The sequence below is a fragment of the Streptomyces sp. NRRL S-31 genome (assembly GCF_000718775.1).
Taxonomy (GTDB): domain Bacteria; phylum Actinomycetota; class Actinomycetes; order Streptomycetales; family Streptomycetaceae; genus Streptomyces.
On record NZ_JOCB01000060.1, the window covers coordinates 1 to 48,881 of the forward strand.

Consider the following 48,881-nt stretch of genomic DNA (forward strand, 5'->3'; position numbering starts at 1 on the left):
CGTCGGGGCGGGGGCTGGCGGGGTCGTCTGGACGGGGGCCTCGGCCGGGCCTGGACCGGGTCTCGGTCGGGCCTGGACCGGTCCTGGAACGGACCCCGAACGTCCCTCGGCCGGACCTTGAACGAACCCCGAACAAACCTCGAACGGGCACCAGACGGACCTCTGCCGGACCTCAGGCGGAACGCCCCGGAACGATCCGGACCGGAACGGCCTGGAACGGCCCGGATCAGGACGACCTGGTGATCAAGGCCCCGCCTTCCGCCGGGTATCTGCGAGACTGAGAGCTGATACATGGAGGCCATGCGCACGTACTCATCAGTGCCGGATGATCAGTGGCCGGGAAGACCCCCGTGGACTGTTGTTCCACCGCACGTTTCGGCGGGCGGCCGTGGGGGAGGTCACTGACACGATGATCGGGTTGCGCGGCAGGGCCACGCGTCCTAGAAAAGCAGTCGGGTGGAGATATGCATCGCGGTGGCGGACTGGGCGAGGGGACTGATGACCTGGGTCCTCGACGTGCCCGGCGGGGAAGGCACCGGCGCGACGCGGAGGAAACGACCGAGACACGGCAGACGGACGCACGTCAGTCCGACGCCCGTCAGACACAGGGTCTACAGGGTGTTCCGAGTGAGCCCGAGCGGTACGACCGGCAGATCGACCGGGAGTTCGACCGCGGGGCCGGCCGGGAGGCCGAGCGCGGGGCCGACCGCGAGGCCGACCAGCGGCGGGAGCGCAGGCTGGACCGGCCGGCCGACCGCCGGTTCGACCACCGGGCCGACCGTCTGCGGGCGGGGAGCAGGAATGGTGGTCGGGTGGGGGTGACGTACAAATACTTCGGCGCACCGGACGGCGCGACCGCGGCCCGTGTTCCCATCTCGATGCGTCCCGAGGAACTCGGCGGCGACGAGCTGGGCATGAACGGCATGTTCACCAAGATCAAGCCGGAGACGATGGCCGCGATGGTCCTGACCGGCATCGAGGGCGTCCCCCTGCACAAGGTGCCGCCCCTCGAACTGGTCGTCCTGCACCCCGACTACGCGGTCGTCAAGCTCCCCATGACGGTCGTCGACCCCCTCCGCGACATCGGCGAGGAGGCGGTCGGCGCGGCGGCCTTCATCTGGTCGACGGTCCCGGACCGGGGCGGCCCGCGGGACGCGTTCAACGTGTACCAACTGCTGCACGAGTGGCAGGACTTCAGCCATCGGCTGCACGAGGCGGGGCATCAGGCGTATTGCTTGGTCTGGCCCTGAGCCGGGGCTTCTTGGGCGGCGGGCGGGGTATTCGGACACCGCCCTCGTCATGTGCCAGGAGGGGCCTTCAGGCGGCCAGGGCACATTGATTTCGCCAGGGGCGCTGATGTGCTCAGGCGTTCGCCTTCACCGGGCCGGGCCGAGTACCTCGTCGGCGCTGCGGGGTTCTGTGCGCGGCTGCTTGTTGAGCTTGTGACGCGCGATGGAGGACCGACGGTAGACCTCCTTGCGGGCCCGCATGATGTTGCCCAGGGGCGCGTGTTCGGCGGTGACCCGCCAGGGCGTGAAGGACAGTGAGTCCATCTGCTCCAGGTTCTCCGGACCGGAGATGTCCTGTTGCGGCAGCCGAAGCTTCGCCACGGTGACGGACGGCGACAGCTGCTCGGGCCACTCCACGGTCGTGTCCTCCACCGGCATGCGCGCCAGGTCGGTACAGAGCTGGACCTGGATGTCGAAGGCGTAGGGCCGTGCCTGGAGTTCGGCCTGGAGGGCCGGTCGGAAGACCTCTGCCGCGGAGGTCGGGTCGATGTCGCGGCGCACCACCTTGGCGGCGGAGTCCGGGTCGGGGGTGATGCGGACCTTGGCGATGTAGTCCCCGTGCCGGACGGCGCCCATCGTCCAGTAGCTCGACAGCAGGACATTCGCCGGTGGGGTCTTCGCCAGGCGGAGGAAGGCCAGGAACTCGTCCCATGCCCAGTTGTCCTGGTCCAGAGTTCCCTTTCCGGTTACGAAGTCGGTGTAGAAGCGATGTGCTCCGGGGCGGCCCTGGGAGAAGTAGGCCGGCGCGTTCAGGAATAGTTCCTGGATGAAGAGGTAGTGCTCGACCGTGTTGCAGAAGAAGATCGGTCCGTTGATGTTGGCGTAGTCGAAGGTGCCTGTGTCCGGTTCGTCGTCCAGCAGGGTCGGGCCGGGGATGTCGAACATCTTCAGTGCCAGTCCGGTGGCGGCGCCCAGTCGTGCGTCGGCTCCTGCGTGCGGCGAGCCGTTGGAGAAGCGGATGAGTGCGTCGTGGGTGCCCGGCGTCGCGTAGATGCCTTGGGTGTACTCGGGGGGTAGACCGCCCAGGATCTCGACTTCCCCTCGGACCAGCCCGTAGCCCTTGGCATGGGCGTCGCGCAGGGCCTGCCCGGTGCCACCGGATTCGACGGAGTCGACGATGTATTTCTCGGTCTTGCTGATCACCGTCTGCACATCGCGGTCGAAGTTCGGATCGTGGGCTTCAACGTCAGGCGTATAGCGGACGAACTGTGCTGCCATGGTGTCGAACCCTCCTCGAAGACCGTGGGGAAGACCGCGGCCGGAAACCGCCCTCAGTCCTCCAGCTCCGCGAGCCAGCGCAAGGCACGCAACCCCGGCACGAAGCAGTACTCGCCGCCACGGGTGACCACGAAGCTGGGCAGGTTCCGCAGACGACGCCGGACCGGCTTCTCCGGGATGGTGAGGGTGCCGGTTCCGCCGTGATGGCCGGCCACCGCGTCCTTCTCACCGGGGTAGCCGATGAAGTTGCCATCGTTGATCCACTGGGCCTTGATAAATTCAAACTGTCGTTCCAGGTGGGCTCCGAGGAACACTCCGACCAGACCACGCTCGGCACCGTCGTCCTCCAGCACACCCTCCGGCAGCGGTGGGCCGTAGGTGGTGCCGCGGCGGATGAGGCGATGCATCCGTGCGTCGCCGATGATGGTGGAATCTCGGGGGTTGGTGCGCCGGATGTGTGCACCGGCGGGGCACCGGTAGCCGCGGTCGTCGTTCTCCCGGTACAGGAAGTTGTTGACGCGCTGCGGGTCGGCGGCCAGCTCCGGGTCATCGTGTTCCGGTGCCAGTGCAAGCGGTGCTCCGCTCGGCCAGCGCCCCACCATCTTCGCCGCCAGGAGTGCTTCCTCCTCGGCGCTGGACCTGTTCGCACGCAGGAAACGGCGCCAGGCCGCCACGTTGGTGTGGGCCTTGCGCACGGCTGCGTACGTCCCGTTGCGGCCCAGCACATCGGGGGTGGGCATGGGCGGCAGGCTGCCCGTTTCGTCGGGGTAGCCGAGGATGAACTCGCCGGCCTTGATGGGGGCCTCCTGCGGGTTGGAGCCGGGCAGTCCGACGCCCTCGATGTTCGGATGGCTGATGCCGTCCCGGAAGCCGAAGGTGGTGCGCCCGGTGGGGAGCTGACGGACCTCCTGCTGCCAGATCACCTGGACACCGGGCGTGTCCTCGAAGGCGACACGGGCCTGCTCCAACTTCTCGCTCAGCTGCGCCGCGTCGGAGGCGAGGGCACTCAGCGCGATATGGACATCGCCCGTTCCGAACGGCGCCTCCCAGTGCTCCGGGGCACTTTCGCCCACGTCGCCGATCAACTCCGCCCGGGCGGCCATGCCCTCGCGAAACGCCCGCGGAAAGCTGTCCAGCGACTCCTGGGGCACCCCCAGGGCTTTCAGCCCTTGGTAGGTGAACGCCACAGCCACCCAGGCATCCTGGCTCCGGTCCGTGCTGGGCAGACCGCCCGAGGTCACCGGAAGCAGCCGCCGCAGCAGGGCGCGCCCGGCGTGGCGGTCATCGACGCGCAGGAAGATGAACTTTCCCTCATAGGGCACGGGCCGCGGGCGTAGGGCCCCGCTCTGGACGTCGTCGATCTCGATGCGCCCGGCCTCGCTGCGGCTGTCCGCGGTGTTCATGATCGCTTGTGCCTCCACATCAGTCTTCGCTTGGGCAGCACCGCGACAGCCGACCAGCGTCCGCCGACGCGGTCCGGCGTCGGGTCGGGTCCGCAGGTCGGTCATGTCCGGGTTTCAGGCCGTCCGAGCCCTAGGTCCTGTCGTCAAACTCCCGCCGTCCGCCCGGAGGGCGGGCCTTGCGGCGTCAGGTGCGTGCTCTGGGGGTCCCCCCGGCCGAAGGCTGGGGGAGTGCCGGGCTCCGTCCCTCGTACTGGACGTACTTGGGTCGGGGCCCGGTGCGGCGAGTGGGGGCACCTCCCACTCCCTTAAGGCAGTGGGGGAGCGTGCATGGCGTCGCGAGGCAGGCGGGAGTCTGACGACAGGGCCTAGGCCGAGGCTTCCTCCAGCAACTTCTGGAAGGCGGGTGTGGCCACCAATTCCGCGTTGGCCGGATTCTCCAGCGCCGTCCGGAACTCCGGGGTGTCCAGCACCTCCTGGAACGCTTCGTCCACGCGCTGGTCCTTGTAGATCTGCTGGACGGTCAGATCGGGGTAGGCGCTGACGAAGACGCCTGCGGGTTCCTGGTGGGCCAGGAACCAGTCCTTGGCCCCTGGATCTTTGACGCCGGGGAATCCTTCGCTGTGTGAGAAGACCTTGTCGAAGCGTTCTCCGACCACCGTCTTGGCGAAGTCGTCGATGTAGGTGTCCCAGGAGCCGTCGAAGACGCTGGCGAACATGAACCTGGTGTCGTTGTCGAAGATGACGTGCCGTGCGTCATGCAGCGTGCCGATCTGGCGCACCGCCGCATGGACATCCTTGTCATTCGCCGCGTCGGCCATCGCGGCGAGATCCGCACGCAACGCATCCGCCTCGCCCGGCTTGATCTTGGTGAACACGGTGAACTCGTTGCAGACCCCGTCCATCCTGCCCGGGTGCTCATGGTGGGCCGACGGGGTTCCACCTGTCGTCGCAGCCATCGCGAGGTCCTCCTGCCGCGGATCGGTGCGAGGGTCCCCAAGCGCCTGGGCATGAAGCGCGATCGCCCTCACGTCTCGATCCTCCCTGCGGCTGACCGGCCTCGCATCTCGGGTCAGGGGCGCTGTGGTCACCCGGGGCGGCACCTCGGAGCCCCGGCGATTGCGGAGTCGCCTGCCCGGTGCAGCAGGACCCGCCGGCGCCGGCGGGTCCTCGCGTCCCGAGAAGCTCCCGAGGACAGATCCGGCCAGGCGCAGGAAGATGGAATTCGGTGAGACGTGCCGAGTACGTCGTCTTCACCGTTGCCGGGCAGCCGGTTCCCGCGTGGCCGCGAAGACAGCGTCACAGTCCATCGGGCTCCAGCCCGTTGCGCCGCCCAGGCGGCCGGGTCACCCGCTTCCGCCGCCCCTCGCTCCACCGGATCGCCACCCGGAGGCAACCATGGGTCACGTCCTCGGTGACGTGCTGGGTTTCGCGGCCGCAGTCGCCGTCAGCCCTCTCCCGATCATCGCCGTCATCCTCATACTCGCCACGCCCCGGGGGCGGCTGAACGGCGTGCTCTTCACCGTCGGCTGGATCCTGGGACTCTCGGCTCTGGGCGCGGTGATGTTGGCGATCGCCTCTCCCACGGGTGCCTCCTCCCACGGTCACCCCGCCACCTGGGTGGGGGCCCTCAAGCTCGTCCTGGGCCTGTTCCTCGTCGTCTTCGGCGCCCGGCAGTGGCACCGGCGCCCGAGGGATCCCTCACAGGCCAAGCTGCCGAAGTGGATGAGCGCGATCGACCGCCTCACCCCGGTCAAGATCTTCGCGCTGGGAGTGGCCCTGGCCGCGCTCAACGCGAAGAACGCCCCGCTCACCATCGCCGCGGGGGCCACGATCGGCTCGGCAGGACTGCCGGTCGGACAGGAGATCGCGTCGCTGGCGATCTTCGTCGTGATCGCCACCCTCGGCCTGCTGGCCCCGTTGGCAGTCTTCCTCCTCGGTGGAGAGCGAGCCAGGACCACACTCGGCAACTGGAAAGAGTGGGCAGCTCAGCACAACGTCGCCGTGATGGCCGTCCTGTTCTTCGTCCTCGGGCTGAAACTGCTCGGAGACGGCATCTCCATCCTCGTCTCCTGATGTCCGCGTCTCGCCGGACGGCAGCGGATGCGTGTACGTCCGGAGCGTGGAGCCCGAGTCCGAGTGGCCGAGGTGCCCGGAGAGCGCCATGCCCTCCCCCGCGTCCCGGAACACAGAAGCGCATGCCTGCCGGTGGGCGAGCATCCCGTCCGAGCGATTAAGGAACGATCGTTCTTGACTGATCGTTCCTTAACTGTCTACCGTAGTGGTCATGGGCAGGCCGAGAGCATTTGACGAGGACGAAGCGGTGCGTGCGGCCGTGCGCCTGTTCGGCGGGCGCGCGTATGACGGTGTGTCCGTCGATGACCTCGTCACTCACCTGGGCGTGCACCGCAACAGCCTGTACAAGACGTTCGGCAGCAAGCGCGGCCTCTACCTGATGGCTCTGCGCCGCCACCTCGCCGACGACGTCCGCTCTTTGCTCGACGCCCTCGCCGGCGCAACGGATGCCGCGGCCGTACTGCGGCTCGTCACGTCGGCCGACCTCGATCTGCTTCTCCTCGCGGCGATCGAACGCGCACCGGTCGACGAGGAGGTCGCCCTTGAGGTGACGGCCGCGTTGGCTGCCGTCGACCGGGCGATCGCCGACGCGCTCGGTATTCCCCCCGACCTGGCAGCCGCTCTCACGGCCGCCGCGCTGGGCATCCTTCTGCGCGGCAACCCCGACGAAGTCGCCGCCGCGCTGACCCGCCACCTCGGCCCTCTTACCTGAAAAGGGAACCTGACATGGCACTGATACGTATCGTCGGCGACGACCTCGTCGTCGTGATGGAGGGTCTCGACAAGCTCTGGGCCTTCAAGGGCCGCCTGACCATCCCGCTGGCCAACGTCCGTGGCGCGACCGCCGACCCCGGTATCGCCACCGCCCCCAAAGGAATCCGCGCGCCGGGCTCCCACGTACCCGGTGTGATCACCGCGGGCACATTCCATCAGGACGGTGACAAGATCTTCTGGGACGTCAGGGATCCGTCGAAGGCTGTCGTGGTCGAACTCGCCGACGAGAAGTACGCACGTCTGGTTCTCCAGGTCGACGACCCCCGCGCGACTGTCGCCCTGATCGAGAATGCCCTTGTCTGACGGGGGAAGGCCAGTGATTCGTCACTTGGCGGCGGCATTGGTGGCCCTGGCCGTCGGCACCGCCACTCCGGCCGAGGCGACACCCGGTCTCGTGCCCGCCGCCGACCGCGAGGTCGTCTTCACGGCCGACGGAACGACCGCGTACGGCACCCTGCACGTTCCCGAGCATCGTGCAGGGCAACGGCTGCGGGCGGCTCTGCTGCTGCCGGGCAGCGGCCCCACCGACCGCGACGGCGACCAACCGCCCGGGGCGGCACCGGACACACTGGCACAGTTGGCCGACACGCTCGGCGGGGACGCGATCGCCACGCTGCGATTCGACAAGTACGGCACCGGCCGCACCGGACTCGGCGCCTATCGGGACCACCCGGAAGAACTCGACTACCCCGCATTCGTCCGGCAGGCACGGGCCGCGTACGAGTCATTGCGCGATCAGCCGGAGACCAACCCACACGGGCTGCTGGTCGTCGGGCACAGCGAGGGCGCGATGACGGCAATGCTGCTGGGCGGTACCGTCCGCCCGCGCCCGACCGGTCTGGCGCTTCTGCAACCGCAGGCGATCCGCCTGCTGGACCTGGTCGCGCTCCAGCTCAAGGACCAGGTCGCCGAAGCGACCCGGCAGGGCCAGTTCACGCCGGAGCAGCAACGGGCGGTCAACGCGGCCGTCGACGCAGCCGTCTCCTCCCTGCGCGGGAACCGACCGGTCGACACCACCGACCTGCCCCCGCCGGTCGCCCGGCTGTTCGAGGCGTTCCAAGGCCCCGACGCCCGGTTCGTGAAAAGCGACGACGCCGTCTACCCACCGGACACCACCACCGCACTCCGGCCCGGGACGAAGGTGCTGCTGACGTGCGGCACCAATGACGTCCAGATCCCCTGTGTCACGACGAACGCCCTGACGACCGCCCTGCGCCACGCGCATGCGGGTGGACCGGGCCGAGTGGCGTTGCCGGGAGTGGACCATCTGATGCACGACTTCGACCATCCGAACACGCTCGCGCCGCCCGTACTCGACGCCCTGCGCCGGTTCGCTCGGCACTGACGCCGACCGAGCACGTCCCCCGACTTCCGTGCTCTGGCCGCTGGCGGCCCATCGGGACCGGCACGTCCGTGAGGTCTTCCAAGGCGAGCCCCGTCCCGCCGCGTCCGGTTGACCGTTCCGCCTAGGAGGCCGACCGGTCACCTGCCCAGGGGATCAGCGGAACTCCGGGGAGGGGAGCCGTGGTGGTCAGCAGGCGCAGGGCCGCGTCCGACGGGGTGCCGGGCTCGGCCGTGTAGGCGATCATCCGCTGGCCCGCGGAGCCCGGCAGGCACAGGTTCTCGAAGCCCAACTCCAGTGTGCCGACCTCCGGATGGCGCAGCGACTTGCTCCCCGAGGCGCAGGTACGCACCGGATGCCGGGCCCACAGGGCGGTGAACTCCTCGCTCTGGATGGACAACCGGCCGATCAGCTCGGCCAGCGCCCGGTCGTCGGGGTGCCGGCCGGCGGCCAGTCGCAGGGAGGCGACCGCGAGGTGGGCTTCCTCCGTCCAGTCGGTGTACCGCTCCCGGTACCGCTCGTCCAGGAACAGCATCCGGATCAGGTTGGGCCGGTCCGCGGGCGTGTCCGGGCCGTCCCACGGCAGGTGCGCGGCGAGCAGGGCGTGACCGGGCCGGTTCCAGGCCAGGACGTCGCCCCGCCGGTCCAGGATGAGGGCGGGCACGTCCGTCATGGCCGCGAGCAGCCGGCGGGCCGACGCGGTGGCGTGCTCGGCGCGCGGCGCGGCGGGACGGCGCCGGGCGGCGGGCCGGGCCAGGTCCCTGAGGTGGGCGCTCTCGTCCTCGGTGAGCCGCAGGGTGCGGGCGATCGCGTCCAGCACGGAGTCCGAGACACCGGCCGCGCGGCCCTGTTCCAGGCGGGTGTAGTGGGTGATGCTGACGCCCGCGAGCAGGGCCAGCTCCTCGCGGCGGAGTCCGGCGACGCGGCGCCGGGCGGGCGCGGTCGCGATGCCGACGTCCTCCGGCCGTACCGCGGCACGGCGGGACTTGAGGAAGTCTCCCAGCTCGGACCACGCGTCCATGGGTGCCTCCGGGGTGGGGCGGTCGGGGTGGGCGGTCGGGGTCCATCCTGCCGTCCCGGACGCGCGTACGGGACGCCCGAGGGTGGTCATGGCGTGACCACCCTCCGGCCGGCCGGTCGTACGGGGGTGCTGGCTGGGACGGCCGGCCCGGACGAGCGTGGCTCCCGGCAACTCCGCCGTACAGAGGGGACCACCTTCCATGTCCGTCACAGCGACCGGATCGGCCGGTGCCACCGCCGTGCTGACCCCCCGGCTCCGCCTGGTGCTGGTGCTGCTGCTCGCGGCCCAGTTCATGCTGGCCGTGGACTTCTCCATCCTGAACGTCGCCCTGCCGGTGATCGGGGCCGGCCTGGGCTTCCCGCTCGCCCGTCTCCAGTGGATCGGCACGGCGTTCGCGCTGTGCGCGGCCGGCTTCACCCTGCTGTTCGGGCGGGTCGCCGACCTCTTCGGCCGCCGCCGGCTCTTCCTCGGCGGTCTCGTCGTCCTCGGCGCGGCCTCGCTGGCGGGCGGGCTGGCGCGGAGCCCGGAGGTGCTGATCGCGGCCCGGGTGTTCCAGGGACTGGCCACCGCGGCGGTGACCCCCGCCGGGCTCTCGCTGCTGACGACGTCCTTCCCGGAGGGCCCGCTGCGGGAGAAGGCGCTCGGCCTGAACGGGGCGCTGATGTCGGCCGGGTTCACCACCGGCGCGGTCCTCGGCGGCCTGCTCACCGACCTGCTCTCCTGGCGCTGGGCCTTCTTCGTCAACGTGCCCGTGGTCCTCGCCGTGCTCCTCGTCGCGCCCTCGGTCATCGCCGAGTCGCGGCCCGCGCGGCGGCCGGGCCTGGACGTGCCGGGCGCCGTCACGGTGACCCTCGGACTGCTGGCGGTGATCCTCGGTCTGACGCAGGCCGGCGAGCACGGCTGGGGGGCGCCGGACGCGCTGCTGCCGCTGGCGGCCGGGGTGGTGCTGCTGGCGGTGTTCGGGGCGGTGGAGCGCCGGGTGTCCGCGCCGCTGGTGCCGCCGCACGTCCTGGGCAGGCGGACGGTGGCGTGGGGCAACGCCGCCGGGCTGATCGCGTTCCTCACCGAGACGTCCCTGGTGTTCCTGCTGACCCTCTACCTCCAGGAGGTGCTCGGGTTCTCCCCGCTGGCCGCCGGGCTGTCGTTCGGCGTGCTGGGCGCCGGGACCGTCGTCGGCGGCACCGTCGCCCCACGGCTGATCGGCCGGCTCGGCGCGACCCGGGTGCTGCTGGCCGGCGGCCTGGTCCAGGCCCTGTTCACCGCGGCCCTGCTCGGGCTCGGCACCGGCCGTTCCTCGCTGTGGCTGCTGCTGACCGCCACCTTCGCGGGCGGTGTGGGCAACATGCTGGTCATCGTCGGCTTCATGGTGACCGCCACGTCCGGTCTCGCCGACCGGGAGCAGGGTCTGGCCACCGGGCTGGCGACGATGACCCAGCAGATCGGGATCACCATGGGCACGCCGGTGATGAGCGCCGTCGCCACCGCCGCCATGACCGGTACGGGCGCCGCGGCCGTCCTCGGCGGGCTGAAGACGGCGATCGCGCTGAACGCGGCGCTCGTGCTCCTCGGCACCCTGTCCGGGGCGGTGTTCCTCCGGAACCGGGCGCGGTGACCGGCCCACGAGCGCGGTGACCGGCCCGACCATTCCGGCGCGGACCGTCCCGGCGCGGACCGTCCTAACGCGCACCGTCCCGGCGCATACGGCCCCGCTGGTCCCGCGCGGACGGCCCCGCTGGTCCCGCGCCGGTGATCCGGTCCTCGGCGTCAGCAGTACGGCGGCTGACCGGTGAGCGAGGCCGCCACCCGCATCCACACCCCGAACTGCCGGTACAGCGCGGGCAGCGGCCCGGTGGCCCGGACCGTCCTGCTGTCGTCGGCCGTCACACCGGGGATGCCGAGCAGGGTGGCCGCGACCGAGGCGGACTGCCAGCGGACGGCGAGGGTGGCCTCGGCCGCGAGCGGCGCGGGCCGGACCGGGGCGGTGGCGAGTGCCCCGGCCACCGCCTCCTCGATCGCCGCGCGCGCCTCCGCCACCGGCCGCAGCTCGGCCGCGAACCGGTCGTGGGCGTACTTCACCGGGACGGTGACGACCGACGCGTCCCACTCCGTCATCTCCGCGCACGCCGCGTCGTCACCCGTGAGGGCCACGACCGGCACCCCCAGGGCCGCCGCCGTGGCATGGGCGAGTCCGATCTCGCCGACCGGGCGGCCGTCCAGCCACATGTCCTCGATCTCGTGCCCCATGAAGCTGTGGCTGAGCACGCCCAGAGCGTCGGCCCGGGAGTGGTAGCCGACGCACAGCGCGGCGTCGTACTCCCCGGTCAGGCCCTCCAGCATGCCCAGCGGCTTGGGCTTGCCGCGCACCAGGCGGGCCGCCGGGTGCAGGGCCTCGGGGAGGAGGTTGCGCATCCGCCCGTGGGCGTCGTTGACCAGGATGTCGGCCGCGCCGGCGGTCAGCGCGCCCCGTACGGCGGCGTTCACGTCCTCGGCCATCAGGGCCCGGCCACGCTCGTAGTCCCGGCCGCCCGGCTGGACGTCCTCGGCGTCGACGAGCCCGGTGACGCCCTCCATGTCCACGCTGATGTAGATCCGCACGGCGCCGACCCTAGCCGACCCTACGTATCGTAGGTTCCCGACCGCCATCAGCCACCGGGCTGTGCTCACGCCTGTTCGACGGGGGACCCATGCAGGACATGACGGAGACGGAGTCCGGCGCCGAGGTCTGTGCCCGCAGCCTCGCGCCGACGCTGGCCCTGTTGGTCGTCAGCCTGGTCGTCGCCGCCGTCGGCGTGTACGAGCTGTGCGGCTTCGGACTGCACAGCCTGGACCGGCGCCCGCACCTGTTCAGCGACGGCCTCGCGACCGGCGGGGTGATCGTCGCCACGGTGGCGGTGGGGGCGGCGGTGGGGAACCTGGCCTGGATGCTGACGGCGGCCCGGCGCGACGGCGACGGCGACGGCGCGAGGCCGACCGTCGACGGCTGACGACCGCTGACGGGAGCTGACGACGGGGCCGGAAGATACGGCAGCCCCACCGAGAACGCCCGGCCCGCCCGTCGGCCGCCGGTACGGCACCGTCCCGCGGCCGGCCCCCGTCAGCCGTCGGTACCCGCGTCGCCCGCGAGCCCGCCGCCCACCGTGAACCCGATGACCGATCCGCCGCCCTCGCGCCGGCAGGCGAACGGCGCTCCGCCGTGGGCCAGGGCCACCTCCCGCACGATGGACAGGCCGAGGCCGGAGCCGGGCAGCGAGCGGGCGTCGGCGGCGCGGTAGAAGCGGTCGAAGATGCGGACGAGGTCGCCGTCGGCGATCCCGGGCCCCCGGTCCAGCACCTCCACCCGCACCGTGCCCGGCCGGGCCGGACCGGTGACGCCGACCTGGATCGGCCCCTTGCCGTCCGGGTCGAACTTGGCCGCGTTCTCGACCAGGTTGGAGATGGCCCGCTGGAGCATCCCGGGCCGTCCGTGGGTCGTGGTGTCGCCGCTGGCGCGCAGCACGACGTCCCGGCCGGTGCGGCGCCGGGCCAGCCCGACGACGTCCTCGGCGAGGTCGGCGAGGTCCACCCGCTGGGGCGGCTCGGCGTCGGACTGCCCGGCGGCGAGGTCGACCAGCTCGTTGACCAGGTCGGTCAGCTCCCTCGCCTCCTGGGAGAGGTCGGCGACCAGGTCCTCCCGGGTGGCGGGCGGGAGTTCGTCGATCCGGCGCAGCAGCGAGATGTTGGTGCGCAGGGAGGTGAGCGGGGTGCGCAGCTCGTGGCCCGCGTCCTGCACCAGCCTGCGCTGGTCCTCCTCCGACTGCGCGAGCCGTCCCAGCATCCGGTCGAAGGCGCGGCCCAGCCGTCCCACCTCGTCCAGCCCGGCCACCGGCACCTGGATGCCGAGCTGCCGGGTGCGGGCGACGTTCTCGGCGGCGGAGGTGAGGACCACCAGGCGGCGGGTGATCCGCCGGGCCAGCCACCAGCCGAACAGCCCGGCCGCCACCACGACCGCGACCATCAGGATCAGCGTCCGCCGCTGGAGCGCCCGCAGCAGGTCCTCGGTGTCGCTGAACTCCTGCGCGACCTGGACCGCGCCCCGCCCGTCGCCGAGCGAGACGGTGGCGATGCGGAACAGGTCCTGGTCCACCCGTACGTCCTTGTGCTGGACGACGTCCCCGGCCGGGCGCGCCACGGCCATCGCCCGGTCCCGGGAGGTGACGGGCAGCACCGGGCTGCCGTGGTCGACGATCTGCCCCCGCGCGCCGAGCACCTGGACGTCGGTGCGGGCGGGGCGGACCAGGTCGTGTCCGGGGCGGGAGGAGGAGAAGTCCTCGGGGCCCATCGTCTGCTGCCGCACCTCGTCCCGTACGTCCCGCACGACCTGGGTGAACACCGACTGCTGGTCGACGCGGACGAGCCGCGCGGCGGAGTTGTACGACAGGATGCCGACGAGGATCGTGACGACGGCGGTGACGGCCGCGAAGGAGACCGCGAAGGTGGTGCGCAGGGAGACCAGCTTCGGCCGGGGGCCGGCCGGCAGCCGCCAGCGGCGGCCCATCTAGTCCTCCCGGAGCACGTAACCCACGCCGCGCACGGTGTGGATCAGCTGCGGGGCGCCGGGCTCGTCCAGCTTGCGGCGCAGGTAGCCGACGTAGACGGCGAGGTTCTTGGAGCCGGGGCCGAAGTCGTAGCCCCAGATCCGGTCGTAGATCGTGGAGTGGTCGAGCACGATGCCCGCGTTGCGCACCAGCAGTTCCAGCAGCTCGAACTCGGTGCGGGTCAGCTCCAGCTCGCGCCGGCCGCGCCAGGCGCGCCGGGCCTGGAGGTCCATGCGCAGACCGGCCGCCTCCAGCAGCCGGTCGGAGACCTGCGCCTCCCGCACCGGGCTCTCCGGGCTCCCGCCGGCGGGCGCGGGGCTGGTCCGGCGCAGCAGGGCGCGCAGCCGGGCGAAGACCTCCTCGACGTCGAACGGCTTGACCACGTAGTCGTCGGCGCCCGCGTCCAGGCCCGCGATGCGGTCGGCGGTCTCCACCAGGGCGGTGAGCATCAGGATGGGGGTGCGGTCGCCCTCGGCGCGCAGGACGCGGCAGACCTGGAGGCCGTCGATGCCCGGCATCATCACGTCCAGGACGAGGACGTCCGGCGGGTTCCTGTGGGTCTGCGCCAGCGCTTCCACGCCGTCGGCGACCGCCGTCACGTCGTACCCCTCCAGCGTCAGGGCACGCTCCAGGGCATGACGGATGGCGCGGTCGTCTTCGGCGAGCAGCACAGTCTGGGGCACGTCACCAGTCTGCCAAGGCTCCCGGCGGTCCGGCCGGGCTCGCCGGACCGACGATCACCCTTTTTACCGGCCTCTCACCGGGACCGGCCCCGGCCGGCCCGCGTGGGCGGGCCGGGTGGGCCGGGGGGAGGGTCAGCTCCGCAGCGCGGCGAGCTGCTCGGCGAAGGGCACCACCGTGTCCTCGGTCCGCCGGGCGGCCAGCGGCAGCAGCGCGGCCAGCTCCCCCGCCGCCCGGTCGATCCGCTCGGCGAGACCTTCCGCGCCCCAGTCCTCGGAGGCGGCGTACACGGCCGTCGGCACGATCACGGCCCGCAGGTAGGCGAAGAGCGGACGCAGGGCGTGCTCCAGCACCAGCGAGTGCCGTCCCGAACCGCCGGTCGCGGCGATCAGCACCGGCTTGCCCGCCAGCGCGTCCTTGTCGAGCACGTCGAAGAACGACTTGAACAGCCCGCTGTACGACGCGCTGAACACCGGGGTGACGACGATCAGTCCGTCGGCCCCCGCCACCGCGTCCTGCGCGGCGGTCAGGGCCTTCCCGGCGAACCCGTTGGTGAAGTTGTGCGCGATCTCGACGGCGAGGTCGCGCAGCTCCACCACCTGGATGTCGACCGGCTCGGTCCGGCCGACCGCGGCGGCCAGCCGGTCGGCCAGCAGCCGGGTGGAGGACGGGACGCTCAGTCCCGCCGAGACGACGACGAGCTTCCTGCGGTCGGTCATACGGTTGCCGCCTCCTTCGCGGTGAGCAGGGACTGGTGGGTCGGGGCCTCCGGCACGTCCGCCGGGCGGCCCTTGGCGAACTCCTCGCGCAGCACCGGCACGACCTCCTCGCCGAGCAGGTCGAGCTGCTCCAGCACGGTCTTCAGCGGCAGTCCCGCGTGGTCCATCAGGAACAGCTGGCGCTGGTAGTCGCCGGCGTACTCGCGGAAGGACAGGGTCCGCTCGATCACCTGCTGCGGCGAGCCGACGGTCAGCGGGGTCTGCTCGGTGAAGTCCTCCAGGGAGGGTCCGTGGCCGTAGACCGGCGCGTTGTCGAAGTACGGCCGGAACTCGCGCACCGCGTCCTGGGAGTTCTTCCGCATGAACGCCTGGCCGCCCAGGCCGACGATGGCCTGCTCGGGCGTGCCGTGCCCGTAGTGGGCGTAGCGCTTCCGGTAGAACTCGACCATCCGCTTGGTGTGCTCGGCGGGCCAGAAGATGTTGTTGTGGAAGAAGCCGTCACCGTAGTACGCGGCCTGCTCGGCGATCTCCGGGGAGCGGATGGAGCCGTGCCAGACGAACGGCGGTACGTCGTCCAGCGGGCGCGGGGTGGAGGTGAAGCCCTGGAGCGGCGTGCGGAACTTGCCCTCCCAGTCGACGACCTCCTCGGTCCACAGGCGGCGCAGCAGGGCGTAGTTCTCGACGGCGAGGTTGATGCCCTCCCGGATGTCCTTGCCGAACCAGGGGTAGACCGGGCCGGTGTTGCCGCGGCCCATCATCAGGTCCACGCGCCCGTCGGCCAGGTGCTGGAGCATCGCGTAGTCCTCCGCGATCTTCACCGGGTCGTTGGTGGTGATCAGCGTGGTGGACGTGGAGAGGATCAGCCGCTCCGTGCGGGCCGCTATGTAGCCGAGCATGGTCGTCGGCGACGACGGCACGAACGGCGGGTTGTGGTGCTCGCCCATCGCGAAGACGTCCAGACCGACCTCTTCGGCCTTCTGCGCGATGGCGACCATCGCCTTGATCCGCTCGCCCTCGGTCGGCGTACGTCCCGTGGTCGGGTCCGGCGTGACGTCACCGACCGTGAAGATCCCGAACTGCATGGCCGCTCACCCTCCAAGTTGTTGACGGTTCAACTATACCCCTCCAACGGCCACCCCTCTCCACGTATTCCGCCCCCCGGCCGTGCCCCGCGAAACCCGGCGCCCGGGGGCGCGGCCGGCGCGTGCGAAGCTGCCCCCATGCCGATCCTCCGCTCCGCCGCCCTCTTCGCCGTCGCCGCGCTGTTCGAGATCGGCGGCGCCTGGCTGGTCTGGCAGGGCGTACGCGAACACCGGGGCTGGCTGTGGGTCACCGGCGGGGTGCTCTCCCTCGGCGTGTACGGCTTCGTCGCCACCTTCCAGCCCGACGCGCACTTCGGCCGCATCCTCGCCGCCTACGGCGGGATCTTCGTGGCCGGCTCGATCCTGTGGGGCGTGGTCGCGGACGGCTACCGTCCCGACCGCTGGGACATCACCGGGGCGCTGGTCTGCCTCGCCGGGATGGCCGTCATCATGTGGGCCCCCCGGGGCGGCGGCTGACGACCGCACGGGCGGCGCGTGCCGGCGGCCGGGGCTCACATACGCTGGACGGAACCGACACCGAAGCAGCCACAGGAGCAGCCATGGCCACCGCCGCCCCGTCCGCCGCCTCCCGCATCGCCGTCGTCACCGGCGCGAGCAGCGGCATCGGCGCCGCCACGGCCCGGCAGCTCGCCGCGGCCGGCTACCGCGTCGTGCTCACCGCCCGCCGCAAGGACCGCGTCGAAGCCCTCGCCGAGGAGCTGACGGACGCCGGACACTCGGCGGTGGCCTACCAGCTCGACGTCACCGACCGGGCGGCCGTGGACGAGTTCGCCTCCGCCTTCCGGACGGTCGGCGTCCTGGTCAACAACGCGGGCGGCGCCCTCGGCGCGGACCCGGTCGCCACCGGCGACCCGGCCCACTGGCGCACGATGTACGAGACCAACGTCATCGGCACCCTCAACCTGACCCAGGCCCTGCTGCCCAAGCTGGTGGCGAGCGGCGACGGCGTCGTGGTGGTCGTCTCCTCCACCGCCGGCCACGGCACCTACGAGGGCGGCGCGGGCTACGTCGCCGCCAAGCACGGCGCGCACGTCCTCGCCGAGACCCTGCGCCTGGAGATCGTCGGCCAGCCGGTCCGCGTCATCGAGATCGCGCCCGGCATGGTCAGGACGGAGGAGTTCGCGCTGACCCGCTTCGGCGGGGACGCGGAGAAGGCCGCGAAGGTCTACCAGGGCGTCGCCGAGCCCCTCACCGCGGACGACGTGGCCGAGACGATCACCTGGGCGGTGACCCGTCCCAGCCACGTCAACGTCGACCTCCTGGTGCTGCGCCCGCGCGCCCAGGCGTCCAACACCAAGGTGCACCGGGAATCCCGATGAGCGACGCCGACTCCCCGGAGAAGCGCCGCCTGGCCCAGGAGACGAAGGACCAGCGCCAGGTCTGGTACTTCCTGGCCTACTTCCTCTTCGGCATCCACTTCGTGGCGTTCGTCATGATCTACGCGGTACGGCACGCGAAGTAGCGGGCCGGTCAGCCCTTCACGCAGACGACCTGCTTCAGCTTGGCCACCACCCGGACCAGGTCCCGCTGCTGGTCGATGACCTGGTCGATCGACTTGTACGCACCCGGTATCTCGTCCACGACGCCGGAGTCCTTGCGGCACTCCACGCCCCGGGTCTGCTCCTCCAGGTCCCTGGTCGAGTACCGCCGCTTGGCCGCGTTCCGGCTCATGCGGCGGCCCGCGCCGTGCGAGGCCGAGTTGAAGGCCAGCTCGTTGCCGAGGCCCTTGACGATGTACGAGCCCGTGCCCATCGAGCCGGGGATGATCCCGTACTCGCCGGAGCCGGCCCGGATCGCGCCCTTGCGGGTGACGAGCAGGTCCACGCCGTCGTACCGCTCCTCCGCCACGTAGTTGTGGTGGCAGGAGATCTCCGCCTCGAAGGCCGGCCTGGCCTTCTTGAACTCCTTGCGGACCACGTCCTTCAGCAGCGCCATCATCAGCGTGCGGTTGTGCCTGGCGTACTCCTGCGCCCAGAACAGGTCGTTGCGGTAGGCCGCCATCTGCGGGGTGTCCGCGATGAAGACCGCGAGGTCGCGGTCGACCAGGCCCTGGTTGTGCGGAAGCCTCTGGGCCACGCCGATGTGGTGCTCGGCGAGCTCCTTGCCGATGTTCCGCGAGCCGGAGTGGAGCATCAGCCACACGGCACCGTCCGTGTCGAGGCACACCTCGACGAAGTGGTTGCCGCCCCCGAGCGTCCCCATCTGCTTCCCGGCGCGTTCCTGACGGAACCTGACCGCTTCCGCGACCCCGTCGAACCGCCCCCAGAACTCCCCCCACCCGGCCGTGGCCAGCCCGTGGAAGTCCCCCGGCCCGACGGGCTCCTCGTGCATCCCCCGGCCCACCGGGATGGCCTGCTCGATCTTCGAACGCAGCCGGGACAGGTCACCGGGGAGATCGTTCGCGGTCAGCGAGGTCCGCACCGCCGACATCCCGCAGCCGATGTCCACCCCGACCGCCGCCGGGCACACCGCGTCCCGCATCGCGATCACCGAACCGACCGTCGCGCCCTTGCCGTAGTGCACGTCCGGCATCACGGCCAGGCCCTTGATCCACGGCAGGGTGGCCACGTTCTGAAGCTGGCGCAGGGCCACGTCCTCCACCGTCGCCGGGTCCGTCCACATCCGGATCGGGACCTTGGCACCCGGCATCTCCACGTACGACATGACTTCCTCATTCCCCCGCAACGGCAACAAAAGGCTCAGTGGCAACAAAACGCAAAAGCGGCGCCAAGGTCGATGAAAGGGACAAGGGACCGGCGTCCACGGCAGTGCGTGCGATACACATTGTCTCCAGGGGGCGCCCCGCCGCGGCAAGCGAATAACCAGCGGGGACACTGGAGCATCCAGCGAGCGCCCAGCGTCGAGAGACCGTCGAGAGGAGCCCGACCGTGCAGCGGAAGGCGTATGTAACCGGCACCGCCGCCCTCCTCGCGGCGCTGCTGGCCGGCTGCACCAGCGGCTCCGGGGACGACGGCGCCACGGACAACGCCAACCCGGGCGACGCCGGCACGACCGCGGTCGCCGCGCAGCCCGGCAAGTACCGCACGCTTCCCGAACCCTGTGGCGCGATCGGCCACGACACCCTGGACGCGCTGCTGCCGGGCATCCAGCGGATCACCGACCCGGTCCAGCGGGACCAGGCGTACCAGGGCGAGGCCGCGCTCACCTACGACACCGATCGCAAGGTCGGCTGCCACTGGAAGGTCGAGTCGGCCGACGTCACCGACCGGCTCTCCGTCGACTTCGAGCGCGTGGTGTCGTACGACAACACCGTCAGCGACGACGACCAGGCGCAGCGGCTGTTCCAGGAGAAGCAGGCGGCGGCCGACCTGCCCCCGCCGAGCAGCTCGGTGCCGCCCGCGTCCCCCACGCCCACGGCGTCGGGGAAGGGCTCGCCGAGCGGCGCCGCGTCCTCGTCCGCGACGGACTCCCCGTCCAAGTCCCCGGTGTCCGCCGGGTCTTCGGGCGCCTCGAAGCCCGCGGACTCCACGGACCCCTCCGGGGCGTCGGGGGCGGCGGGGGCGTCCGGGTCGACGGACCCCGACTCCGGGACCGCGTCCGCCGAGCTCCAGCCGCGCACGCTCTCCGACCTCGGCGACGAGGCGTACCTCGACGACCAGCTCGGCACCTCCGGTTCGACGGCCGAACAGCGGACGGTGACTGTGGTGTTCCGCACGTCCAACGTCGTCGTCACCATCCAGTACGAGGAGCAGCCGACGGCCACCGGAGCGGTCCCCGACAGCAAGGAAATGCAGGACAGGGCCCGTGACCTGGCCGCGCGGCTGGACGACGCGCTGGGCGGCTGACGGCCCGGCCGCCCCCGCCCGGCCCCGCCCGGCGAGCGCCCGAACCGGGACCGCGCGGCTGCTTCACCGCGTACCGTGGCCCCGCAGGAACCCGCACGAACACCGAGCGTCATGAGTGAAGGAACCATGCAGCGAGCAGCCCAGCGAGACGACCGTGCCCAGCCCCGCCAGCGAGCCCAGCGCCTTCGCCGCGTCCTGGTCTGCGCGGCGGCCGTTCCCGCGGTCCTGATCACCGCCGCCTGCTCCTCGGACTCCGGTGACGCGGGGCCCAAGTCCGGCGACGCGAAGTCCACCCGGTCGGCGGGCGGCAGCACCCGGCCGTCGGCGAGCGCGTCACCGACCGTGCGGGCCGCCGTCTACGGGAAGCTGCCCGACGCGTGCGCGGTCCTGCCGAAGAAGACCCTCACCGACCTGGTCCCGGGGGGTGTGAAGTCCGCCAAGAAGGGCAGCTCGGACGACCCGTCGTCGCGGGCGTCCTGCTCCTGGAACAGCCTGGACAACAACGGCGTGAAGGGCTCCCAGTTCCGCTGGCTCAACGTCTCGCTGCTGCGCTTCGACTCGGACACCACGCGGGGCGCCGGCGACGAGCAGGCGCACACCTACTTCACCCAGCAGGTCAAGGACGCCCAGGCGGTGGACGGCGCGAAGGGCACCAAGGTGGTGCCGCTGTCCGGGACCGGCTCGGAGGCCACCGCGATCCGCTACGACCTGAAGAAGAAGGAAGGGCTCTTCAGGCAGCAGACGTTCGTCGTCCGGACCGAGAACGTCGTCGTCACCCTGGACTACAACGGTGCCGGCCTGGCGGGCGAGAAGACCCCGGACGCCGACGACCTGACGAAGGCGGCCGAGAAGGCCGTCAAGGAGGCCGTGTCGTCGGTCTCCTCCGCCAACGGCGGTGACGGCGCGTCGAGTTCGCCGACGTCCGGGCCCTCGTCGTCCTCCGCGTCCGCATCGGCCTCTTCCAGCGCCTCCCCGTCCGGGAAGACCGCCGCGAAGAGCTGACCGGAAAGCCGTAGCAGCCTACCGGCACCACGTCCGCCGTACACGTGTGCCACTCTGTTGCGCGCAACAACACGCAAGGGGAGGGGAGTACGAGTGGCCGTGCCGCAGTTGACCCGGATGCACCGCGTGCTCATAGGCGTAGTCGTGTCCGGCGCCCTGATCATCGCCGGCATCGGATTCGCCGGTTCGTACGCGGCCGTCCGGGAGCTGGCCCTCCAGAAGGGCTTCGGGAACTTCGCCTATGTGTTCCCGGTGGGCATCGACGCGGGCATCTGTGTCCTCCTCGCCCTGGACCTGCTGCTGACCTGGATCCGCATCCCCTTCCCGCTGCTGCGCCAGACGGCGTGGCTGCTGACGGCGGCGACGATCGCGTTCAACGGCGCCGCCGCCTGGCCGGACCCGCTGGGCGTCGGCATGCACGCGGTGATCCCGGTGCTGTTCGTCGTGGCGGTGGAGGCCGCGCGGCACGCGATCGGCCGGATCGCCGACATCACCGCGGACAAGCACATGGAGGGGGTCCGCCTCACCCGCTGGCTGCTCTCGCCGGTGCCGACGTTCCTGCTGTGGCGCCGTATGAAGCTGTGGGAGCTGCGCTCCTACGACCAGGTCATCAAGCTGGAGCAGGAACGCCTCGTCTACCAGGCCCGCCTGCGCTCCCGGTTCGGCCGGACCTGGCGCAGGAAGGCCCCGGTGGAGTCGCTGATGCCGCTGCGGCTGGCCCGGTACGGCGTCCCGCTGGCGGAGACGGCCCCGGCGGGGCTGGCGGCGGCGGGCATCGAGCCGGCGCTGCTGCCCCCGGCGCCGCAGCAGCCGCAGCTCACGGCGGCGGTCACGGACGCCCGGACGGCCCCGGCGGTGTCCGTCCCGCAGCAGGCGGCCCCCCGGGACGAGCGGCGCCCCGGCAGGCCCCCGGCGGACGAGGACGAGCAGAGCCCCTGGTTCCAGGCGCCCCGCGAGGTCGAGTACCAGGGCGGCTACGACCCGACGTACGACCCGATGCTCCAGGAACCCCAGTACGCCCCCGAGGAGCAGTACGAGGAGTGGTACGAGGACCAGGCGCCGGAGGACTTCCAGCAGCCGTCCGCGGAGGAGACCGGCAGCTTCCCCATCCCGGTGAGCCCGACCCGCACCCGTGAGCTGGGCGAGGGTGGCGGCCCGCCGCGGCCCAACCCGTCGGAGGAGGACTACTACCAGGTCTTCCGGAAGTCCATCGACGGCAGCTTCCCCACCCCGCACCAGTTCAGCGAGGCGGTCGAGGCGACGTACGGCAGCGCCCTCCCGCCACGCGAGGCCGACCGCATGGTCAACCGCTTCACCAACCGCTTCAACGCGGAGCTGGAGGAGGACCACATCGCCTGACGGCGCCGGACACCGCGCCCGACGGCATGCGAAAGGGGGCCCTCCCGGTCGGAGGGCCCCCTTTCGCGTCCCGCTCGCTCAGTCCCCGAGCAGCGTCCGCACCCGGTCCTGGCCGACGGCCAGCAGCAGCGTCGGCAGCCGGGGGCCGGTGTCCCGCCCGACGAGCAGGTGGTACAGCAGCGCGAAGAACGCCCGCTGGGCCGTCTTGATCTCGGCCGGCAGCTCCTTCGGCGTGGCGTCGGCGGAGAACCCGGCCTGCACCTTCGGCACGCCGTACACCAGGTGCGTCAGCCCGTCGAGCGACCAGTGCTCGGCCAGCCCGTCGAGCAGCAGCCGCAGCGACTGCCGGGACGCCTCGTCGAGCGACTTCAGCAGCTCGGCGTCCGGCTCGTCCCGCACGATGGTGCGCTGGTCGGCCGGGACCTGCGTGTTGATCCACTCCTCGGCCCGGTCGTACCGCGGCCGCACCTCGTCCAGCGAGGTCAGCGGCTGCTCCGGGTCCAGCTCGGAGAGGATGCGCAGCGCCTGGTCCTCGTGCCCGGCGGTGATGTCGGCGACGGAGGCCAGCGTGCGGTACGGCAGCGGGCGGGCCGTTCCCGGCAGCTCACCGGCGGCGGTGCCGACGGCGCGCGTGTACGCGGCGACGTCGGCCGGCAGGGCGGAGCCGTCGGCGACCTTGGCCGCCAGCTTGTCCCACTCGTCGTAGAGCCGCTGGATCTCCTGGTCGAAGGCGATCTTGAAGGACTGGTTGGGCCGGCGGCGGGCGTACAGCCAGCGCAGCAGCTGCGGCTCCATGATCTTCAGCGCGTCGGCCGGGGTGGGGACCCCGCCGCGCGAGGACGACATCTTCGCCATGCCGCTGATGCCCACGAAGGCGTACATCGGGCCGATCGGCCGCTCGCCGCCGAAGATCGGCACGATCTGCCCGCCGACCTGGAACGACGACCCCGGCGAGGAGTGGTCGACACCGCTGGGCTCGAAGACGACGCCCTCGAACGCCCAGCGCATCGGCCAGTCGACCTTCCAGACCAGCTTGCCGCGGTCGAACTCGTCGAGCCGGACGGTCTCGGAGAAGCCGCACGCGCCGCAGGTGTACGACAGCTCGGTGGTGTCGTCGTCGTAGGAGGTGACCGTCGTCAGGTCCTTCCCGCAGTTGCCGCAGTACGGCTTGTACGGGAAGTACCCGGCGGAGCCGGAGCTGCCGTCGTCCTCGGAGGCGGCGCCGGAGCCCTCCTCGGCCTCCAGCTCGGCCTCGTCCACCTGCTTCTGCTGCTGCTTCTTCGCCGGCTTCGCCTTGGTCCGGTACTGGGCGAGGATCGCGTCGATGTCGCCGCGGTGCCTCATCGCGTGCAGGATCTGCTCGCGGTAGACACCGGAGGTGTACTGGGCCGTCTGGCTGATCCCGTCGAACTCGACACCCAGCTGGGCCAGCGCCTCGGTCATCGCGGCCTTGAAGTGCTCGGCCCAGTTCGGGTACGCCGAACCCTGCGGCGCCGGGACCGAGGTCAGCGGCTTGCCGATGTGCTCGGCCCACGACTCGTCCACGCCGGCGATACCCGCCGGGACCTTGCGGTACCGGTCGTAGTCGTCCCAGGAGATCAGGTGCCGGACCCGGTGGCCGCGGCGGCGGATCTCGTCGGCGACCAGGTGCGGGGTCATCACCTCGCGGAGGTTGCCCAGGTGGATCGGGCCGGAGGGGGAGAGTCCGGACGCGACGACGACCGGTTTGCCCGGAGCCCGACGCTCCGACTCCTCGATGACCTCATCCGCGAAACGGGAGACCCAGTCGGTTGTCTCGGTGCTCTGAGCCACGATCGGCACGTCCTTCTTTCTGAACGGGGTGACGCTCCATTCTCACAGACCGCCCCTCGCCCGGAAAAACGGCTTTGCCCCCCGTGGGATACTGACCGGGACTATCCACCCCACGAGGAGAACGGCACCCATTCCTATGGCCTCGGTCACGTCCCTCAGCGACAGCGTCCAGCAGCACCTCGCGTCCGCCCTCACGGCCACCCTGCCGGCGGCCGCCGGCGCGGACCCGCTGCTGCGACGAAGCGACCGGGCCGACTTCCAGGCCAACGGCATCCTGGCCCTGGCCAAGAAGGAGAAGGCCAACCCGCGGGAGCTGGCGACCCAGGTCGTCGCCCGGGTGGAGACGGGTGACCTGATCGAGGACGTCGAGGTGTCCGGTCCGGGCTTCCTCAACATCCGCATCGCGGACCGGGCGATCACCCAGAACCTGGCCGAGCGGTACGCGGACGAGACGGGCCGCCTCGGCGTGCCGACCGCCGCGCACCCGGGCACCACGGTGATCGACTACGCCCAGCCGAACGTGGCCAAGGAGATGCACGTCGGCCACCTGCGGTCGGCGGTGATCGGCGACGCGGTGGTGCGACTGCTGGAGTTCACCGGCGAGAGCGTGGTCCGGCGCCACCACATCGGCGACTGGGGCACCCAGTTCGGCATGCTCATCCAGTACCTGGAGGAGCACCCGCACGAGCTGGACCACAAGGCGGCCACCGAGGACACCGCGTCCTCCGGCGAGGAGGCGATGTCGAACCTCGACCGCCTCTACAAGGCCGCGCGGAAGCTGTTCGACTCCGACGAGGAGTTCAAGACGCGCGCCCGGCGCCGGGTCGTCGACCTCCAGGCCGGCGACCCCAAGACGCTCGCCATGTGGCAGAAGTTCGTCGACGAGTCGAAGATCTACTTCTTCTCCGTCTTCGAGAAGCTCGACATGGAGGTCCGGGACCCGGACATCGTCGGCGAGTCGGGTTACAACGACATGCTGGCCGAGACCTGCCGCCTGCTGGAGGAGTCGGGCGTCGCCGTCCGCTCCGAGGGCGCGCTGTGCGTCTTCTTCGACGACATCAAGGGCCCGGACGGCAACCCGGTCCCGCTGATCGTGCAGAAGTCGGACGGCGGTTACGGCTACGCGGCCACCGACCTCTCCGCCATCCGCGACCGCGTCTTCAACCTCAAGGCGAACACCCTCCTCTACGTGGTCGACGCCCGGCAGGCCCTGCACTTCCGGATGGTCTTCGAGACGGCACGCCGGGCCGGCTGGCTGAACGACGACGTGACCGCCGTCCAGCTGGCCTTCGGCACGGTCCTCGGCGCGGACGGCAAGCCGTTCAAGACGCGTGCGGGCGAGACGGTCAAGCTCCAGGACCTGCTGGACGAGGCCGTCGAGCGGGCCACGGCCGTGGTCCGGGAGAAGGCCGAGAAGGTGGGCCTGACCGAGCGGGAGATCACGGAGAACGGCCGCCACGTCGGCATCGGCGCCGTGAAGTACGCGGACCTGTCCACCTCCGCGGTCCGGGACTACAAGTTCGACCTGGACCAGATGGTCTCGCTGAACGGCGACACGTCCGTCTACCTCCAGTACGCCTACGCCCGTATCCAGTCCATCCTGCGCAAGGCAGGCGAGGCCCGCCCGGCCGCCCACCCGGAGCTGGAGCTGGCCCCGGCCGAGCGCGCGCTGGGCCTGCACCTGGACCGGTTCGCGGAGACAGTGCTGGAGGTGGCGGCGGGGTACGAGCCGCACAAGCTGGCCGCCTACCTGTACCAGCTGGCCTCGCACCTGACGACGTTCTACGACCAGTGCCAGGTGCTGTCCGCCGACAACCCGGCCGAGGTCGTGGAGAACCGCCTGTTCCTGGTGGACCTCACGGCCCGCACCCTGCACCGGGGCATGGACCTGCTCGGCATCAGGACGCCCGAGAAGCTCTGACCCGCGGCACCCCGGGGCCGGTGCGAGCGGGAAGACCGCTCGCACCGGCCCGCGGCGTTCCCTACCCCCGGTCGGTAGGCTCCTCCCCGGCCCCGCCCGCGTGGCTGTCGAGGAGTTCCCGCGCACGGCGTGCCAGGGCCCGCCGCACGGAGTCCGGCGCCAGCACCCGCAACGGCGTCGCCAGGCCGAGCAGATAGCGGGCGAGGCCGTCCGGGTCCGGGCCGCCGACCTCGACCAGGGTGGCGTCGGGTCCGTCCGCGCGGTGGGTGCCCACGGTCGGCGGGACGAGCCGCAGCGCCTCCTGGAGGGGGAGCGGGAGGCGGACGGTCGCGGACAGCGGGTAGGGGCCGTTCGCGGTGTTGTGCGAGACGAACCGGGCCGGGTCCGGCGGGTCGGTGATCTCCACCGGCTGCCCGGTGGGCACCAGCCGCTCGACCCGGTCGGCCCGGAACGTCCGCCACCCCCGGGCCACGTCCCGGGCGACGAAGTACCAGCGCCGGCCGGTGTGGACGAGCCGGTACGGATCGGCGTCCCGGACCGTGCTCCGCCCCTGCCCGTCGCGGTACGACAGCCGGACCCGCTCCCCGCGCCGGCAGGCCGCGGCCAACTCCAGCAGCATGCCCGGCCGGATCCGCGGCTCCTCGGGCCAGGGCAGCCGGACGAAGGTGTCGTCCCACTCCCCCAACCGCTCGGCGATCCGCGGCGGCAGCACCTGGCGCAGCTTCAGCAGCGCGGACAGCGCGGCCTGGTCCCCGCCGAGGGCCCCGCCGAGCGCCGCACCCCGCAGCCCCACGGCCACCGCCAGCGCCTCCTCGTCGTCCAGGATCAGCGGCGGCACGCGCGCCCCCGCACGGAGCCGGTAACCGCCCCAGGGACCGGCGTCGGAGTCGACGGTGTAGCCCAGCTCCCGCAGCCTGGCGACGTCCCGCCGCACGGTGCGGTCGGTGACGGCCATGCGCTCGGCCAGCTCTGCCGAGGTCCAGGAGGGCCGGGAGGCGAGCAGCGACAGCAGACGCAGCAGACGGGCGGACGCGCTGAGCACGCGCGAAGTCTTCCACACCGGCCGGGCACAACCAGGACCGGACCTGTCCGGATCACGTCCTACGGTCGCCCCATGACCACGAAGAACACGACCACGGAGAACACGACCGCGGAGAACACCTCCGCTTCCGTTTCCGCGCCCGCGTTCCGCTACGTCGGCGTCACCCTCGACTGCGCCGACCCCGCGGACCTCGCCCGCTTCTACGCCGGGATGTTCGGCCTGGACGTCACCTACACCGGTGACGACTTCGTCTTCCTCGGCGGCGCGGACGGCACACCGGGCCTCGGCTTCAACCGCCTGGCCGACTACCGCCGCCCCACCTGGCCGGACCCCGCCCAGGAGAAGCAGGCCCACATCGAGGTGGGCGTGGACGACCTGGACACGGCCGAGGAGCACCTGCTGGAGCAGGGCGCCACCAAGCCGGAGACCCAGCCGCAGCCGCACCGCTGGCGGGTCCTGCTGGACCCGGCCGGGCATCCGTTCTGCATCACGACGCTGGCCTGAGCCCCGAGCCGGTCCGCCGGGAAAGCGGAGGTCAACGACGTTGTCAGTGGCCGCCGTTACAGTCGGCGGCATGGCGACTCTTCCCAACCCGCTGCCCCGGCTGGCCACCGACCCCAGTGGACGTTCCCTGGGGCTGCGACTGCCGCCCGGCAGGCTGGTGACCGAGACGGACGACGGACCCTGGCACGAACCCCTGCTGTGGCACGCGGAGAAGCCCTCCGCGCCCGGGACCTGGAAGGCCCTCGGCGCACCGGCGGCCCGCACGGGGCTGCTGCCGGTGCTGGTGGACCTGGCCGGCTGCCCGGCCGGCCCGGAGGACTGGGTGCTGCTGCCCGGCGAGGCGTCGTACCCGGGGGACCACGACGCCGAGGAGGTCCTCGCGGAGTACTGGGCGGAGGAGACCGACGGGCAGCCCGGCGGTGAGACCGAGACCGAGCCGTTCGGGGTCGAATGGCCGGGGCTCGCGCCCGCCGGGACCCTGGCCGCCGGCCCGGAGACCCGGGCCGCGCAGGTCGCCGACGCCCTCCACCACGACCGGGAGACCTGGGCCGAGTGGCTGGAGGAACCGCACCTGGCACTGGTCCCCGCCCGCCGCTCCGCCGACATACCGGCGGCGATCGGCTGGAGCGGCCCGCTGGACTACGAGGCCGACGTGGCCAGGGTCAGCGCGGTGCTGCGGTCCTGGGAGGACCGGTTCGGCGCCCGGGTCGTGGGGCTGGGCCCGGACACGCTGGTCGTCTCCGTCGCGGCGCCGCCCGGCAGCGCCGACGCCGCCGAGCTGCTGGCCGCCGAGCACTACGCCCTGTGCCCGGACGCCGTCGCCCGGAGCGGGCCGGGAAGCGTCCGGGCGTACGCCAAGGAGCTGGTCGGTGCCACCAGTTGGACCTTCTGGTGGGACTGACGGCCGGCGGGCCCGGGCGGGCTCAGCCGGTCTCCGACGCGGGCTTCCACTTCGCGCCGCCGAGCGGGAAGGCGTACGCCGGCCGTCCGTTGTTGCCGCTGGTGCGGAACGGGCGCCCGGCGTCGTCGATCAGCAGCGTGCCGTGCCGGCTCCCGCTGGACCAGGTCAGCTCCAGGTACCAGCTCACGTCGTACGCCGACGCGTCCGCCGTGATGTAGAAGACCTCGGGATCGGACTGGCTCACCTTGAACGGGAAGTCCGCGCTCCCGGCCGCGGGTACGGGCGCGGGGCGCATCGCGTCCAGGGCGACCGAGAAGGACCGGCTCGGCACACCGCCGCCGCAGCCGACGCCCGGGTAGCCCATGGCGTAGTCGTTCCAGGCGAGCGGGGACCGCTTGCCCGCCATGCGCACCGAGAGCCGCTCCAGGACGACGGTCTCCTTGCCGGTGCCCTGCACGGTGAAGGTGACGAACTGCTCCCCCGCCGACACCGCCTGGTGCACCGCCACCCAGGCGGGCGCGTCCTGCTCCAGCGGCGGCGGGGCGACGCCGGTCGGCGGCCGGTCGATCAGGTAGTGCTGGGAGCAGGGGTCCACCCAGGAGTAGGGGCGGGTCGTGACCGTGAGGGGCGGGGCGGTGGACGCCCGCCCGGTCGCGGAGGCGGCCGGCTCGCCGGTGCCGCCCGCGGCGGCGTCGGGGGTCTTGGCGGGGGGCGAGGCCGAGCGGGTGGCGGACCGGTGCGGTGCCGGGCTGCCGGACGTCGGCGTGGACGGCATGCGGTGCGGTGCGGCGGTCCGGGAGGCGTCCGAGGTCGCCACGGCCGCCGGGGCCGCCTTGCCGTCCTGTTCCCCGTCCCCGGAGGACAGGTTCAGGGCGACCGCGACGCCGCCGAGCAGCGCGGTGACGGTGAGGGCGGCGAGGAGGGCGGTACGGCGCCGCCGCCCCACCCCGGCCGACGGCTTCGCCTCCGACTCCGGCTCCGACTTCGGCTCCAGCACCGGCACCGGGTCCGGGTCCGGGTCCGGGTGTGAGCCGCCCACGGACACCGGCTCCGGCTGTGACACCGGCTTCGGCTCCTCCCGCGGCGCCGCCCCCGGTTCCGGCGGCGCCACCGCGGCGGCCACCGCCCCCGCCTCCCGCTCCGGCCCCTTCCGCCCCCGCACCGCGTCGGCCAGGACCCACCGCCGGTGCAGTTCCACCAGCTCCACGGGCGTGGCCTTGCAGAGGCGGGCCAGCCGCTCCACGGGCGCGTAGTCGGCCGGTACGGCGTCCCCGTTGCAGTAGCGGTGGAGTGTCGACGTACTCATGTGGAGCCGTTTGGCGAGCGCGCCGTAGCTGTGTCCGGAGCGGTTCTTCAACTCCCTCAGCAGCTCGGCGAAACCGCTCTCGGGCATGCCCTCCGCCACCGTTCCTCCGTCCCCCTCGTCCCACCCCGGCATTCCAAGGAAGGGTCGTTTCCCCAGGTCAAAGCCGATATGGGCATTCCAGCGTCCCGGATCGCCGGCATGCGCTGGCCACCGGGACGGGCCCGCCCACAGGCTGTTGGTCATCCAAGCACGACAACCGGCCCAGCCCGAAAGAGGACTTGCCATGCGTATGCGCCACATTCGTCTGCTCGCCGCCACCGGCACCGCCGTCGCCGCCCTGGCGCTCACGGCGTGCGACAACGGGACGGGCACCGAGGACGAGGGCGCCTCCCGGCCGACGGCGACGGAGACGAGCGGGACGGGGGCGGGCGCGTCCGGGACCCCCACGGGGACCGCCGCCCCGGACGACACGACCGGTGCCGGGACCGGGAACGACACCGCCGACAAGACGGCGGACGGAGCGCCCACGGCCGGTACCCACACGCCCGGCACCCGGCCCACCGCCTCCGCGAGCGGCCAGGACACCGGCACCGGCCGTTCGACGGTGCTGTGCAACGGCGCGAACACCACCGTCACCGCCCAGCCGCTCACCCGGCCGCTGAACCACCTGCTGCTCACGGTGAGGAACACCGGGGGCAAGACCTGCGAGCTGCCCTACCACCCCGTCCTGCGCTTCGACCAGATGCAGTGGGTGCCGCAGGCCGACGAGGACACCCGGCCGCAGGCCGTGGTCTCCCTGGCCCCGGGCGAGTCGGGGTACGCGGGCGTGCTGCTGTCGGCCGCCGACGGCGGCGGCACCGGCGGCAGGACCGCCCGGAAGCTGACCGTGGCCTTCCAGGGACTCACCCCGAACAGCAGCGGCGGACCCTCCGCGACCCCGGCGCTGCCCGCCAAGGGCGTCTTCTACGACAGCGCGCTGAAGGTGACGTACTGGCAGCAGGACCTGGACGCCATCAGCAGCTGGTGAACCGGCTAGCGGAGCTTCCGGGCCGCCTCGGTGGCCCAGTAGGTGAGGATGTTCCGCGCCCCGGCCCGCTTGATGCCGGTGAGGGTCTCGAGGATCGCCTGGTCCCGGTCGATCCAGCCCTTCTCGGCGGCGGCCTCGACCATCGCGTACTCGCCGGAGATCTGGTAGGCGGCCACCGGCACGTCCACCGCGTCCGCGACCCGGGCGAGGATGTCGAGGTAGGGGCCGGCCGGCTTGACCATGACCATGTCGGCACCCTCGGCGAGGTCCAGCTCCAGCTCCCGCAGGGACTCGCGCCAGTTGGCGGGATCCTGCTGGTACGTCTTGCGGTCGCCCTTGAGGGAGGAGGCGACGGCCTCGCGGAAGGGGCCGAAGAAGGCGGAGGAGTACTTGACGGTGTAGGCGAGGATCGCGACGTCCTCCCGGCCGATCTGGTCGAGCGCGTCGCGGATGACGCCGATCTGGCCGTCCATCATGCCGCTCGGACCGACGACGTGGGCGCCGGCGTCGGCCTGCACCTGCGCCATCTCGGCGTACCGCTCCAGGGTGGCGTCGTTGTCGACGCGGCCCTCGGCGTCCAGCACACCGCAGTGCCCGTGGTCGGTGAACTCGTCCAGGCACAGGTCGGACATGACGAGCAGGTCGTCGCCGACCTCGGCGCGGACGTCCCGCAGGGCGACCTGGAGGATCCCGTCCGGGTCGGTGCCGGCAGTGCCCTGGGCGTCCTTCTTCCCGTCCTCCGGCACGCCGAACAGCATGATCCCGGAGACCCCGGCCTCCACGGCCTCCAGCGCGGCCTTCTTCAGGCTGTCCCGGGTGTGCTGCACGACCCCGGGCATCGCCCCGATCGGCACCGGCTCACTGACGCCCTCCCGGACGAACGCCGGAAGGATGAAGTCGGCGGGGTGCAGCCGGGTCTCGGCGACCATGCGGCGCATGACGGGGGTGGTGCGCAGCCGTCGAGGACGCGTACCGGGAAAGGATCCGTACTTCGACATGCCCTCTACGCTACGCCCGCCCGGCCCGCGCCTTTGCCGACGCGGTGTCGGACCGCCGGGCCGCCGTCCCGGGCCCCGGCGCCGCGAAGCGGCGCGGCCCACCCACCCCCTGTCCGGCCGTCCGGAAGACGGCCCGGCAGGGGGCGGGCGGGCCGCGGGCCCAGGGGTCGGCGCCCCCGGTGCCTCAGGTCGTCGAGCGGCGCCGGCGCGCCCCCGGACGGCGTTCGCTCGGCCGGGTCACCGGGTCGCCGGCCTCCAGCGCCGCCGTCCTGCGCTTCGTGCCGAACTCGGCCAGCGCCTCCGCCAGCCGGTGCACGGACGGCTCCGGAGCCATCACGTCCACCCGCAGTCCGTGCTCCTCGGCGGTCTTCGCCGTGGCCGGGCCGATGCACGCGATCACCGTGACGTTGTGCGGCTTGCCCGCGATGCCGACCAGGTTGCGGACCGTGGAGGACGAGGTGAACAGGACCGCGTCGAAGCCGCCGCCCTTGATCGCCTCCCGGGTCTCGGCCGGCGGCGGCGAGGCGCGCACCGTCCGGTAGGCGGTCACGTCGTCCACCTCCCAGCCCAGCTCGATCAGACCGGCCACCAGGGTCTCGGTGGCGATGTCGGCACGCGGCAGGAAGACGCGGTCGATCGGGTCGAACACCGGGTCGTACGGCGGCCAGTCCTCCAGCAGGCCCGCGGCGGACTGCTCCCCGCTGGGCACCAGGTCCGGCTTCACGCCGAAGGCGACCAGCGCGCGGGCCGTCTGCTCGCCCACCGCGGCCACCTTGATGCCCGCGAAGGCACGGGCGTCCAGACCGTACTCCTCGAACTTCTCACGGACGGCCTTGACCGCGTTGACCGACGTGAAGGCGATCCACTCGTAGCGGCCGGTGACCAGCCCCTTGACCGCGCGCTCCATCTGCTGCGGGGTGCGCGGGGGCTCCACCGCGATCGTCGGCACCTCGTGCGGCACCGCGCCGTAGGACCGCAGCTGGTCGGAGAGCGACGCCGCCTGCTCCTTCGTCCGCGGCACGAGCACCTTCCAGCCGAACAGCGGCTTGGACTCGAACCACGACAGCTGGTCGCGCCGGGAGGCGGCGGAACGCTCACCGACCACGGCTATCACCGGCCGGCCGCCGTCCGGGGACGGCAGCACCTTCGCCTGCTTCAGCGTCTGCGCGATGGTGCCGAGCGTCGCCGACCAGGTGCGCTGGCGGGTCGTCGTACCGGCGACCGTCACCGTCAGCGGGGTGTCCGGCTTGCGGCCCGCCGAGACCAGCTCGGCCGCGGCGAGGGCCACGGCGTCCAGGGTCGTCGACACGACGACCGTGCAGTCCGAGGCGCCGACCTCCGTCCAGCAGCGGTCGGAGGCGGTACGGGCGTCCACGAACCGGACGTCCGCGCCGTCGGCGTCCCGCAGCGGCACACCGGCGTACGCGGGCACGCCGACCGCCGCCGCGACACCGGGGACGACCTCGAAGGGCACCCCGGCGGCGGCACAGGCGAGCATCTCCTCGGCCGCGCACGTGTCCAGTCCCGGGTCCCCCGACACCGCACGGACGACCCGCCTGCCGCCCCGCGCGGCCTCCATGACAAGATGAGCGGCATCCCGGGCAGCGGCCGGGACGGCGACCGGTGTTGACGTGCCGTCAACGACCGTCAGCTGGGGCGTGCCCGTGCCCGGCGGCGAGACCGAGGAGGGATCGGCGTCCGTCTGCACGACGGAGACGCCCTGTCGGGCGTGCGTCCGGACCACGTCGAGCACCTCGTGCTCGGCGACCAGGACGTCCGCGTTCGACAGCGCCTCCACGGCGCGCAGAGTCAGCAGTCCCGGATCCCCGGGTCCGGCACCGAGGAAGGTGACGTGCCCGTGTTCCGGACCGGCGGCAGGAAGGGTGGTGGGGCTCAATGTGCTCGCTCCCCCATCAGACCGGTCGCGCCCTGGGCGAGCATCTCGGTGGCGAGTTCGCGCCCGAGTGCCGTCGCCCGGTCGTGCGTCTGGGGCACGGGACCAGTGGTGGACAGCTGCACCATGCGGGTGCCGTCGGTCGTGCCGACGACGCCGCGCAGGCGCATTTCCTTGACAATCTGCCCGTCGGCCAGAAGGTCGGCCAGCGCGCCCACAGGGGCGGAGCAGCCGGCCTCCAGGGCGGCGAGCAGTGATCGTTCGGCGGTGACGGCGACCCGGGTGAACGGGTCGTCGAGCTCGCCGAGCGCCGCGATCAGGTCCGCGCGGTCCGCGGCACACTCGATCGCCAGGGCCCCCTGGCCGGGGGCGGGCAGAACCGTGTCGACCGACAGGAAGTCGGTCACCTCGTCGATGCGGCCGAGCCGGTTGAGTCCGGCGGCGGCCAGCACGACGGCATCTAGCTCGCCGTCGCGCACGTACCCGATGCGCGTGTCGACGTTGCCGCGGATCGGGACGGTCTCGATGTCCAGGCCGTGGGCGCGGGCGTACGCGTTCAGCTGCGCCATGCGGCGCGGCGAGCCGGTGCCGACGCGGGCGGTCCCCTTCGCGGACGACGCGGCCAGGTCGGTGAGCTTCAGGGCGTCCCGGGCGATGATCACGTCCCGCGGGTCCTCGCGCACCGGTACGGCGGCCAGCACCAGCTCCTCGGGCTGCGCGGTCGGCAGGTCCTTCAGCGAGTGAACCGCGAAGTCGACCTCGCCCCGCACCAGCGCGTCGCGCAGCGCCGTGACGAACACGCCGGTGCCGCCGATCCGCGCGAGGTGCTCGCGGGAGGTGTCGCCGTACGTGGTGATCTCGACCAGCTCGACGGGCCGCCCGGTGACCTGCCGGACGGCCTCCGCCACCTGGCCGGACTGGGCCATGGCGAGCTTGCTCCGCCTGGTCCCGAGCCGCAGTGCCTTCTCACTCATGCTGGCCCTCGGTTCTCGTTCCGCGTGCTGTCCCGGCCCGGGAGACGGAGGCGACCGTCTCGGGGTCGAGGTCGAACAGGGTGCGCAGCGCGTCCGCGTACCCGGCGCCGCCGGGCTCGGCCGCGAGCTGCTTGACCCGTACGGTCGGCGCGTGCAGCAGCTTGTCGACGACCCGGTGGACGGCCTGCCGGATCTCGCCGCGCTGGCGTTCGTCCAGGTCGGGCAGGCGTCCGTCGAGCCGGGCGATCTCACCGGCGACGACGTCGGCGGCCATGGTGCGCAGCGCGACCACGGTCGGCGTGATGTGCGCCGCCCGCTGCGCCGCGCCGAAGGCCGCGACCTCCTGGGAGACGATACGCCGGACCTGGTCCACGTCGTTCGCCATCGGGGCGTCGGCGGACGCCTCCGCCAGCGACTCGATGTCCACCAGGCGGACCCCGGCCAGCCGGTGCACGGCCGCGTCGATGTCGCGGGGCATGGCGAGGTCGAGGAGGAAGAAGGAGGGCGCCGGGCGTTCGGCGGCCGGCTCGGGCCGGCGCCGCTCGGGGATCCGGCCGTCGGCGGCGGCGGTCGCGGCGAGCGCGGTGATCAGCTCGGCGTCCGCCTCGGGGGTACGGCGGTCCCGTCGGTCGACGGTGGCGCCCGCGGCCCAGGTCGCGTGCTGCTCCAGGGCGGCGGCGTCCAGGCCGGCCACGGCGGCCTCGCCCATCAGGGAGAAGCCGGGCTGGGCGGCGGCCAGGTCCAGCGGACAGTTCTCGTCGGCACCGGCGGACGGCGACGGCGTCCTGGCCGGCGCGGCCGGCGCGGCCGTCCGGAGGGGGCCGGCGACCTCGGCGGCGGGGGCGCCGGTACGGCCCTCGACCGCGTGCGCGACCGCCTCCGCCGTGAGCACCAGACCCGTCGCCCCGGTACAGGAGACGACGATGTCGGCACGTGTCAGCTCGTCGGCCACCGCGTCCATGCGTACCGCGCGGGCGGTCACGGCGCCCGTGTCGTCACCCTCGCCGAGGATGCGGGCCAGCCGCTCGGCGCGCTCGAAGGTGCGGTTGGCGACGACGACCTCGGCGACCCCGGCACGCGCCAGCGTCGCGGCGGCCAGGGACGACATGGACCCGGCGCCGATGACGAGCGCCTTCTTGCCCTTCGCCCACACGGGTACGTCGGCGCCGGCGGCCAGCTGCTCCAGGCCGAAGGTGACCAGGGACTGGCCGGCGCGGTCGATACCGGTCTCGGAGTGCGCGCGCTTGCCCACCCGCAGGGCCTGCTGGAACAGGTCGTTCTGCAACTTGCCGGCGGTGTGCAGCTCCTGGGCACGGGCCAGGGAGTCCTTGATCTGGCCGAGGATCTGCCCCTCGCCGACGACCATCGAGTCCAGACCGCAGGCCACCGAGAACAGGTGGTGGACGGCCCGGTCCTCGTAGTGCACGTAGAGGTACGGCGTCAGTTCGTCCAGGCCGAGCCCGCTGTGCTGGGCGAGCAGCGTGGACAGCTCGGCGACACCGGCGTGGAACTTGTCCACGTCGGCGTACAGCTCGATGCGGTTGCAGGTGGCGAGCACCGCGGCCTCGGTGGCGGGCTCGGCGGCGACCGTGTCCTGGACCAGCTTGGCCTGGGCGTCCGCGTTCAGCGCGGCCCGCTCCAGGACGCTGACCGGGGCACTGCGGTGGCTCAGTCCGACGACGAGGAGGCTCATGCCGGCATCACGGCGGGAACGTCCCCGTCGGGCCCCTGGTCGGCGGAGTCGTCGGCGGCCGCGCCGCGGGAGGTGGCGGCGGGCAGCGCGCCGTCGCCCGCGGCGGTCTCCTCGCCGGCCTTGCGCTGCTCGTGGAAGGCGAGGATCTGGAGCTCGATGGAGAGGTCCACCTTGCGCACGTCGACGCCGTCCGGGACGGACAGCACGGTCGGCGCGAAGTTCAGGATGGAGGTCACGCCGGCGGTCACGAGCCGGTCGCAGACCTGCTGGGCGGCGCCCGCCGGGGTGGCGATCACGCCGATGGAGACGCCGTTGTCCTTGATGATCTTCTCAAGGTCGTCGGTGTGCTGGACCGGGATGCCCGCGACCGGCTTGCCGGCCATCGCCGGGTCGGCGTCGATGAGCGCGGCGACCCGGAAGCCGCGGGAGGCGAAACCGCCGTAGTTGGCCAGGGCGGCGCCGAGGTTGCCGATGCCGACGATCACGACCGGCCAGTCCTGGGTCAGGCCGAGTTCGCGGGAGATCTGGTAGACGAGGTACTCCACGTCGTAGCCGACACCGCGCGTTCCGTAGGAGCCCAGGTAGGAGAAGTCCTTGCGCAGCTTGGCGGAGTTGACCCCCGCCGCCGCGGCCAGCTCCTCGGAGGAGACCGTGGGTACCGAGCGCTCCGACAGTGCGGTCAGGGCTCGGAGGTACAGCGGAAGCCTGGCGACGGTGGCCTCGGGAATCCCTCGGCTACGGGTCGCCGGTCGGTGTGTTCGGCCAGTTGCCACGGTGCTCCTGCGGGTAGAGCGGGGCTGTAGGCGGTCATACGTCCCCAGACCGCCCCGTCGACAGCAGGCTATGTCTTTGTGAACGCGTGCACAAAGATGGTGTCCGATTTGCCCGGCAGAAGTGACCGGGGTCACGCCGGTTTCACGCCCCTGGCGGGAACCGGTGCACACGCACCGACGTTCCTTCATTACTGGGGGCAAAACCGCACACTCTCCTCACGAATCCCGCCCCCGAGACAAAACCACCATCGATCCTAAGCGACTTTTCCGGCCGGTTTGTACTACTCGGTCAGTGCCCGGCGCAGTCGCTCCTCGTTCACGCGCCAGAAGGTGTGCTGTTCACCGTCGACGAGTACGACCGGGATCTGTTCCCAGTAGCGGTCGTGCAGCTCCCGGTCCTCGGTGATGTCCTTCGGCTCCCACGGCACGCCGAGGTCGCCGCAGACCCTCTCGACCACGAGCTGCGCGTCGTCGCACAGGTGACAGCCGGGCTTGCGGACCAGCGTGACCAGCCGCGCCCGCGGCTCCGCCTTGCGTCGGAAGAAGGGACTCATACGGCCATTCTCGCGCGCTCCGCGGACGCCGCCCGACCGCCGTCGCGACGCCCGCGTCACCCGGAGTTCACACCGTGCCAACCTCTCGGCTCCGGAACCACCGAACAGACTGGCTATGCTCGCGTCATGGCCGCTCTTCGATGGCTCACTCCCCGTAGGCGCTCCGCCACGGCGCGGAGCGTGTTGGCAGGCGAGGCCTCGGCCGAGGCCGCCCGCAAGTCCTCGCAGGAGGCCCCGGGCACCGCACCGGAGGAACCGCCCTTCCCGGTGCTCGGCGACGACCGGGCCGCCGCCTTCTTCGACCTGGACAACACGGTCATGCAGGGCGCCGCCATCTTCCACTTCGGCCGCGGCCTGTACAAGCGGAAGTTCTTCGAGACCCGCGACCTGGCCAAGTTCGCCTGGCAGCAGGCGTGGTTCCGGCTGGCCGGCGTCGAGGACCCCGAGCACATGCAGGACGTCCGCGACTCGGCGCTGTCGATCGTCAAGGGCCACCGGGTCGCCGAGCTGGAGACGATCGGCGAGGAGATCTACGACGAGTACATGGCGGACCGCATCTGGCCCGGCACCCGCGCCCTCGCCCAGGCCCACCTGGACGCCGGCCAGAAGGTCTGGCTGGTCACCGCCGCCCCGGTGGAGATCGCCCAGGTGATCGCGCGCAGGCTCGGCCTGACCGGCGCCCTCGGCACGGTGGCCGAGTCGGTGGACGGCGTCTACACCGGCAAACTGGTCGGCGAACCGCTGCACGGCCCGGCCAAGGCCGAGGCGGTCCGCGCGCTGGCCGCGGCGGAGGGGCTGGACCTGTCCCGCTGCGCCGCCTACAGCGACAGCCACAACGACATCCCGATGCTCTCGCTGGTCGGCCACCCCTACGCCATCAACCCCGACGCCAAACTGCGCCGGCACGCCCGCGAGCAGGACTGGCGCCTGCGCGACTACCGCACGGGCCGCAAGGCCGCGAAGGTCGGCATCCCGGCGGCGGCGGGCGTCGGCGCGGTGGCCGGCGGCACCGCGGCGGCGATCGCCCTGAGCCGACGGCGGCGCTAGGCGCCGCCGCGCCGGCCGTCCGCGGCGCCCTTGAACGGGCGCGTGTACATCACCCTCTTCAACACGCCCCCCAGTTCGCCGAAACACGCCCTTTTCCGGTCAGCCATCGATCACCTTGCGAAACCAGAACCGCCCTCAAACGGTTACAGATACGACGCAATCGATGATTTGAGCAACTCGGTGTAGCAGAGCCTGCACGAAGCGTTATTCTCCTCAGACGCAAACCGGTACCCCACCGTCGCTACGACGGGTGAGAGGTCCCGCACTGCACGTGATGGAAGCTCTGCCTCTGGGAGTCCCGTGTACCCACACGTCGGGGTTGACGCCTCGGGCCTGGCTACGCTGCGCGCAACAGTCGCAACGGTCAAAGAGACGCTGCGCGGCCTCGTCCCGACCGCGTACGCCGTCCCCGCCTTCGCCGCCGCCGCGCCCGCGGGCCCGTGCTACGCACTGGCCGAGCGCAGCGCCGCGGTCGGCAGACGCGGTCGCGCGGCCGGGCCCACCACCGCACGCCGTCCGGCCGCCGACAGCGACAGCGCCCGGATGATGGACCTGGTCGAACGCGCCCAGGCCGGGGAGGCCGAGGCCTTCGGACGGCTCTACGACCAGTACAGCGACACCGTGTACCGGTACATCTACTACCGCGTGGGCGGCCGGGCCACCGCCGAGGACCTGACCAGCGAGACCTTCCTGCGGGCGCTCAGAAGGATCGGCACCTTCACCTGGCAGGGCCGGGACTTCGGCGCCTGGCTGGTCACCATCGCCCGCAACCTCGTCGCCGACCACTTCAAGTCCAGCCGGTTCCGGCTGGAGGTCACCACCGGCGAGATGCTCGACGCCAACGAGGTCGAGCGCTCCCCGGAGGACTCCGTCCTGGAGTCCCTGTCGAACGCCGCCCTGCTCGACGCCGTACGACGGCTCAACCCGCAGCAGCAGGAGTGCGTGACGCTCCGCTTCCTCCAGGGCCTCTCGGTCGCCGAGACCGCCCGGGTGATGGGCAAGAACGAGGGTGCCATCAAGACCCTCCAGTACCGTGCCGTACGCACGCTCGCGCGGCTGCTGCCGGACGACGCCCGCTGAGCACGGCGACGGTGGGCGACACCCAACTCACGCTCGGTGAAAGCCTGTTGCTTTTCTGATCCGGTCGTCCGCCGTCCGTAACCCAAGTGCCGCGCCAGTCGTTGTGCGGGATACAGGCTCCCTGTGGTCACGTCCCGGCCGCCCCGATCACCCGATCGTGGGGAAGCGGTCGCGGGCGTGCAACCCTCAGGACCCCCTGGGGAGTCGACCGTCATGACGAGAGGAGGTGCCGCCAGTGATCGCGAACGTATCGGCGCACCGGCGGGCGAACGCCTTCGCCCAGGCCCTGGAGGAGCAGTCCGACCGGGACCCGGCGGCCGAGCAGTCCGACAGTCCGGCGGGGTCACCGCCGACCACCGAGGAACCCGCCGGGCAGGGCGAGCTGCTGACGTTGGCGGCGGGTCTCGGTGCGCTGCCCAAGCCGCAGCTCGACCCGGAGGTCAAGGTCGTCCAACGGGCCCAGCTGGTGGCCGCGATGGAGGCCATGCTCCAGGAGGGGACCGGGGCGACGGACGTGTCGGTACCGGAACAGCGCTCCCCCCGGACCGGGGGCGCGCACCGGGCCGGTCCGCTGGGCAAGCTCCGCCCGCGCACCCGGCTGACCAAGGGGCTCGCGGCCGGCGGGCTCAGCGTCGGTGTGGCCGCTGGGGCCTTCGGCGGGGTCGCCGCCGCCAGCTCCGACGCCCTGCCCGGCGACTCGCTGTACGGGCTGAAGCGCGGCATCGAGGACTTCAAGCTCAACTACCTGACCGACGGCGACGACCAGCGCGGCCAGACCTATCTGGACCAGGCATCCACCCGGCTCAGCGAGACCCGCCGGCTGCTGGAGCGCGACCGGGGCGGGCACCTGGACCACGAGTCCATCGGCGAAATCCGGCGCACCCTGTCCGGGATGCGGCGCGACGTCACCGAGGGCCACCGCCTGCTCCACGCCGCCTACGCGGCCGATCCGGACTCCCTCGGCCCCATCCAGGCGCTGTCCGCCTTCTCCAGATCCCACCGCGAGGTCTGGAGCGCGCTCAGCGACAGACTGCCCGTACAGCTGGGCGACGTGAAACAGCAGGTGTCCTCGGTCTTCGACGCCATAGACGAAGAGGTCGCCCCGCTCCAGTCGCTGCTCCCGCAGCCGCCGGCCCGGTCCGGCGACGGCACGCACCGGAGCGGCCCCGGCTCGGCGTCCACCGGCTCCTCCGGCAGCCACCGGTCGACCGCGCCCAGCTCCCCCGGCAGCCCCCCGTCCGCCGGCAAGCACACCGGCACCGGCACGCCGAGCGGACCGGCCACCCGCGACAGCGGCGAGGGCCTCCTCGGCGGCGACACCGGCGGCCTGCTCGATCCGCCGAAGACCGGCTCCGACGGCAGTTCCCCGTCCGCCGCCAAGTCCCCGACGCCCCAACCGGACGTCACCATCCCGCCGCTCCTGCCCGACCTCCTCCCGGACCTGGGCATCGACGGACAGGGCACGGACTAGCGGGTCCGGCGGACATGACGGGGGGGCGCCCCTTCCCGAGCAGGGGCGCCCCCCGTCTCCGGGCCCGCGGGCCCGGAGAAACCTCAGAAGAACACCGACCGCCGCTGCACCAGCAGCTTGTACAGCGTGTGCTGGATCTGCTCCCGCACCTGATCGGTCAGGTTGAACATCAGCATCGGGTCCTCCGCCGCCTCCGGCGGATAACCGTCCGTCGGGATCGGCTCGCCGAACTGGATCGTCCACTTCGTGGGCAGCGGGATCGCCCCCAGCGGACCCAGCCACGGGAACGTCGGCGTCAGCGGGAAGTACGGGAAACCCAGCACCCTGGCCAGGGTCTTGGCGTTGCCGATCATCGGATAGATCTCCTCCGCCCCGACGATCGAGCACGGCACGATCGGCACGCCCTGGCGCAGCGCCGTGGAGACGAAACCGCCACGGCCGAACCGCTGGAGTTTGTAGCGCTCGCCGAAGGGTTTCCCGATGCCCTTGAAGCCCTCCGGCATCACCCCGACCAGCTCGCCCTGGCGCAGCAGCCGTTCCGCGTCCTCCGCGCAGGCGAGGGTGTGCCCCAGCTTGCGGGCCAGCTCGTTGACCACCGGCAGCACGAAGACCAGATCGGCGGCGAGCAGGCGCAGATGACGACCGGCCGGGTGGTGGTCGTGCACCGCAACCTGCATCATCAGCCCGTCCAGCGGCAGCGTCCCGGAGTGGTTGGCGACGATCAGCGCCCCGCCCTCGGCCGGGATGTTCTCGACGCCCTTCACCTCGACCCGGAAGTACTTCTCGTACACCGGCCGCAGCAGCGACATCAGGACCTGGTCGGTCAACTCCTCGTCGTAGCCGAAGTCGTCGACCTCGTACTCCCCGGTGAGCCGGCGCCGCAGAAAGGCCAGCCCGGCCGCCACCCGGCGTTCCAGGCCGCCGTCGCGCCCCTCGGCCTCCGGCCGCGCCGGCGGCTCCTCCTCGCGGCTCACAGCCCCCTCCTCCCGCACCCCCGCCCGGCCCGGCAGGGGCCGCACCGCGGCGGCCCCGCCCGGCTCCCCGGCCGCACCGCGCCGGCCGTCCCCGCCACGGCGCCGCGCCTGGCGCTGCGCGGCGCTCCCGCGGGAACGGTCGTCGTCGAACGGAATGACCTTGGCGTCCGCCATCGTTGCCGCTCTCCTCAGTTGGCGCTGTGCGTCTGGGACCGGCCGTCGGACCTCGCGGCCAGCGCGGCGACCCGGTCGACGGCCCCCGCGAGGGCCTCCGGCGGCAGCAGCCCCGGCCCCTGGCCGCGCGCGAAGTCCGCGAAGGTCCCGGCCGTCGTGTGGCGGGGCGTGAACCCCAGCGTCTCGCGCATCTGGACGGTGTCCACCACCCGCCCGTGGGTGAGCAGCCGGATCTGCTCCGGGGAGAAGTCCGTCATGCCGAGCGTCCGCACCAGGGAACCGGCCCAGGTGACCGCGGGCAGCGGCAGCGGCACCGTGGGCCGCCCGAGCCGCCGGGAGCACTGCGAGAGCAGCAGCACGCCGTCCCCGGCGATGTTGAAGGTGCCGCTGTTGAGGGTCCCCCGGCGCGGCTCGTGCGAGGCGATCCGCAGCACCTCGATCACATCGTCCTCGTGCACGAACTGGAGCCGCGGATCGTAGCCGAACACGGTCGGCAGGACGGGCAGCGCGAAGTACGACGCGAGCGGTGTGTCCGCGGCCGGCCCGAGGATGTTGGCGAACCGCAGCACGCACACGGCGACGTCCGGGCGCCGCCGCGCGAAGCCGCGCACATAGCCCTCCACCTCGACGATGTCCTTCGCGAAGCCGCCGCTGGGCAGCGACTTGGCCGCGGTGGTCTCGGTGAACACCGCGGGATCGCGCGGCGCGGAGCCGTAGACGTTGGTGCTGGACTTCACCACCAGCCGCCGCACGGACGGCGACTTCTGGCAGGCGCCGAGCAGCTGCATGGTGCCGATGACGTTGGTCTCCTTGACCGTGGCCCGGCTGCCGCCGCCCAGCGCCGTGCCCGTCACGTCCATGTGGACGACCGTGTCGGCGCCCGTCTCGGCCAGCACCCGGGCGATGGTCGGCTGCCGGATGTCGGCCTGGACGAAGTCCGCCCCGCCCAGGTGGTGGGCCGGCGGCACCGCGTCCACGGCGATCACCCGGTCGACCTCCGGGTCACGCTGGATCCGTCGCACGAACCGGCCGCCCAGCTGCCGGGCCACTCCGGTGACGAGCACGACCTTCCCCAAGACCAGCGCCCTCCTTCCGCGTAACCGGTATCCCGCGTTCCCCGTGTGCGGCCAACCTAGCCGGTCGACGTCGCGCTGTGAGGTCCACGGATGCACGAACCGATGGAATTTGCTCCATCGGAACGCGCGCCGGAACCGTCATCGGAACGAGCCGGGCCCCGCCGGACACGCCTGTGGCCCCCCACCAGTGCTGGTGGGGGGCCACAGGTCGCACGCTCTCGCGGCGCCTTACTTCTTGTTACGGCGCTGAACGCGCGTGCGCTTGAGCAGCTTGCGGTGCTTCTTCTTGGCCATCCGCTTGCGCCGCTTCTTGATAACAGAGCCCACGACTACCCTCGCTCACTTCTCATCACTCGGTTGTTTGGGCGCCATGGGCCCACACGACCTACGAGGGCCTAGCCTACCCAACCGAGCGCCGAGGTCGTAATCGAGGGGCGCCCCCGGGTCACCGGGGGCTGCCGTCAGGCCGTCTCCACCCCCACATAGCTGTCGCGGAGGTACTCGTGTACCGCTTGCTCCGGGACGCGGAAGGACCGCCCCACCCGGATCGCGGGCAGATGACCGCTGTGCACCAGGCGGTACACGGTCATCTTCGACACTCGCATCACCGAGGCGACCTCCGCCACGGTAAGGAACTGAACCTCGTTCAGAGGCCTCTCGCCAGCTGCACCCATGACACACCTGAACCTTCCGCACTCGACGGCCACCGGCTTCCCCTTCCGGTGACTCTTCGTCGTTGCGTGCTCACTCCCCAGACTAGGGGCGGGTGATGCGAGTGGGGAAGAGGTGCACCATCGGCGGCCTACTGTGACAGACACGCCCGATTGAGCACGTAGCGGATCAGCGGCAGGTAGTGACTAGACCGCGCCCCGTCGTCAACCGGAACGACGACGGACACCCGCCCCTCGGCCTCCCCCACGAACGGCGCGGGGTCGTCGGTGTCGGCCAGACCGATGGCCTCGAACCCCAGCTGACCAGCACCGCAGACCCAGCCGTGATCTCCGATGACCAGCTCGGGCAGCGGCCCGCCGGCCTCGGCCGCGGCCTCCAGCGCGACCCGAACCGGGAGCGGTGAGTGGCTGTGGGCCCCCGGCTCACAACCGGGGCGCTCGCTCCCCGGTTCCCGCACCAGGGCAACCCCTCGTACGTAGTCGAGGCGGTGGGTACGTAGACCGAACCGGGTCAATATGTCGACACAGCGACCCTGCGCCGGGGTGAGGACCTCACATCCCGCCGCCGACATCGCGTCCGCCAGACCGCCGTAGAACCCGAGCAGCCGCCGCGGGTGCCCGGTGCCGAACAGCACGGGCGCGCCGCGCCGGGCCGCCTCCCGGACGCGACCGGCGAAGGCGTCCAACGCGGCCAGCGTACGCTCCGGATCGATCACGTCCGGACCGGACGTGTACCGGGGATCGGCCGAGACCCCGCACTTCTCCGCCATCAGCGCGAGCAGCTCCCGGACCCCCCAGACACCCTCCGGATCGATCCCGATCAGCACGCGCGGATCGCGCGCGGCGAACGCCCGGTAGCGCCGCAGGCTCTCCTCCCGCGGGGTCGCCACCACCCCGGCCAGCCGGACGGCCAGCAGATGGGCGCGGAGCCGGGCGGGGGACGACGACACGGGTGCGATGGTGGCCCATCCGGGCCGGACCCGGGGCGGAAACCGGCGGAATCCCGCACGGTCGGCCTAACGGGCCCCATCGGCCCACAGGCCCCAGGCCGCCAGGGCGGCGGGACCTAGGGCAGCAGCCCGCGCAGCGGGAACACCGCCCGCCGGGTGGCCAGTACGGCCTGGTCCACGCGGTCGGCCGGGTCGTACCCCGCCTCCCACTCCCCGTACCCCACCGGCCACCGCCCGTCCGTCATCCGCTGCGGACCCAACTGCCGCGTCCGCGCGAACACTTCCCGCCGCCACCCCTCGGGGATCACCGTCTCAGGGGCCACCGGCCTGCCCGCCGCGATCCCCACCAGGTGCGTCCACGACCGCGGCACGACGTCGACGACCGCGTACCCGCCCCCGCCCAGCGCGACCCACTTCCCGCCCGCGTGCTCGTGCGCCAGCTCGTGACAGGCCATCTGCACCGCCCGCTGCGCGTCCAACGAGACCGCCAGGTGCGCCAGCGGGTCCTCGAAGTGCGTGTCCGCCCCGTGCTGGGACACGATCACCTGCGGCCGGAACGCGGCGACGAGTTCGGGCACCACGGCGTGGAACGCCCGCACCCAGCCCGTGTCCCCGGTCCCGGCCGGCAGCGCCACGTTCACCGCGGCGCCCTCCCCCGCGCCGGCGCCCGTCTCCTGCGGCCACCCGCTCTGCGGGAACAGCGTCCGGGGATGCTCGTGCAGCGAGATCGTCAGCACCCGCGGGTCCTCCCAGAACGCCGCCTGCACCCCGTCCCCGTGGTGCACGTCGACGTCCACGTACGCGACCCGCTCGGCCCCCAGCTCCAGCAGCCGCGCGATGGCGAGCGCCGCGTCGTTGTAGACGCAGAACCCCGACGCCCCGCCCGGCATGGCGTGGTGCAGCCCGCCCGCGAAGTTCACGGCATGCTCGACGTCCCCCCGCCACACCGCCTCGGCCGCGCCCACCGACTGCCCGGCGATCAGCGCGGACACCTCGTGCATCCCGGCGAACGCCGGGTCGTCGACGGTACCGAGCCCGTACGACCCGTCGGCCCCCGCCGGATCTGCGGACGCGGCCTTCACGGCGTCGATGTAGTCCTCCCGGTGGACCAGTCGGAGCGTCGACTCCCCGGCCGGTTTGGCCGCGACGACCGCCAGCTCCCGGTCGAGCCCGAGGGCGCCGACCAGCCCGCGGGTCAGCTCCAGCCGGACCGGATCCATCGGATGGCTCGGACCGAAGTCATAGCCCGTTACTGCCTCGTCCCACATCAGCTGTGCGCGGCCGCTCATGCCCGCCACCGTATCGGTCCGGTTGAGCCGCGAACGACCTGGCGTACCCCGGTGTCACCAGGACCAACACCATCGGCACGAGCATGGCGCCCCGGTAGCTCCAGGCGTCGCCCAGGGCGCCCACCAGCGGGGAACCGACCAGGAAACCCACGTAGTTGAAGATGTTCAGCCGCGCGACCGCCGCGTCCGAGGCGTCGGGGAACAGCCGCCCGGCCGCCGCGAAGGTCTGCGGCACCAGCACGCACAGTCCCAGCCCCAGCAGGGTGAACCCGAGCATCCCGGCCCACGCGCCGGGCGCCGCCGCCACCACCGCGAACCCGCCCGCCGCCACCAGCGCCCCGAACCGTACGACCGCGGCCGCCCCGAACCGCCGCACCCCGAGGTCCCCGACGGCCCGCCCCGCCAGCGTGGTCACCATGTACACGTTGTACGGCACGGTCGCCAGCTGCTCCGAGCCGCCCAGCACGTCCTTCAGGTACTTCGCGCTCCAGTTGGAGACGGTCGAGTCCCCGATGTAGGCGAAGGTCATCACCAGGCACAGCGGCAGCAGCAGCCGGAAGACCACGGTCCCGCGCCGCCCGTCCGCCTCCGCCACCGGCGCCGGCTCGCCGTCGGCGTACCACCGGCTGCCCACCAGCGTCGCCGGCAGCAGCACGGCCACCACCGGCAGGTACGACACCCACAGCGCGAGGTGCCAGTGCGCCCCGGCCCAGGCCAGCGAGGCGCCCACGATCCCGCCGAGGCTGTAGACGGCGTGGAAGCCGAGCATGATGCTGCGCCGGTACGACCGCTGGAGACTGACCCCGAGCATGTTCATGGACGCGTCCAGCGCCCCGACCGCCAGGCCGAAGACGCCGAGCGCCACCGCCAGCGCGGCCACCTGCCCGGCGCCGCCCGCCCCGACCCCGAGCAGCGCCAGCAGCACCACCGGCTGGGACCAGCGCAGCAGCCGGCTGGGCCGTACCCGTTTCACCAGGTGCTCGGTGGAGACGCTGCCGACTCCCGCGAGGACCGGTACGGCGGCCAGGAAGACCGGGAGCAGCGCGTCGGAGACGCCGTACCGCTCCTGGACGGCCGGGATGCGCGTCACGAGCAGGGCGAAGGTGACGCCCTGGGCGAAGAAACCGAACGCCAGCGAAGCCCTGCCGCGCCGCAGCACATCAGTCATGGCGGCGAGAGTAGGGCCCCGGGCTACCCGTGGGTAGATCCGGCCAAAGATGAATTGCCGTCAGCTTCGCCGGGCGGGTGTCCCCGGTCAGGCGGCGAGCGCCGACGCCGGCCGCTCGACCCGGCCGGCCTCCGTCTCCGTCTCCGTGGCCCGATCGCCCTTGACCAGGAAGGGTTTCATGCCCTCGGTCATCATCGGCTTCCCCAGCCGGACGGAGACCAGGATGCCGAGGGCCACCGTGCTGCTGACCGCGCTGTCCTTGGCGAGCATCAGCCGCGGGTCACCGGAGACGAGGCCCAGCAGCAGCGAGACGACGTTGACGGTGAGGATCAGAGCGGCCAGCCCGTTGGCCCTGCCCTTCCTGACCAGACCCCACACGGTCCGCCCCGCCGGTACGACGCTGCTCCAGGCAAACGCGGCGAAGGTGCTCGTCCCGAGGGCGTCCTTGAAGGCCGACCGGGGTCATTTCAGCAGGTCGAGCAAGTCCGCCATGGCGGGGAAGAGTTGATTGGCCTCCGCGAGCTTCGCCGCGGGCGCCATCGCGGTGTACCCGTACACGTCCATCCCGGCCGCGACGGCGGCCCGTACGCCGAGGGGGGAGTCCTCCACGACCGCGCACCGCCCGGGTGCCACCCCCATCCGTTCGGCCGCGTGGAGGAACAGGTCCGGCGCCGGCTTCCCCCGCCCCACGTCCTCCGAGCTGAAGACGCGGTCCTGGCCGAACCACCGGTCGAGCCCGGTCGTGCGGTGGCCCACGCGGATGCGCGCATGGCTGCCGGAGGAGGCCACACAGTACGGCACTCCGTCCGCGGCCAGCCGCTCCAGCACCTCGGTCACGCCGGGCACGGGCCGCAACTCCCGCTCGAAGGCGGCGAACACCCGGGCGTGGAAGACGTCGTCGAAGTCGTCCGGCAGCCGCTGTCCCGTCCGCTCCAGGACCAGTTCGTGGACACGGTGCATCGCCGACCCCATGTAGTCCCGGATCGATTCCTCGTAGGTGGTCGGGTGGCCCAGCTCGGTGAGCTGGGCGGCCAGGAGCCGGTTGGATATGGGCTCGCTGTCCACGAGGACACCATCGTTGTCGAATATCACGAGGTCATAGCGCATGGCAGGAGCCTAAACGCAGAAAACCCCCGCATCGAAATGATGCGGGGGTTTTCCCAAAAATTGTTCGGCGGCGTCCTACTCTCCCACAGGGTCCCCCCTGCAGTACCATCG

At 72.2% G+C, this 48,881-nt stretch carries 48 protein-coding genes and 2 pseudogenes; 20 read left to right on the top strand and 30 right to left on the bottom strand.

Annotated features, from left to right (window positions below; all coding sequences use genetic code 11):
• Positions 1-611: 611 nt before the first annotated feature.
• Positions 612-770: a hypothetical protein gene (locus IF37_RS45000; RefSeq protein ID WP_173456959.1), complete on the bottom strand. Its 159-nt coding sequence runs from the start codon at positions 768-770 to the stop codon at positions 612-614.
• Between the two features lie 42 nt (positions 771-812).
• On the opposite strand from IF37_RS45000, the gene IF37_RS0122915 reads away from it, so the two are divergent.
• Positions 813-1,250 (top strand): hypothetical protein, encoded by a 438-nt coding sequence (locus IF37_RS0122915; RefSeq protein WP_030745488.1) that lies wholly within the window; start codon positions 813-815, stop codon positions 1,248-1,250.
• 126 nt (positions 1,251-1,376) lie between these two features.
• On the opposite strand, the gene IF37_RS0122920 is transcribed toward IF37_RS0122915, so the two are convergent.
• From IF37_RS0122920 to IF37_RS39610, 3 genes are all read right to left on the bottom strand, one after another.
• Positions 1,377-2,507, bottom strand: coding sequence for a catalase family protein (locus IF37_RS0122920; protein WP_030745491.1), 1,131 nt, complete (start codon positions 2,505-2,507; stop codon positions 1,377-1,379).
• Positions 2,508-2,560: 53 nt separating this feature from the next.
• A complete protein-coding gene (locus tag IF37_RS0122925) occupies positions 2,561-4,015 on the bottom strand; it encodes a Dyp-type peroxidase (protein WP_253915820.1) in 1,455 nt (484 codons plus the stop codon).
• 260 nt (positions 4,016-4,275) lie between these two features.
• A complete protein-coding gene (locus IF37_RS39610) occupies positions 4,276-4,938 on the bottom strand; it encodes a hypothetical protein (RefSeq protein WP_030745498.1) in 663 nt (220 codons plus the stop codon).
• A gap of 367 nt (positions 4,939-5,305) precedes the next feature.
• Here IF37_RS39610 and IF37_RS0122935 point away from each other — a divergent pair, with 367 nt between their 5' ends.
• Positions 5,306-5,983, top strand: coding sequence for a GAP family protein (locus tag IF37_RS0122935; RefSeq protein WP_030745501.1), 678 nt, complete (start codon positions 5,306-5,308; stop codon positions 5,981-5,983).
• Here the strand turns inward: IF37_RS0122935 and IF37_RS45910 are convergent.
• Positions 5,984-6,133 (bottom strand): annotated as a pseudogene (locus IF37_RS45910) (site-specific integrase); the annotation flags it as partial.
• 61 nt (positions 6,134-6,194) lie between these two features.
• On the opposite strand from IF37_RS45910, the gene IF37_RS0122940 reads away from it, so the two are divergent.
• From IF37_RS0122940 to IF37_RS0122950, 3 genes are read left to right on the top strand one after another with little or no spacing between them, the layout of a single operon-like run.
• A complete protein-coding gene (locus IF37_RS0122940; RefSeq protein WP_030745504.1) occupies positions 6,195-6,695 on the top strand; it encodes a TetR/AcrR family transcriptional regulator in 501 nt (166 codons plus the stop codon).
• Between the two features lie 14 nt (positions 6,696-6,709).
• Positions 6,710-7,060 carry a hypothetical protein gene (locus IF37_RS0122945; RefSeq protein ID WP_030745507.1) on the top strand — a complete coding sequence of 117 codons (351 nt, stop codon included), beginning with the start codon at positions 6,710-6,712 and terminating at the stop codon, positions 7,058-7,060.
• A 13-nt stretch (positions 7,061-7,073) separates the two neighbouring features.
• On the top strand, positions 7,074-8,102 hold the full coding sequence (locus IF37_RS0122950; protein ID WP_030745509.1) for an alpha/beta hydrolase: 1,029 nt from the start codon (positions 7,074-7,076) through the stop codon (positions 8,100-8,102).
• Between the two features lie 121 nt (positions 8,103-8,223).
• Here the strand turns inward: IF37_RS0122950 and IF37_RS0122955 are convergent, their stop codons facing one another.
• On the bottom strand, positions 8,224-9,120 hold the full coding sequence (locus tag IF37_RS0122955; RefSeq protein ID WP_030745512.1) for a helix-turn-helix transcriptional regulator: 897 nt from the start codon (positions 9,118-9,120) through the stop codon (positions 8,224-8,226).
• Between the two features lie 199 nt (positions 9,121-9,319).
• On the opposite strand from IF37_RS0122955, the gene IF37_RS0122960 reads away from it, so the two are divergent.
• Entirely contained in the window at positions 9,320-10,732 is a 1,413-nt protein-coding gene (locus IF37_RS0122960) for an MFS transporter (protein WP_030745516.1), read from the top strand.
• Between the two features lie 152 nt (positions 10,733-10,884).
• Here IF37_RS0122960 and IF37_RS0122965 read toward each other — a convergent pair whose 3' ends face one another.
• Positions 10,885-11,715 (bottom strand): M55 family metallopeptidase, encoded by an 831-nt coding sequence (locus tag IF37_RS0122965; protein ID WP_030745517.1) that lies wholly within the window; start codon positions 11,713-11,715, stop codon positions 10,885-10,887.
• 89 nt (positions 11,716-11,804) lie between these two features.
• Here IF37_RS0122965 and IF37_RS0122970 point away from each other — a divergent pair, with 89 nt between their 5' ends.
• Entirely contained in the window at positions 11,805-12,104 is a 300-nt protein-coding gene (locus IF37_RS0122970) for a hypothetical protein (RefSeq protein ID WP_030745519.1), read from the top strand.
• 110 nt (positions 12,105-12,214) lie between these two features.
• On the opposite strand, the gene IF37_RS0122975 is transcribed toward IF37_RS0122970, so the two are convergent.
• From IF37_RS0122975 to IF37_RS0122990, 4 genes are all read right to left on the bottom strand, one after another.
• Positions 12,215-13,654, bottom strand: a complete 1,440-nt coding sequence (locus tag IF37_RS0122975; protein ID WP_030745521.1) for an ATP-binding protein — start codon at positions 13,652-13,654, stop codon at positions 12,215-12,217.
• Positions 13,655-14,365: a response regulator transcription factor gene (locus IF37_RS0122980; protein ID WP_030745523.1), complete on the bottom strand. Its 711-nt coding sequence runs from the start codon at positions 14,363-14,365 to the stop codon at positions 13,655-13,657.
• A 144-nt stretch (positions 14,366-14,509) separates the two neighbouring features.
• Positions 14,510-15,094 carry an FMN reductase gene (locus tag IF37_RS0122985; RefSeq protein ID WP_030745526.1) on the bottom strand — a complete coding sequence of 195 codons (585 nt, stop codon included), beginning with the start codon at positions 15,092-15,094 and terminating at the stop codon, positions 14,510-14,512.
• A complete protein-coding gene (locus IF37_RS0122990) occupies positions 15,091-16,176 on the bottom strand; it encodes an LLM class flavin-dependent oxidoreductase (protein ID WP_030745528.1) in 1,086 nt (361 codons plus the stop codon). The genes IF37_RS0122985 and IF37_RS0122990 overlap by 4 nt, the downstream gene beginning before the upstream one ends.
• Before the next feature lie 138 nt (positions 16,177-16,314).
• Here IF37_RS0122990 and IF37_RS0122995 point away from each other — a divergent pair, with 138 nt between their 5' ends.
• From IF37_RS0122995 to IF37_RS45005, 3 genes are all read left to right on the top strand, one after another.
• Positions 16,315-16,653 (top strand): YnfA family protein, encoded by a 339-nt coding sequence (locus IF37_RS0122995; RefSeq protein ID WP_030745530.1) that lies wholly within the window; start codon positions 16,315-16,317, stop codon positions 16,651-16,653.
• An 83-nt stretch (positions 16,654-16,736) separates the two neighbouring features.
• Positions 16,737-17,516 (top strand): SDR family NAD(P)-dependent oxidoreductase, encoded by a 780-nt coding sequence (locus tag IF37_RS0123000; protein ID WP_030745532.1) that lies wholly within the window; start codon positions 16,737-16,739, stop codon positions 17,514-17,516.
• Positions 17,513-17,659, top strand: a complete 147-nt coding sequence (locus IF37_RS45005) for a hypothetical protein (protein WP_173456963.1) — start codon at positions 17,513-17,515, stop codon at positions 17,657-17,659. Before IF37_RS0123000 ends, IF37_RS45005 begins: the two co-directional genes overlap by 4 nt.
• 8 nt (positions 17,660-17,667) lie before the next feature.
• Here the strand turns inward: IF37_RS45005 and IF37_RS0123010 are convergent, their stop codons facing one another.
• The gene (locus IF37_RS0123010; RefSeq protein WP_030745534.1) at positions 17,668-18,861 is read right to left on the bottom strand and encodes an RtcB family protein; all 1,194 of its coding nucleotides are present in this window, start codon (positions 18,859-18,861) and stop codon (positions 17,668-17,670) included.
• A 224-nt stretch (positions 18,862-19,085) separates the two neighbouring features.
• Between IF37_RS0123010 and IF37_RS0123015 the strand changes: the two genes are divergently transcribed.
• The 3 genes from IF37_RS0123015 (at position 19,086) to IF37_RS0123025 (ending at position 22,364) form a co-directional block, all read left to right on the top strand.
• Complete coding sequence (locus IF37_RS0123015; protein WP_030745536.1) at positions 19,086-20,003, top strand: hypothetical protein; 918 nt, start codon at positions 19,086-19,088, stop codon at positions 20,001-20,003.
• Between the two features lie 126 nt (positions 20,004-20,129).
• On the top strand, positions 20,130-21,005 hold the full coding sequence (locus IF37_RS0123020; protein WP_253915821.1) for a DUF3558 family protein: 876 nt from the start codon (positions 20,130-20,132) through the stop codon (positions 21,003-21,005).
• A gap of 117 nt (positions 21,006-21,122) precedes the next feature.
• A complete protein-coding gene (locus IF37_RS0123025) occupies positions 21,123-22,364 on the top strand; it encodes a DUF2637 domain-containing protein (RefSeq protein WP_030745540.1) in 1,242 nt (413 codons plus the stop codon).
• Between the two features lie 78 nt (positions 22,365-22,442).
• On the opposite strand, the gene lysS is transcribed toward IF37_RS0123025, so the two are convergent.
• Positions 22,443-24,185 (bottom strand): lysine--tRNA ligase, encoded by a 1,743-nt coding sequence (gene lysS / locus IF37_RS0123030; protein ID WP_030745543.1) that lies wholly within the window; start codon positions 24,183-24,185, stop codon positions 22,443-22,445.
• Positions 24,186-24,312: 127 nt separating this feature from the next.
• On the opposite strand from lysS, the gene argS reads away from it, so the two are divergent.
• The gene (gene argS, locus IF37_RS0123035; RefSeq protein ID WP_030745546.1) at positions 24,313-26,097 is read left to right on the top strand and encodes an arginine--tRNA ligase; all 1,785 of its coding nucleotides are present in this window, start codon (positions 24,313-24,315) and stop codon (positions 26,095-26,097) included.
• Between the two features lie 61 nt (positions 26,098-26,158).
• Here the strand turns inward: argS and IF37_RS0123040 are convergent, their stop codons facing one another.
• The gene (locus tag IF37_RS0123040) at positions 26,159-27,139 is read right to left on the bottom strand and encodes a YafY family protein (protein WP_030745549.1); all 981 of its coding nucleotides are present in this window, start codon (positions 27,137-27,139) and stop codon (positions 26,159-26,161) included.
• A 72-nt stretch (positions 27,140-27,211) separates the two neighbouring features.
• Here IF37_RS0123040 and IF37_RS0123045 point away from each other — a divergent pair, with 72 nt between their 5' ends.
• Together IF37_RS0123045 and IF37_RS0123050 are read left to right on the top strand one after the other, a co-directional pair.
• Complete coding sequence (locus tag IF37_RS0123045; RefSeq protein WP_030745552.1) at positions 27,212-27,643, top strand: VOC family protein; 432 nt, start codon at positions 27,212-27,214, stop codon at positions 27,641-27,643.
• Positions 27,644-27,713: 70 nt separating this feature from the next.
• Complete coding sequence (locus tag IF37_RS0123050; RefSeq protein WP_030745554.1) at positions 27,714-28,544, top strand: DUF4253 domain-containing protein; 831 nt, start codon at positions 27,714-27,716, stop codon at positions 28,542-28,544.
• A 22-nt stretch (positions 28,545-28,566) separates the two neighbouring features.
• Here IF37_RS0123050 and IF37_RS0123055 read toward each other — a convergent pair whose 3' ends face one another.
• The gene (locus IF37_RS0123055) at positions 28,567-29,937 is read right to left on the bottom strand and encodes a helix-turn-helix transcriptional regulator (protein ID WP_030745556.1); all 1,371 of its coding nucleotides are present in this window, start codon (positions 29,935-29,937) and stop codon (positions 28,567-28,569) included.
• A 202-nt stretch (positions 29,938-30,139) separates the two neighbouring features.
• On the opposite strand from IF37_RS0123055, the gene IF37_RS0123060 reads away from it, so the two are divergent.
• A complete protein-coding gene (locus IF37_RS0123060; protein WP_037856919.1) occupies positions 30,140-30,877 on the top strand; it encodes a DUF4232 domain-containing protein in 738 nt (245 codons plus the stop codon).
• 5 nt (positions 30,878-30,882) lie between these two features.
• On the opposite strand, the gene hemB is transcribed toward IF37_RS0123060, so the two are convergent.
• The 6 genes from hemB to IF37_RS0123090 form a co-directional block, all read right to left on the bottom strand.
• A complete protein-coding gene (hemB, locus tag IF37_RS0123065; protein WP_030745562.1) occupies positions 30,883-31,875 on the bottom strand; it encodes a porphobilinogen synthase in 993 nt (330 codons plus the stop codon).
• A 184-nt stretch (positions 31,876-32,059) separates the two neighbouring features.
• The gene (locus tag IF37_RS0123070; protein ID WP_030745565.1) at positions 32,060-33,772 is read right to left on the bottom strand and encodes a uroporphyrinogen-III synthase; all 1,713 of its coding nucleotides are present in this window, start codon (positions 33,770-33,772) and stop codon (positions 32,060-32,062) included.
• Entirely contained in the window at positions 33,769-34,743 is a 975-nt protein-coding gene (hemC, locus tag IF37_RS0123075) for a hydroxymethylbilane synthase (RefSeq protein ID WP_030745568.1), read from the bottom strand. The genes IF37_RS0123070 and hemC overlap by 4 nt, the downstream gene beginning before the upstream one ends.
• On the bottom strand, positions 34,736-36,436 hold the full coding sequence (locus tag IF37_RS0123080; RefSeq protein WP_030745570.1) for a glutamyl-tRNA reductase: 1,701 nt from the start codon (positions 36,434-36,436) through the stop codon (positions 34,736-34,738). The genes hemC and IF37_RS0123080 overlap by 8 nt, the downstream gene beginning before the upstream one ends.
• Positions 36,433-37,209, bottom strand: coding sequence for a redox-sensing transcriptional repressor Rex (locus IF37_RS0123085; RefSeq protein WP_030745572.1), 777 nt, complete (start codon positions 37,207-37,209; stop codon positions 36,433-36,435). Before IF37_RS0123085 ends, IF37_RS0123080 begins: the two co-directional genes overlap by 4 nt.
• Positions 37,210-37,490: 281 nt before the next feature.
• Positions 37,491-37,763 (bottom strand): glutaredoxin family protein, encoded by a 273-nt coding sequence (locus tag IF37_RS0123090; RefSeq protein ID WP_030745575.1) that lies wholly within the window; start codon positions 37,761-37,763, stop codon positions 37,491-37,493.
• 126 nt (positions 37,764-37,889) lie between these two features.
• On the opposite strand from IF37_RS0123090, the gene IF37_RS0123095 reads away from it, so the two are divergent.
• From IF37_RS0123095 to IF37_RS0123110, 3 genes are all read left to right on the top strand, one after another.
• Complete coding sequence (locus tag IF37_RS0123095; protein ID WP_079165835.1) at positions 37,890-38,810, top strand: HAD family phosphatase; 921 nt, start codon at positions 37,890-37,892, stop codon at positions 38,808-38,810.
• A 300-nt stretch (positions 38,811-39,110) separates the two neighbouring features.
• A complete protein-coding gene (locus tag IF37_RS0123105) occupies positions 39,111-39,890 on the top strand; it encodes an ECF subfamily RNA polymerase sigma factor, BldN family (RefSeq protein WP_030745580.1) in 780 nt (259 codons plus the stop codon).
• A 235-nt stretch (positions 39,891-40,125) separates the two neighbouring features.
• Positions 40,126-41,361 (top strand): DUF5667 domain-containing protein, encoded by a 1,236-nt coding sequence (locus IF37_RS0123110; RefSeq protein WP_030745583.1) that lies wholly within the window; start codon positions 40,126-40,128, stop codon positions 41,359-41,361.
• An 83-nt stretch (positions 41,362-41,444) separates the two neighbouring features.
• Here IF37_RS0123110 and IF37_RS0123115 read toward each other — a convergent pair whose 3' ends face one another.
• From IF37_RS0123115 to IF37_RS0123150, 9 genes and pseudogenes are all read right to left on the bottom strand, one after another.
• The gene (locus tag IF37_RS0123115) at positions 41,445-42,509 is read right to left on the bottom strand and encodes a lysophospholipid acyltransferase family protein (protein ID WP_030745586.1); all 1,065 of its coding nucleotides are present in this window, start codon (positions 42,507-42,509) and stop codon (positions 41,445-41,447) included.
• Positions 42,510-42,523: 14 nt separating this feature from the next.
• On the bottom strand, positions 42,524-43,585 hold the full coding sequence (locus IF37_RS0123120; protein WP_030745589.1) for an NAD-dependent epimerase/dehydratase family protein: 1,062 nt from the start codon (positions 43,583-43,585) through the stop codon (positions 42,524-42,526).
• A gap of 228 nt (positions 43,586-43,813) precedes the next feature.
• The gene (locus IF37_RS42360) at positions 43,814-43,912 is read right to left on the bottom strand and encodes an AURKAIP1/COX24 domain-containing protein (protein ID WP_003948845.1); all 99 of its coding nucleotides are present in this window, start codon (positions 43,910-43,912) and stop codon (positions 43,814-43,816) included.
• A gap of 134 nt (positions 43,913-44,046) precedes the next feature.
• Entirely contained in the window at positions 44,047-44,259 is a 213-nt protein-coding gene (locus IF37_RS0123125; RefSeq protein ID WP_158727370.1) for a helix-turn-helix domain-containing protein, read from the bottom strand.
• Between the two features lie 128 nt (positions 44,260-44,387).
• Entirely contained in the window at positions 44,388-45,206 is an 819-nt protein-coding gene (locus IF37_RS0123130; RefSeq protein WP_030745595.1) for a phosphatase, read from the bottom strand.
• 116 nt (positions 45,207-45,322) lie between these two features.
• Positions 45,323-46,495: an acetoin utilization protein AcuC gene (locus IF37_RS0123135; protein ID WP_030745598.1), complete on the bottom strand. Its 1,173-nt coding sequence runs from the start codon at positions 46,493-46,495 to the stop codon at positions 45,323-45,325.
• Positions 46,446-47,663: an MFS transporter gene (locus tag IF37_RS0123140; RefSeq protein WP_030745601.1), complete on the bottom strand. Its 1,218-nt coding sequence runs from the start codon at positions 47,661-47,663 to the stop codon at positions 46,446-46,448. Before IF37_RS0123140 ends, IF37_RS0123135 begins: the two co-directional genes overlap by 50 nt.
• Before the next feature lie 87 nt (positions 47,664-47,750).
• Positions 47,751-48,113, bottom strand: a pseudogene (locus tag IF37_RS0123145) (VC0807 family protein); the annotation flags it as partial.
• Positions 48,114-48,125: 12 nt separating this feature from the next.
• On the bottom strand, positions 48,126-48,770 hold the full coding sequence (locus tag IF37_RS0123150) for an HAD family phosphatase (protein WP_030745607.1): 645 nt from the start codon (positions 48,768-48,770) through the stop codon (positions 48,126-48,128).
• Positions 48,771-48,881: the final 111 nt, after the last annotated feature.

Excerpts from the sequence above, each read along its gene's own strand:
- IF37_RS0123025 (WP_030745540.1), top strand. The coding sequence starts at position 21,123 with ATGCACCGCGTGCTCATAGGCGTAGTCGTGTCCGGCGCCCTGATCATC.
- IF37_RS0122970 (WP_030745519.1), top strand. The coding sequence starts at position 11,805 with ATGCAGGACATGACGGAGACGGAGTCCGGCGCCGAGGTCTGTGCCCGC.
- IF37_RS0123135 (WP_030745598.1), bottom strand. The coding sequence starts at position 46,495 with ATGAGCGGCCGCGCACAGCTGATGTGGGACGAGGCAGTAACGGGCTAT.
- IF37_RS0122940 (WP_030745504.1), top strand. The coding sequence starts at position 6,195 with ATGGGCAGGCCGAGAGCATTTGACGAGGACGAAGCGGTGCGTGCGGCC.
- IF37_RS0122995 (WP_030745530.1), top strand. The coding sequence starts at position 16,315 with ATGCCGATCCTCCGCTCCGCCGCCCTCTTCGCCGTCGCCGCGCTGTTC.
- IF37_RS0122935 (WP_030745501.1), top strand. The coding sequence starts at position 5,306 with ATGGGTCACGTCCTCGGTGACGTGCTGGGTTTCGCGGCCGCAGTCGCC.
- hemB (WP_030745562.1), bottom strand. The coding sequence starts at position 31,875 with ATGTCGAAGTACGGATCCTTTCCCGGTACGCGTCCTCGACGGCTGCGC.
- IF37_RS0123000 (WP_030745532.1), top strand. The coding sequence starts at position 16,737 with ATGGCCACCGCCGCCCCGTCCGCCGCCTCCCGCATCGCCGTCGTCACC.
- IF37_RS0122975 (WP_030745521.1), bottom strand. The coding sequence starts at position 13,654 with ATGGGCCGCCGCTGGCGGCTGCCGGCCGGCCCCCGGCCGAAGCTGGTC.
- IF37_RS0123020 (WP_253915821.1), top strand. The coding sequence starts at position 20,130 with ATGCAGCGAGCAGCCCAGCGAGACGACCGTGCCCAGCCCCGCCAGCGA.
- argS (WP_030745546.1), top strand. The coding sequence starts at position 24,313 with ATGGCCTCGGTCACGTCCCTCAGCGACAGCGTCCAGCAGCACCTCGCG.
- IF37_RS0122920 (WP_030745491.1), bottom strand. The coding sequence starts at position 2,507 with ATGGCAGCACAGTTCGTCCGCTATACGCCTGACGTTGAAGCCCACGAT.
- hemC (WP_030745568.1), bottom strand. The coding sequence starts at position 34,743 with ATGAGTGAGAAGGCACTGCGGCTCGGGACCAGGCGGAGCAAGCTCGCC.
- IF37_RS0123090 (WP_030745575.1), bottom strand. The coding sequence starts at position 37,763 with ATGAGTCCCTTCTTCCGACGCAAGGCGGAGCCGCGGGCGCGGCTGGTC.
- IF37_RS0122990 (WP_030745528.1), bottom strand. The coding sequence starts at position 16,176 with ATGCAGTTCGGGATCTTCACGGTCGGTGACGTCACGCCGGACCCGACC.
- IF37_RS0123045 (WP_030745552.1), top strand. The coding sequence starts at position 27,212 with ATGACCACGAAGAACACGACCACGGAGAACACGACCGCGGAGAACACC.
- IF37_RS45005 (WP_173456963.1), top strand. The coding sequence starts at position 17,513 with ATGAGCGACGCCGACTCCCCGGAGAAGCGCCGCCTGGCCCAGGAGACG.
- IF37_RS0123060 (WP_037856919.1), top strand. The coding sequence starts at position 30,140 with ATGCGCCACATTCGTCTGCTCGCCGCCACCGGCACCGCCGTCGCCGCC.
- IF37_RS0123125 (WP_158727370.1), bottom strand. The coding sequence starts at position 44,259 with ATGGGTGCAGCTGGCGAGAGGCCTCTGAACGAGGTTCAGTTCCTTACC.
- IF37_RS0123140 (WP_030745601.1), bottom strand. The coding sequence starts at position 47,663 with ATGACTGATGTGCTGCGGCGCGGCAGGGCTTCGCTGGCGTTCGGTTTC.
- IF37_RS0123050 (WP_030745554.1), top strand. The coding sequence starts at position 27,714 with ATGGCGACTCTTCCCAACCCGCTGCCCCGGCTGGCCACCGACCCCAGT.
- IF37_RS0122985 (WP_030745526.1), bottom strand. The coding sequence starts at position 15,094 with ATGACCGACCGCAGGAAGCTCGTCGTCGTCTCGGCGGGACTGAGCGTC.
- IF37_RS0122960 (WP_030745516.1), top strand. The coding sequence starts at position 9,320 with ATGTCCGTCACAGCGACCGGATCGGCCGGTGCCACCGCCGTGCTGACC.
- IF37_RS0122955 (WP_030745512.1), bottom strand. The coding sequence starts at position 9,120 with ATGGACGCGTGGTCCGAGCTGGGAGACTTCCTCAAGTCCCGCCGTGCC.
- IF37_RS0123095 (WP_079165835.1), top strand. The coding sequence starts at position 37,890 with ATGGCCGCTCTTCGATGGCTCACTCCCCGTAGGCGCTCCGCCACGGCG.
- IF37_RS0122945 (WP_030745507.1), top strand. The coding sequence starts at position 6,710 with ATGGCACTGATACGTATCGTCGGCGACGACCTCGTCGTCGTGATGGAG.
- IF37_RS0122925 (WP_253915820.1), bottom strand. The coding sequence starts at position 4,015 with ATGACCGACCTGCGGACCCGACCCGACGCCGGACCGCGTCGGCGGACG.
- IF37_RS0123115 (WP_030745586.1), bottom strand. The coding sequence starts at position 42,509 with ATGGCGGACGCCAAGGTCATTCCGTTCGACGACGACCGTTCCCGCGGG.
- IF37_RS0123080 (WP_030745570.1), bottom strand. The coding sequence starts at position 36,436 with ATGAGCCTCCTCGTCGTCGGACTGAGCCACCGCAGTGCCCCGGTCAGC.
- IF37_RS0123010 (WP_030745534.1), bottom strand. The coding sequence starts at position 18,861 with ATGTCGTACGTGGAGATGCCGGGTGCCAAGGTCCCGATCCGGATGTGG.
- IF37_RS0123150 (WP_030745607.1), bottom strand. The coding sequence starts at position 48,770 with ATGCGCTATGACCTCGTGATATTCGACAACGATGGTGTCCTCGTGGAC.
- IF37_RS0123055 (WP_030745556.1), bottom strand. The coding sequence starts at position 29,937 with ATGCCCGAGAGCGGTTTCGCCGAGCTGCTGAGGGAGTTGAAGAACCGC.